Annotated in this window: 61 protein-coding genes and 1 pseudogene (1 of these 62 only partly in view); 19 read left to right on the top strand and 43 right to left on the bottom strand. The window is 70.4% G+C overall.

The window, feature by feature from the left end; genetic code table 11:
• The 35 genes from HNQ01_RS02550 to HNQ01_RS02380 all read right to left on the bottom strand — a co-directional run.
• Positions 1–47, bottom strand: the 5' portion of a protein-coding gene (locus HNQ01_RS02550) for a phage tail tube protein (RefSeq protein ID WP_173803770.1). Its footprint begins 925 nt before the window's first position; the window shows 47 of its 972 coding nt (coding positions 1–47); the start codon lies at positions 45–47; the stop codon falls past the left edge of the window.
• Between the two features lie 15 nt (positions 48–62).
• Entirely contained in the window at positions 63–317 is a 255-nt protein-coding gene (locus HNQ01_RS02545; protein ID WP_173803769.1) for a hypothetical protein, read from the bottom strand.
• An 11-nt stretch (positions 318–328) separates the two neighbouring features.
• Complete coding sequence (locus tag HNQ01_RS02540) at positions 329–760, bottom strand: phage tail terminator protein (RefSeq protein ID WP_173803768.1); 432 nt, start codon at positions 758–760, stop codon at positions 329–331.
• Between the two features lie 3 nt (positions 761–763).
• Positions 764–1213 carry a gp436 family protein gene (locus HNQ01_RS02535; protein WP_173803767.1) on the bottom strand — a complete coding sequence of 150 codons (450 nt, stop codon included), beginning with the start codon at positions 1211–1213 and terminating at the stop codon, positions 764–766.
• Positions 1214–1894, bottom strand: coding sequence for a hypothetical protein (locus tag HNQ01_RS02530; RefSeq protein ID WP_173803766.1), 681 nt, complete (start codon positions 1892–1894; stop codon positions 1214–1216).
• 1 nt (position 1895) lies between these two features.
• Entirely contained in the window at positions 1896–2114 is a 219-nt protein-coding gene (locus HNQ01_RS02525; protein WP_173803765.1) for a hypothetical protein, read from the bottom strand.
• A 2-nt stretch (positions 2115–2116) separates the two neighbouring features.
• Positions 2117–3070: a major capsid protein gene (locus HNQ01_RS02520; protein WP_173803764.1), complete on the bottom strand. Its 954-nt coding sequence runs from the start codon at positions 3068–3070 to the stop codon at positions 2117–2119.
• A 31-nt stretch (positions 3071–3101) separates the two neighbouring features.
• On the bottom strand, positions 3102–3476 hold the full coding sequence (locus HNQ01_RS02515; RefSeq protein WP_173803763.1) for a capsid cement protein: 375 nt from the start codon (positions 3474–3476) through the stop codon (positions 3102–3104).
• A gap of 34 nt (positions 3477–3510) precedes the next feature.
• A complete protein-coding gene (locus tag HNQ01_RS02510; RefSeq protein WP_173803762.1) occupies positions 3511–4662 on the bottom strand; it encodes a peptidase in 1152 nt (383 codons plus the stop codon).
• Between the two features lie 421 nt (positions 4663–5083).
• Positions 5084–5632: a phage virion morphogenesis protein gene (locus tag HNQ01_RS02505; protein ID WP_173803761.1), complete on the bottom strand. Its 549-nt coding sequence runs from the start codon at positions 5630–5632 to the stop codon at positions 5084–5086.
• A 137-nt stretch (positions 5633–5769) separates the two neighbouring features.
• The gene (locus HNQ01_RS02500) at positions 5770–7020 is read right to left on the bottom strand and encodes a phage head morphogenesis protein (RefSeq protein WP_173803760.1); all 1251 of its coding nucleotides are present in this window, start codon (positions 7018–7020) and stop codon (positions 5770–5772) included.
• Positions 7020–8525, bottom strand: coding sequence for a DUF935 domain-containing protein (locus HNQ01_RS02495; RefSeq protein ID WP_173803759.1), 1506 nt, complete (start codon positions 8523–8525; stop codon positions 7020–7022). The genes HNQ01_RS02500 and HNQ01_RS02495 overlap by 1 nt, the downstream gene beginning before the upstream one ends.
• A 19-nt stretch (positions 8526–8544) precedes the next feature.
• Positions 8545–10179, bottom strand: coding sequence for a phage terminase large subunit (gene terL, locus HNQ01_RS02490; RefSeq protein ID WP_173803758.1), 1635 nt, complete (start codon positions 10177–10179; stop codon positions 8545–8547).
• Positions 10180–10202: 23 nt separating this feature from the next.
• Positions 10203–10364, bottom strand: coding sequence for a hypothetical protein (locus HNQ01_RS02485; protein ID WP_173803757.1), 162 nt, complete (start codon positions 10362–10364; stop codon positions 10203–10205).
• A complete protein-coding gene (locus HNQ01_RS02480) occupies positions 10361–10591 on the bottom strand; it encodes a hypothetical protein (protein WP_173803756.1) in 231 nt (76 codons plus the stop codon). The genes HNQ01_RS02485 and HNQ01_RS02480 overlap by 4 nt, the downstream gene beginning before the upstream one ends.
• Before the next feature lie 5 nt (positions 10592–10596).
• Positions 10597–11085: a DUF1804 family protein gene (locus HNQ01_RS02475; protein WP_173803755.1), complete on the bottom strand. Its 489-nt coding sequence runs from the start codon at positions 11083–11085 to the stop codon at positions 10597–10599.
• A 4-nt stretch (positions 11086–11089) separates the two neighbouring features.
• Entirely contained in the window at positions 11090–11353 is a 264-nt protein-coding gene (locus HNQ01_RS02470) for a hypothetical protein (protein ID WP_173803754.1), read from the bottom strand.
• Positions 11340–11699 carry a hypothetical protein gene (locus HNQ01_RS02465; protein ID WP_173803753.1) on the bottom strand — a complete coding sequence of 120 codons (360 nt, stop codon included), beginning with the start codon at positions 11697–11699 and terminating at the stop codon, positions 11340–11342. The genes HNQ01_RS02470 and HNQ01_RS02465 overlap by 14 nt, the downstream gene beginning before the upstream one ends.
• Positions 11699–12457 carry a transglycosylase SLT domain-containing protein gene (locus HNQ01_RS02460; RefSeq protein WP_173803752.1) on the bottom strand — a complete coding sequence of 253 codons (759 nt, stop codon included), beginning with the start codon at positions 12455–12457 and terminating at the stop codon, positions 11699–11701. The genes HNQ01_RS02465 and HNQ01_RS02460 overlap by 1 nt, the downstream gene beginning before the upstream one ends.
• Complete coding sequence (locus HNQ01_RS02455) at positions 12454–12738, bottom strand: putative holin (protein ID WP_286180422.1); 285 nt, start codon at positions 12736–12738, stop codon at positions 12454–12456. The genes HNQ01_RS02460 and HNQ01_RS02455 overlap by 4 nt, the downstream gene beginning before the upstream one ends.
• Before the next feature lie 218 nt (positions 12739–12956).
• On the bottom strand, positions 12957–13610 hold the full coding sequence (locus HNQ01_RS02450) for a hypothetical protein (RefSeq protein ID WP_173803750.1): 654 nt from the start codon (positions 13608–13610) through the stop codon (positions 12957–12959).
• A 128-nt stretch (positions 13611–13738) separates the two neighbouring features.
• A complete protein-coding gene (locus tag HNQ01_RS02445; RefSeq protein ID WP_173803749.1) occupies positions 13739–14344 on the bottom strand; it encodes a hypothetical protein in 606 nt (201 codons plus the stop codon).
• Positions 14344–14910: a hypothetical protein gene (locus HNQ01_RS02440; RefSeq protein ID WP_173803748.1), complete on the bottom strand. Its 567-nt coding sequence runs from the start codon at positions 14908–14910 to the stop codon at positions 14344–14346. The genes HNQ01_RS02445 and HNQ01_RS02440 overlap by 1 nt, the downstream gene beginning before the upstream one ends.
• Positions 14907–15446, bottom strand: coding sequence for a host-nuclease inhibitor Gam family protein (locus HNQ01_RS02435; protein ID WP_173803747.1), 540 nt, complete (start codon positions 15444–15446; stop codon positions 14907–14909). The genes HNQ01_RS02440 and HNQ01_RS02435 overlap by 4 nt, the downstream gene beginning before the upstream one ends.
• Before the next feature lie 66 nt (positions 15447–15512).
• Entirely contained in the window at positions 15513–16064 is a 552-nt protein-coding gene (locus HNQ01_RS02430) for a hypothetical protein (RefSeq protein ID WP_173803746.1), read from the bottom strand.
• On the bottom strand, positions 16064–16579 hold the full coding sequence (locus tag HNQ01_RS02425) for a regulatory protein GemA (protein WP_173803745.1): 516 nt from the start codon (positions 16577–16579) through the stop codon (positions 16064–16066). Before HNQ01_RS02425 ends, HNQ01_RS02430 begins: the two co-directional genes overlap by 1 nt.
• Positions 16569–16874, bottom strand: coding sequence for a hypothetical protein (locus tag HNQ01_RS02420; RefSeq protein WP_173803744.1), 306 nt, complete (start codon positions 16872–16874; stop codon positions 16569–16571). The genes HNQ01_RS02425 and HNQ01_RS02420 overlap by 11 nt, the downstream gene beginning before the upstream one ends.
• A gap of 5 nt (positions 16875–16879) precedes the next feature.
• Positions 16880–17290, bottom strand: a complete 411-nt coding sequence (locus tag HNQ01_RS02415) for a hypothetical protein (protein WP_173803743.1) — start codon at positions 17288–17290, stop codon at positions 16880–16882.
• On the bottom strand, positions 17290–17910 hold the full coding sequence (locus tag HNQ01_RS02410) for a hypothetical protein (RefSeq protein ID WP_173803742.1): 621 nt from the start codon (positions 17908–17910) through the stop codon (positions 17290–17292). Before HNQ01_RS02410 ends, HNQ01_RS02415 begins: the two co-directional genes overlap by 1 nt.
• Positions 17907–18218 (bottom strand): hypothetical protein, encoded by a 312-nt coding sequence (locus HNQ01_RS02405; RefSeq protein ID WP_173803741.1) that lies wholly within the window; start codon positions 18216–18218, stop codon positions 17907–17909. Before HNQ01_RS02405 ends, HNQ01_RS02410 begins: the two co-directional genes overlap by 4 nt.
• Before the next feature lie 11 nt (positions 18219–18229).
• Positions 18230–18889, bottom strand: a complete 660-nt coding sequence (locus HNQ01_RS02400; RefSeq protein WP_173803740.1) for an ArsR family transcriptional regulator — start codon at positions 18887–18889, stop codon at positions 18230–18232.
• Positions 18883–19146, bottom strand: a complete 264-nt coding sequence (locus HNQ01_RS02395) for a hypothetical protein (RefSeq protein WP_173803739.1) — start codon at positions 19144–19146, stop codon at positions 18883–18885. The genes HNQ01_RS02400 and HNQ01_RS02395 overlap by 7 nt, the downstream gene beginning before the upstream one ends.
• Entirely contained in the window at positions 19143–19883 is a 741-nt protein-coding gene (locus tag HNQ01_RS02390) for an AAA family ATPase (RefSeq protein WP_173803738.1), read from the bottom strand. Before HNQ01_RS02390 ends, HNQ01_RS02395 begins: the two co-directional genes overlap by 4 nt.
• A 94-nt stretch (positions 19884–19977) precedes the next feature.
• Positions 19978–22230, bottom strand: a complete 2253-nt coding sequence (locus tag HNQ01_RS02385) for a DNA-binding protein (RefSeq protein WP_173803737.1) — start codon at positions 22228–22230, stop codon at positions 19978–19980.
• Between the two features lie 2 nt (positions 22231–22232).
• Positions 22233–22508 carry a hypothetical protein gene (locus HNQ01_RS02380; protein WP_173803736.1) on the bottom strand — a complete coding sequence of 92 codons (276 nt, stop codon included), beginning with the start codon at positions 22506–22508 and terminating at the stop codon, positions 22233–22235.
• Between the two features lie 27 nt (positions 22509–22535).
• On the opposite strand from HNQ01_RS02380, the gene HNQ01_RS02375 reads away from it, so the two are divergent.
• The 5 genes from HNQ01_RS02375 to HNQ01_RS02355 all read left to right on the top strand — a co-directional run bounded on the left by HNQ01_RS02375 (position 22536) and on the right by HNQ01_RS02355 (position 27118).
• The gene (locus HNQ01_RS02375) at positions 22536–23102 is read left to right on the top strand and encodes a helix-turn-helix domain-containing protein (protein WP_173803735.1); all 567 of its coding nucleotides are present in this window, start codon (positions 22536–22538) and stop codon (positions 23100–23102) included.
• Between the two features lie 61 nt (positions 23103–23163).
• Positions 23164–23367 carry a hypothetical protein gene (locus HNQ01_RS02370; RefSeq protein WP_173803734.1) on the top strand — a complete coding sequence of 68 codons (204 nt, stop codon included), beginning with the start codon at positions 23164–23166 and terminating at the stop codon, positions 23365–23367.
• Between the two features lie 138 nt (positions 23368–23505).
• A complete protein-coding gene (locus tag HNQ01_RS02365; RefSeq protein ID WP_353621630.1) occupies positions 23506–23826 on the top strand; it encodes a phenol hydroxylase subunit P4 in 321 nt (106 codons plus the stop codon).
• Between the two features lie 21 nt (positions 23827–23847).
• Positions 23848–24915: an NADH:ubiquinone reductase (Na(+)-transporting) subunit F gene (locus tag HNQ01_RS02360; protein WP_173803732.1), complete on the top strand. Its 1068-nt coding sequence runs from the start codon at positions 23848–23850 to the stop codon at positions 24913–24915.
• A gap of 64 nt (positions 24916–24979) precedes the next feature.
• A complete protein-coding gene (locus HNQ01_RS02355; RefSeq protein WP_173803731.1) occupies positions 24980–27118 on the top strand; it encodes an FUSC family protein in 2139 nt (712 codons plus the stop codon).
• Positions 27119–27167: 49 nt separating this feature from the next.
• On the opposite strand, the gene HNQ01_RS02350 is transcribed toward HNQ01_RS02355, so the two are convergent.
• From HNQ01_RS02350 to HNQ01_RS02320, 7 genes are all read right to left on the bottom strand, one after another.
• The gene (locus HNQ01_RS02350; protein ID WP_173803730.1) at positions 27168–29669 is read right to left on the bottom strand and encodes a TonB-dependent receptor; all 2502 of its coding nucleotides are present in this window, start codon (positions 29667–29669) and stop codon (positions 27168–27170) included.
• Between the two features lie 129 nt (positions 29670–29798).
• Entirely contained in the window at positions 29799–30425 is a 627-nt protein-coding gene (locus tag HNQ01_RS02345) for a response regulator transcription factor (RefSeq protein WP_286180421.1), read from the bottom strand.
• Positions 30425–31855, bottom strand: a complete 1431-nt coding sequence (locus HNQ01_RS02340) for a sensor histidine kinase (protein WP_173803728.1) — start codon at positions 31853–31855, stop codon at positions 30425–30427. Before HNQ01_RS02340 ends, HNQ01_RS02345 begins: the two co-directional genes overlap by 1 nt.
• Positions 31852–33864 (bottom strand): UvrD-helicase domain-containing protein, encoded by a 2013-nt coding sequence (locus HNQ01_RS02335; protein ID WP_173803727.1) that lies wholly within the window; start codon positions 33862–33864, stop codon positions 31852–31854. Before HNQ01_RS02335 ends, HNQ01_RS02340 begins: the two co-directional genes overlap by 4 nt.
• Positions 33865–33890: 26 nt before the next feature.
• Positions 33891–34706, bottom strand: coding sequence for an EcsC family protein (locus tag HNQ01_RS02330; RefSeq protein ID WP_173803726.1), 816 nt, complete (start codon positions 34704–34706; stop codon positions 33891–33893).
• 65 nt (positions 34707–34771) lie between these two features.
• On the bottom strand, positions 34772–36271 hold the full coding sequence (gene glpK, locus HNQ01_RS02325) for a glycerol kinase GlpK (protein WP_173803725.1): 1500 nt from the start codon (positions 36269–36271) through the stop codon (positions 34772–34774).
• A gap of 43 nt (positions 36272–36314) precedes the next feature.
• Complete coding sequence (locus HNQ01_RS02320) at positions 36315–37079, bottom strand: DeoR/GlpR family DNA-binding transcription regulator (protein ID WP_173803724.1); 765 nt, start codon at positions 37077–37079, stop codon at positions 36315–36317.
• A gap of 231 nt (positions 37080–37310) precedes the next feature.
• Here HNQ01_RS02320 and glpD point away from each other — a divergent pair, with 231 nt between their 5' ends.
• The 7 genes from glpD to HNQ01_RS02285 all read left to right on the top strand — a co-directional run bounded on the left by glpD (position 37311) and on the right by HNQ01_RS02285 (position 44990).
• Complete coding sequence (glpD, locus tag HNQ01_RS02315) at positions 37311–38897, top strand: glycerol-3-phosphate dehydrogenase (RefSeq protein WP_286180420.1); 1587 nt, start codon at positions 37311–37313, stop codon at positions 38895–38897.
• A 53-nt stretch (positions 38898–38950) separates the two neighbouring features.
• Positions 38951–40030, top strand: coding sequence for an ABC transporter ATP-binding protein (locus HNQ01_RS02310; RefSeq protein WP_173803722.1), 1080 nt, complete (start codon positions 38951–38953; stop codon positions 40028–40030).
• A gap of 1 nt (position 40031) precedes the next feature.
• Positions 40032–41108 carry an ABC transporter ATP-binding protein gene (locus HNQ01_RS02305; protein ID WP_173803721.1) on the top strand — a complete coding sequence of 359 codons (1077 nt, stop codon included), beginning with the start codon at positions 40032–40034 and terminating at the stop codon, positions 41106–41108.
• On the top strand, positions 41105–42001 hold the full coding sequence (locus tag HNQ01_RS02300; RefSeq protein ID WP_173803720.1) for a carbohydrate ABC transporter permease: 897 nt from the start codon (positions 41105–41107) through the stop codon (positions 41999–42001). Before HNQ01_RS02305 ends, HNQ01_RS02300 begins: the two co-directional genes overlap by 4 nt.
• Positions 41994–42806: a carbohydrate ABC transporter permease gene (locus HNQ01_RS02295; RefSeq protein ID WP_173803719.1), complete on the top strand. Its 813-nt coding sequence runs from the start codon at positions 41994–41996 to the stop codon at positions 42804–42806. Before HNQ01_RS02300 ends, HNQ01_RS02295 begins: the two co-directional genes overlap by 8 nt.
• Positions 42806–43114 (top strand): DUF2160 domain-containing protein, encoded by a 309-nt coding sequence (locus HNQ01_RS02290; protein WP_173803718.1) that lies wholly within the window; start codon positions 42806–42808, stop codon positions 43112–43114. The genes HNQ01_RS02295 and HNQ01_RS02290 overlap by 1 nt, the downstream gene beginning before the upstream one ends.
• Before the next feature lie 142 nt (positions 43115–43256).
• On the top strand, positions 43257–44990 hold the full coding sequence (locus HNQ01_RS02285) for an ABC transporter substrate-binding protein (RefSeq protein ID WP_173803717.1): 1734 nt from the start codon (positions 43257–43259) through the stop codon (positions 44988–44990).
• Positions 44991–45696: 706 nt separating this feature from the next.
• Here HNQ01_RS02285 and HNQ01_RS02280 read toward each other — a convergent pair.
• Complete coding sequence (locus HNQ01_RS02280; RefSeq protein ID WP_173803716.1) at positions 45697–46605, bottom strand: LysR family transcriptional regulator; 909 nt, start codon at positions 46603–46605, stop codon at positions 45697–45699.
• 72 nt (positions 46606–46677) lie between these two features.
• Here HNQ01_RS02280 and mdlC point away from each other — a divergent pair, with 72 nt between their 5' ends.
• The 7 genes and pseudogenes from mdlC to HNQ01_RS02245 form a co-directional block, all read left to right on the top strand.
• Positions 46678–48297: a benzoylformate decarboxylase gene (gene mdlC / locus HNQ01_RS02275; RefSeq protein ID WP_173803715.1), complete on the top strand. Its 1620-nt coding sequence runs from the start codon at positions 46678–46680 to the stop codon at positions 48295–48297.
• Positions 48298–48333: 36 nt separating this feature from the next.
• The gene (locus tag HNQ01_RS02270; RefSeq protein ID WP_173803714.1) at positions 48334–49785 is read left to right on the top strand and encodes an aldehyde dehydrogenase; all 1452 of its coding nucleotides are present in this window, start codon (positions 48334–48336) and stop codon (positions 49783–49785) included.
• A 40-nt stretch (positions 49786–49825) separates the two neighbouring features.
• Complete coding sequence (locus tag HNQ01_RS02265; protein ID WP_173803713.1) at positions 49826–50389, top strand: TRAP transporter small permease; 564 nt, start codon at positions 49826–49828, stop codon at positions 50387–50389.
• Positions 50386–51720 carry a TRAP transporter large permease gene (locus HNQ01_RS02260; protein WP_173803712.1) on the top strand — a complete coding sequence of 445 codons (1335 nt, stop codon included), beginning with the start codon at positions 50386–50388 and terminating at the stop codon, positions 51718–51720. Before HNQ01_RS02265 ends, HNQ01_RS02260 begins: the two co-directional genes overlap by 4 nt.
• Positions 51721–51776: 56 nt before the next feature.
• The gene (locus HNQ01_RS02255; RefSeq protein WP_286180419.1) at positions 51777–52838 is read left to right on the top strand and encodes a TRAP transporter substrate-binding protein; all 1062 of its coding nucleotides are present in this window, start codon (positions 51777–51779) and stop codon (positions 52836–52838) included.
• 13 nt (positions 52839–52851) lie between these two features.
• Positions 52852–53778 carry a ketopantoate reductase family protein gene (locus HNQ01_RS02250; RefSeq protein ID WP_173803711.1) on the top strand — a complete coding sequence of 309 codons (927 nt, stop codon included), beginning with the start codon at positions 52852–52854 and terminating at the stop codon, positions 53776–53778.
• An 88-nt stretch (positions 53779–53866) separates the two neighbouring features.
• A pseudogene (locus tag HNQ01_RS02245) lies at positions 53867–54040 on the top strand (FAD-dependent monooxygenase); the annotation flags it as partial.
• Positions 54041–54132: the final 92 nt, after the last annotated feature.

Genomic DNA, 54132 nt, shown 5'->3' with positions numbered 1-54132 from the left:
GCTTCCAGGTCGAGCAGGAGGCCCGACTTCTTCTTGCTTCCAGCCATGTGAGGCTCCTTGGGTTACTTGGTGGCGGGCTTCGCTGCGGTGGCCTGTGCGGCAACCGACGCAGGGGCGGCTTCGGTGGCCGGCACCGCAGCCGGCGCGGGCGGTTCCGCCGGCTGCCAGGCCAGGCCTGCGGCGCGCGCGGTGGCCGCGTCGCGGGGCTGCAGGGCGCCGTCAGCCGTGATCTGCCAGGAGCCGCCGGTGGGCGGGTTGGGGGTGACGACCTTGCCGTCGGGCAGGCGCAGGGGTTCGATGCGGGTCGGTTGGGCCATGGGAGTGGTCCTCATGCGAGGTTGAGGTTCGTGGCCTGGTGGCGGTATTCATCCGACCACCACAGTCGGCCATCGGCGAAGCGCAGCACGCGGCCGCTGCTGTAGGCGATCGGGTCGCCCGTGCTCTCGTCCGGCGCCCAGCCGAGCAGCGCCATGGCGACGGCGCTGCGGCGCGAGGCCAGCTCGCTGGCGGCAGCCTCGCCGGTGGCGTCCGCCCGGTTGGCGACGCACAGCACGATGGCGAAGTGCCGCATGACGTGCTGCAAGTGGTAGCTGGCCAGGTACGGATCGTCGGCGCGGTCGGCCAGCGGCATGACGAACGCCGACGGCGTGACCGGCGCCGAGCTGATGGCAGCGTCCAGCTCGGCCGCGCCGCCGATCTGGCGGAACGTGCCGGCCGGGCACCACTGGCGCAGGCGGGTGATGACGGGGGTCAGGTCCATGGGTCAGAGCCTCCCGAATCGGGCGAGCAGGTCAGCGGTGAAGACGCGCTGCGGGGCGCGCACCTGCACGCCGCCACCCGCCGAGCCAGCCGCCGGCGCGGTGCCGCCGCCGTCGGTCGCAGCCAGCGGCAGCAGACGGGCACCGGAGCGGATCTCGGCCAGCACCTTCAGCGCATCCTCGTAGTCGTCGCGGATGCGCTGGGTGGCGGCCTCGTCGTGCAGGTGGTAGCGGGCGATGGCACAGGCCAGACGCACCAGCAGCGGCGGCACGCTGGCCACCGGCAGCGCGTAGCGCCCGGCGATCGAGCTGTCGATCTCGGCGGCAGCATCCGCCAGCGCCTGGTCGATCACGGCCGAGTCGATCACCTGGCCGGCGGTGCGGTCGGAGCGCTGGGCCAGCTCGTCCTCGCCGTAGCGGGCGAGGAGGTCGGAGAGGGTGGCGTACAGGCTCATTCATGCCACCTGCAGGGCCAGTCCGACGCGTGCCGACGGGCCGATCGACATGGCGACATGGCATCGAATCCGCATGAATCGGGCCTGCAGCCTCGCACCTCGTGACGGATAGATAGCGTTCTCCTGTCCGATGAAGTAGGACTCGGACTTGCCATCGAGCTGACCACATGGAAAAAACCCGCCGGCATGGCTGCTGGATGCCGAGATCTCCATCAGTCCGACACTGCCGGCAGACATGTCGGACACAGTCGCAATGGCGATCGGGTACTGGTGCCACGTCGGGCCGCCGTCGAACAGAACGTCAACCACCGCGGCTGCACGAGCGCGCACGGATGCCGTCGAGTAGCCCGCCCCTGCGCTCAGGACCGTGAATGACACCACCACCCCCGATGCATTGGTGTTGGCCTGGACACGCGCACCAGCACCATCGCCGACCACCTCGACCTCGAACCGCGTCGAGGCCGGGTATCCGCTGCCTCCGTTGGCGGGCGCAGCGACCGAAGTGATGGCGCCGCCGGCCATCGTCACCGCGCCCGCGACAAGCCCACTGCCGGACCGTGCGCCACCGATCGCCCCGCGCAGTGATCCGGAGATCCAGCCCGCGCGATCACCTCCCGGTTGCACCGGGTCGGCATCGGCCATCAGCAGCCGGGTGGGTGGACGCCAGACGATCGGCTGCATCTCAGGCCCCAGCGGCCACCGCGTCGGCCGATGGATCGGCGGCGGCCCGGCGCACGGCTCGGGTCGGCTGCTGCGGTGGCACGGGTTCGACCGGCGGCGTGCTCGGATCAGCTTCGGCCAGACCCTGCTCGATCAGCGATTCGTCCCCCTCGAAGGCGTCGCCGGGCTGAGCCGTGCCGCCGTCGTGCTTGATGGGGTAATGGGCGATCAGGCGGGCCATGATCAGCGCACACCCTTGATCAGGAAGCCGGAGGCGATGCCCGACAGCACCGGGGCGCGCTCGAACGTCACGCCGTAGATCCAGCTCTTGGACTGCTGCTCCCAGTACGGCGACTCGACCAACGGATGACCGTTCAGCGTGTAGGTGTAGCCGTAGCTCGGCTGGGCCAGGTCCATGGCGTTGCCGGCAAAGCCCTTGGGCACGTAGGCCAGGACCACATCGTCGCCCCAGATGTCGCGGCTGGAGCCACCGACGAATTCGATGGCACTGCCCACGACCACTTCGTCGACGTTGAACAGGATCGCCAGGGCCTCGCGGGTGACCTGCGCCGGCTCCACGGGCTTGCCGCCTTGCATGACCCGGGCCAGCACGTTCGGGTTGTTGCGGGCTGCGTTGAAGGCCGTGGCCGACATCGTCACCAGGTTCGGGTACAGGCCGCACTTGCGCCGGATGACCTCGCGGCCGCTGTCGATGTCGGCGATCGGGTTGCCGGTGCTGGCCGACCACTTCGCGCCGCCGGACAGGGCCAGCACGCTGTCACCCTCGTAGTTCGAGGCCGTGGTCGCCAGGCGCGCCTGATCGCACTCCTGGGTGAGCAGGAGCGAGCGCATCACCGTCGCGACCGCACCGCGGCCGAGATCGATGCCCGGCACGACCGAGGCATCCTGAGCGATCTCGCGCGGCACCGGGGCTTCCAGGGCATCCTGGTAAAGCGCGAACGGCTTGCCAGCGTAGCCCCACTCGATGCGCGCGGTGCGCGCGCCCGGGGCGCGACGCGACGCATAGCGCTGGAAGGATTCCTTGCCGAACTCGAGGATCTGGCCACCGCGCGCCGTGACCGGCACGCGCGGGAACAGGCGGTGACCGACAAACTCGGCCTGGCCGTAGCCCTGGGCCAGCGTGGTCAGGATCGGATCGACGACCCGGGCGGACGAAGGGTTGAGCGGTGCGGGCATGGGTGAGACTCCAGATGCAGGGTGCGAACGGTCAGGGCGTGAGCAGCACTTCGATCAGCTCGCCGGCGGCGGTGGCCGCCTCCAGGGCGACGCCGGCCGTCTTGGCCGTGCCGGACTGCGCGACGGCGCGGCCCTGCGCATCGCTGGCCACTTCGGCGCCCGCCGTGATGGCGCCACCGGCCTCCACGACGGCCGTGCCCAGGGCGATGCCGTCGAAGGCTTCGCCAAGCAGCGCCGGACGGCCGGACACGGCCAGCGCCTTGACGCCTGCCGTCGCGACGGGCGCGGCGCCAGGCATGCCGGGCAGCAGGCTCGGCGCGCCGGACAGCGCCACGAAGCGCGCATAGGGGACGGTGGCCATCGCGAGCAGCGACAGCGCCATGACGGGACGAGACTGGGCGGACATGCCGGGCTCCTTGAGGATGGATTCGGCGGGCCGGTCAGGCCGCGCCGGCGAGAACGGCGTCGAGCGCCGCTTCGTAACTGGTGCGATGGCGGGCCTGGTAGGCCACCACCTTGCCGTGCAGGGCGAGCGAGCCCTGATCGACGACGGTGCCGACCGGCGCGGCGAAGTCGACGGTGCCCGGCGTGCCCACGGCGCGCGCACCGGTGGCCACCTCGCCGAACTCGACCGACTGCGGCAGCTTGGCCAGCACGCCGCGCACGGCGGCGGCCAGCGGCTGGCGGGCCTCGCCCTCGCCGAACTCGATCGGCTGCTCACCCGAGCCCAAGGCGTCGAGGGCGGCGACGATCACCGGCTGGTGCGCGACAGCCAGGCGCCCCTCGCTGCCGAGCTGCTCGGCGAAGGCGACGTTCTCGGCATGCAGCGCGGCGCGGCGCAGCTCGGCCTGGCTGCGGCGCAGGGCCTCGGCGTCGGCCTTGAGGCGGGCGTTCTCGGCCTGGAGGGCGGCGATCTGTTCGGGGGTCATGGTGGGTTCCTCGGCGAATGCGGGGGCGGGGTCGGTGGCTGCGGGGGACAACTCGGCGCGCAGTTCGTCCTGTGCGGATTGCTCCAGCGACTGGACGAGATAGCCCGGCACGACCTGGTCGGCCTCCTCGCGGCCGAACTTGGCGAGCAGCCAGTCGCGCAGCGAGCGCCACAGGCCAGCGTTGTTGGTGTCATCCCAGGCCGCGAACTCGATGACGCCGGTCTCGCCGTCGGCGAACTCGGGCGTGCGCAGGCCCTTCACGGCCGGCGGCTGGGCACCCAGGAACCCGACGTGGCGCAGGTAGTACACGCCCGGCTTGGGATTGGCGGGGGCGTCCGGGGCGTAGAAGCTCGCGGACACGCGCTTGAAGCGACCGGCCGAGACCATCTCTGCGAAGGCCGGGTCAACCTGGTGCGGATCGGCGTCGATGCCGCCGGCGGGATTGACGCTCAGCGCGCGCACCCAGCCGTAGGCCGGCGCATCATGCCGAGGGTGGCCGACGACGATCGGCGCTTCGGACAGCGCGGGGTCGTAGGCGGCGACGGTCGCGGCCAGATCGGCCTCGGTGAAGTCGAGCGTCTGGCCCGCCATGGCGGTGTGCCGACCGGGACGGAAGATCTCGATCGGGCGCGGTGCTGCGGCAGGGGCGTGCGGGCTGGGCATGCCGCCACTGTGCGCGCCAAGTCAGTTTCAAGTCAGGAATCGGGGCCTAGTCGAAAACAGGCTCTCTGAGGCGTTTTCACGCCCTCAGGCCACCCCGCATCATCCAAAAAAAATTAACGCGGCACAGGCCGTTTTAACGCGGCTCCTGCGCCTTCCGGTCGGGCACGGGGGCGCCGCATGGCCGGATGTCGCTGTCATGGCACCCATCGGGGGGTGGGTGGTTCGCGAAAACAGGACACACGTACCCGGGAGGCAAACAGCGCCGCGTCGAACTGCAGCTCCCGTGTGGCCGGGCACGACTGCATGGCATCACGCGAGATCTGGCCCGCGGTCAGGGCGCCACAGCCCGCCAGGGGTGCGCAGATCAGCGCCACGAGCAGCGGCCATGCGAGACAGGCGCTGCGCATGCTTGCCATGCCACTCATTCCAGCCCCGCGAAGAACTTGTTGAGGTCGTCCATGATCGCCTCCGCCTCTGTTGGGTAGAGCTCACCATCGGGCGTGACCGGCATGAAGGGGCGCGCCGGGATGTCGCCCCACAGGTGGGCGAACTCGGCACGGGTGCCTCCGAACTGCTGGATGGCGGCGTAGACGGCCGATGCCGCCACCGTGACCCCGTCGCCATCATGCTGCATGGCAATCTGGTCGCGCAGCATGCCGGTCTCGCCGATCAGGGGCTTCTTGGCTGCCAGGCGCTCGGCGCCGCGCTTGCTGAGAGAGCCGCCCTTGCGGCGGTTTCCCTTCGATACCGCCAGGCGCAGCGCCTCGCGCGCCAGCGTGACCGGGCTGTTGGGCTTCCAGCGCTGACCGTCCGGGCCGGTGCTGCTGGCGAATCGCGCGTCGATGCGCTCCTCGATGCCCTGGCCGATCAGGAAGGTGAGCGTGCTGGTGTCGCCACCGCGCTCGAGCAGGCGCTGCAGGCCGGCCGTGAAACCTTCATCGCTGGTCTGGATGGAAAAGGTGTTGCTCATGCTGGAGTCGCGTTAAACTCGGTGCAAGTTCATGTGGCAAAAATCTCGCAGCGAACTGCCGCCTCGAAAGGGGTGACCCACACCCGGATGGGTCGGAGTGCAAACGACTGAGATGCGAGCCAGTCGCGCATGAACCATCAGGGGTTTTCGGGTGCCCCCTGCCTCTCCCACTTCCTGGCCTTTCCTGAACGGATCGATGCGTCCAGTTCGCGCTGGCTGGCCCGGCGCATGGACAGCAGATAAAGCTCCGCCCCCTGGGCTGCCGACTTGATGACGGCCACGGACAGGTCTGGCCCCTGGTGGAAGTACACCATCCGGGTCGACCCGTCCGATTCCACGAACTCCGCTTGATCCAGGATCGACTGCAGCCGCACATACCCCCCGATCGGCAGCGCCTGGCCCTCTCGGTGCATCGACTGCTTGATCGCGGTGTCGTCGGACAGCCAGACCGTGTGGGTCACAGGCAGTCCACGCTCATCGCGCTGAATGCCCATCGACCGCAATCCCTGTTCATCCAGCACCGCCACGGGCACCCGCTCGCCACGGGCCAGCAACTTGCGAAGCTCCATCGAGCTGATGGTGGTGGTGCGCTGACCGGTGATGCGCTGTTCAATCTGCGTCAGCCAGCGATCGAACACGCCATCCTTCAGATTGGCTGCGACCACCTGGCGCGCCAGCTCAGGCGGGTACTTGTCCAGATCGGGGTGCCAGGTCCGCCCGGGCGCGTAGTCGAAGCCCTTGTCGATGCCGCGCGGCGCCTGGGTCTTCGGGTCGATCTCGTCCCAGCCGGCAGGCCGCTCGGTGGGCATGCCGGCGCGCGGCTTGACCCGGGCGCGCACGCGGCAGTGGCAGCCCCAGCCGTTGGGCGGGTAGTGCCAGCGCCAGAAGGCGTCGTCGTGGCGCAACGTCAAGCCATGCCAGGCCAGGTGCTCCGGCCGGGGGTGCAGCACTCCGTCGCGGTGGACGTACTCCCAGTACGGCAGCCCGGCGAGCACCGCCGGCTCGTTGAGCTGGCGCCAGCGCCCGGCCGCGTAGCTGGTCTGGAGATTGGTCTGGTAGATCACCCTGGTTCGCCACGCCTCGCCGCCGGCCGTGCCCTGGCCGGTCCAGCCCGTCCAGCCGTGCCGCGCGACGATCTCGGCGAACTGGTTCCGGAACTCGCCGATGCTGATGCCCTTGGCGATCGCGTCGTCCACGGATCTGCGCAGGTCCTGGAGCAGGTCGGCCTTGGCGGCGCCGGCGACGACGAAGGCCCGGTCGTGCGCGGCGCGCATGATGTCGTCCCAGCGATCGGTGGGCAGGTTGAGCTTGGACCTGAAGAAGTCGAGCTGATCCTGGAAGGGCTGCCTGAAGCCGATGCCGGCAGTGATGTCTTGCCGCTGCGGCATCAGGCCCGCTCCGCCTGCGCCTCGTCAGCCACATCGGCCATGCCGCGCAGCTCGGCCAGCGCCACGGCGGCGGCCATCACGCGCACCAGGTCGTCAGGATCCATCCCGCCGTAGGCCTCGGTCAGCGCGCGCTGCAGCTCGGCCAGGCTGTCGGCCCGCTCGACGACGGCCCGCACCTGGTCGATCAGCGAGCCCCACGCCCGGCGCGCCGTGGCGTCGCCGGTCAGCCGGTCGGTCAGCCCGGTGGCCGGGTCGTCGTTGGACTGCGTTGCAGCACCCAGCGCCGTCTCGGCGAAGGCCACGGCAGCCGGTGTTGTTGCCGAATCCGCCAGGCCGGCCGGTGGCGCGGTGCGCTCCTCGATGTCGCCGGGCTGGTAGCCGTAGGCGCGCTGCCAGTACGAGACCGTGAAGCGTGCGCCCGACTTGGCGTTGCGCTCGTCGCGCTGGGCCTGCAGTTCGTCCTGCTCCTCCTGGTCCCATAGGGACCAGACCGGCGCGTCGGCCCCGGGCCAGTTGATCTCGACCATCCAGCGGATCAGCTGGTTGACGGCGGCAGCGACGATCTCGGCGTCAGCGGCACGCAGGTCGCGAGCCACGTCCATGCCCGCCTGCGCGCTGGCCCGGTTGGCACTGGCCTCCACGGTCTGGTTGGTGCCGGTCAGCACGATGCTGATTTCGCCCCGGCAGTGCATGACCAGGCGCTCGTAGAGGTCGGCGCTGGCGGACTTGCCGGCCATCTCGATGATCTCGACCGCGCCGTCGTCCGGGATGGTGCCGATGCCGTTGGCCAGCATCTCTTCCAGGCCCATCAGCAGCGCGTCGCGCTCTTCCTGGGTGGCCGTGCGCGGCTGCTTGCCGATGGCCCAGGCGCCGCCGAACTTCTCGGCGAAGCTCAGCCAGAAGCGCATGCCGCCCTTCTTGAAGATCACCGGCCAGTAGCACAGCGAGAGGTCGGCGAAGCCGTAGGGGTTGGCGTAGGTCGGATCCTGGCGCGGCAGCAGGAACTTGCGCTCAGGCAGCAGCTCGCCCTCGGTCGGCGACGACCAGGTGCGCATGCGCAGGTTGTTGGCCGGATCGAACTGGAACCACTCCGGCGGCTTGGCCTCCACCGCCGTCGGCGCCACGGCGCGCGCGCCGCCGCGCCAGGTGATCTCCATCGGCTGGTAGCCGTAGAGCACCGCCTCCAGCGCCTGGCCGATCAGGCGCTCCATGTCCAGGTCGGCCAGCATGTCCTCGACGGCCCGGGCCACGCGGCTGCGCGCCTTGCCGCGGTCCAGGCCCCATTCCAGCGCCTTCACGGCCGCCTTGCGCCGGCGGATGCAGGCGCCGACATGCGGGTCACGCGCCAGGTTGCGGTAGACCGCCACGTCCTGGCCCAGCTCCTTCAGCAGCGGGTCCGGGTTGGGCAGGATCAGGCCGAGCGCATTGAAGTCCAGCGCCCGCACGCGGGTGGCGATGTCGGGGCCGGTCAGGGTGGCGCGGCGGGTGGCGATGAGGTCGGGCATGGTGGGCGTCGGGGGTCAGTCAGTAGCCGCGCAGGCTGATGCGGCTGGCGGCCGGCGCGCGCGGCGCGCGGGTGGCCACGGCGACGCTGGCCAGGCCGGAGGTGGCGGCCATCCACAGCATGTGCAGCGCGTCCGGGCCGTCGTCGTGGTCGGCCTTGGGGAAGTGGCGGAGCTGGTCGATCAGGGTCTGCTGGCTGGGGTGCAGGCGGATCAGGCCGTTGCGCACATGCGGCTGCAGGCTCTCGATGCGCAGCAGCTTGTCGGCGATGGGCTGCACGGCGCGGGCCGGCACCGGCACGCCGCGCGTCGCCGAGCGCTTGACCAGTTCGGTGCGCAGGAACTCCTGGAACTGCACCGACTCGACGACCCACAGCACGCACTTGTAGAGGCTCTGCAGCTCGATCACGTCTTCGATGATCCGGTCGGGCAGGCGCTTCTTGATCTGAGCCTCGACGACATCGAGCACGCCGGTGACGCGGTTGAGCCCGCCGACCAGCAGCGCCGAGGGGTCGCGGCTGGCGCCGGCCTTGCCGAGCGACGGGTCGCACGCGCCGTAGAAGATCCAGTCCGCCAGGCGGTTGACCCAGAACTGCAGGCAGTTGGCGAACGGCGCGTTGTCGCCCGCGACCGGGTCGTTCTGGTACTCGCTGTCGAAGGCGTCGTGACCGTCGCGGGCACGGATCTTCATCAGCGCCACCAGTGGGCGCGCCAGCCAGGACACGGCCGCGCCAGCATCCATCTCGGTGCGGTGTAGCGCGTGGAACACGTCAGCCTCAGCCTCGCCCTCGCTGCGCAGGATGGCCTCCCAGGTGTCCCACAGGTCCATCCGGTCAGGCCACTGCAGCAGCGCGCGGAACTTGGCCGTGCGCCACATCTTGTTGGACAGCGTCCGGTTGAGCACGCTGTCGTAGTGCAGGATGGTCCCGATGTAGACCACGTCGAACTTGGCCGCCGCACCGCCCAGCGGCAGCACGGTCTTGGTCAGCCAGGACTGCAGCTTGTCGCGCTGGTCGGGGTTGCGCACCTGCTCGTCGTTCTCGATGTCGTCGAGCACGCAGAGGTCAGGCCGGTGCGGGCCGTGGCGCAGGCCGCGCAGCTTCTTGCCCGAGCCCGCCACCTGCACCTTGGCATCGCCGCGGGTCACGATGGTGCCGGACTGCCAGACCCGACCCTGACCGCAGGCGTCGGGGTAGTCCATGGACAGGCGCGGGTTGAACTCCAGTTCGGCCTTGATCGCCTCCAGCATGGGGTACGCCTGGTCGATCGAGTCCATCACGATGACGGGGTACTTCTTGCGGCCGGTGACCAGGCACCAGAGCACGAAGAGCTGGGACACCAGCGTGCTCTTGGCCTCGCCGCGCGGCGCGGCGATGGCGTCGGTCTCGCTCCTGGTGCTGGCGACGATCTCGGGCAGGCGCTTGAACAGGTAGCGGTGCAGCTCGCTCTTGTGGGGCGAGCGGATGTAGTGCGGGAAGTAGGCTCCGATGAAGAACTCGAAGTCCTGGTCGGCGCGCCGGCGCCGCTCGGCCCGGGCGCGCGGGTCCGGGTCGAACCCGGACACCTGCGCCTCGATGCGCTGGCGCAGCTGCGCGGCGTAGGCCGACAGGTCGGCCGCGGCTTGCTTCTGCGTTAAACCCTTGCCCTTGGTGGCCATCTTTCCGCCCGGTGTAATGCTGGTCAGTCGCTGAGCGGATGCAAGTTGGTCTGTCCGAGGGACCAGCGCAGCGCCTCAGCCACTCCCTGCTCGTAGGTCAGGCCAGGCCATTTCGAGTCCCCATCCATTGCCTCCTCCGCGTCGGCGATGGCGTCCTCGATCTGGTCATTGGTCGGCTTGGTCATGTGAGTTTCTTTGAGGCCGCATTGCGGCGGATGATTTCGTGTGCACCATCAAGCAGTGCCTGCAGTCGTTTGCACTCGCCCCTGAGGGCATCGCAATCGTCAACGACGACGCCGAACGCCTCTTTCGCACCCACCTCCTGCAGCCTGAGCAGCTCTATCTCTGCGGCTGCTTCGGCGCACACGGCCGGCAAGCCAGGACGGCGCAGGCGATCGACGATGTCAGACATGCCGGTCATCGCTCGCCCATGGCGAATGCCTCCAGCGCCGACAGCACGGCCTCGGCCGCCGTCGGATCGCGCTTGATGATCAGGTCGGCGAATGCCTTCACGGCCTCGTTCTCGACCGCCAGGCGGTCAGTCTCGGGCATGAAGCGCTTGGCCGCGCCGTGCGCCTTGGACAAGCTGTCGCTGAGGGAGGCAATGGCCTTCGAGGCGTCGAGCGGGTCGATCTCGGTGTCGTGCTGCAGCCGCTCCAGCAGCGCCTCGCAGCGCAGCACCATCGCAGCCGCCGCGCGGCCCATGGCCTGCTCGAAGCCGCCGCCGCTCACCAGCAGGCTGGCGGCCTGGAACTTGTCCCAGTCGTCGCCCTCGGCTGCCGCCTCGGACTTCCAGCGCCGCGCGGTCTGCACCGGCACGCCGACCTTCTGCGCGGCCTGGTCGAGCGGCAGGCCGCCCAGGAAGGCGGCGCGCAGGCTCAGGCGGGTCTCTTTCGGGTGGGCCATCTCGTCATTCCCCCGGCCACGGGGCCGTGTTGCGGGCCACGTCGCGGCCGCGCTCGGTGATCTGGGCGGTGTCGTCGAGCAGCCGCACCAGCCCCATCTCCTGCAACCAGCTCAGGTCAGCACGCACGGCATCGCGGCTGGCGGCGATGTTGTGGACGGCCTCCAGCTCGCGCTGCAGGTCGCGCACGGTGGCCTGCCCCATCGGGGCAAAGAAGACGCTGGCCAGCGTGCTGGCTCGGCGGCGGCGCACGGGATCAGGTGCGGTCATGGAGGGTTCCCGGTCGGGTGGTGTCGAAGTTGCGCACGAGCTTGGACAGCACGAGGCGCAGGTTGTTGTCCATGCCCTCCACCGTGCCCTCGACACGATGGATCAGGCGGCTGGTCTCGTTGATGCGCTCGTAGATCTTGGCCAGATCGTCGTGCGTCGGATGCGAGCGCGCGGCGGCCTCGATGCGGGCCAGGCGCTCGTCATGGGCGGCCAGCGCTTCGCCCATCTCGCGCTCGAGCGCGGCGATGCGTGTGGTGTCACCCCGCCGACGTACCGCGATGGCCACCAGGGTGACCACCAGATTCAAGCCCGTGAGCACCGAGACGAAGATGTCCTGTTCGGCCATCACCGCACCCCACCCGAAGAACGCAGATCGAGCACCGGGCCCCAGGTGGCGTAGCGCGGCTGCAGCCGGACCATGATGTGCTGCGGATAGCCCAGGTTTTCCGCGCAGTGCGAACGATGACGCCGCGCGCGACCGCAGGCGGCATCGACCGCCAGGCGGTCGAGCGAACCGGCGACGCGGGCCTCAGCCTGCCAATGCCCCAGGCCGCCGTTGTAGGAACGCAGCGCAGCCCACATCCGACTGGCAGGATCGATGCGATGCGCGCCGGGCAGGCTGCCAATCTGGTCCCACAACCAGCGGTCGTATCCGACCAGAGCACGCAGCGCCCACACCGGCTGGCGCGGCTGGCACTGCTCGCGCGACATCTTGTTGAGGCGGCACCACCACGATGCGGTGTCAGGCATGAACTGGGCCATGCCGACAGCACCGGCCGGGCTGACTGCCTCCGCACGCCACTCGCTTTCCTGGTGAACCTGCGCGGCGAAGACCGGAATCGGGGCATCCAGCCCCCAGGCGGCATGCGCGGCCCGCACCAGGTCACCGCGCCAGCGCCGGGCGCCATCGGGCAGGGTGGGTGCGGGCGGCGGCACGGCGCCGCGGGCGGGCTGGAGGGCAACCGGCCCACGCGCTGGCGCAGCCTGCGCCGGCAGCGCCGCCAGGACACACAGTCCGGCCAGCACCCACAGCACCAGCAGCACCCCGATCCACAGGCGCAGGCGAGCGCGGAACCGGGTGTCGATGCGGTGCGGCACGCTCATGCCCCCAGACCGACGGCCAGCATCGTCGCGCTGACGATGAGCGCACGGCGTAGCGTGGCTCCCGTCATCAGCACGCACAGCGTCATGTGGTCGGCGCCGCCGGCGATGTCGAGCAGCGCATCGGGACGCGCATACGGGTACATCGCCCGGTCGATCCAGTAGCCGACGACCGCCGCGGTGGCGACCAGGCTGAGCTTGTAGACCGAGACCGGCAGCTGCTGCGGCGCGAGCGTGTAGGTCAGCGCCGTCAGCAGCACCGCCAGCACGAGCCAGCCGAACATGCGCGGCCCCGACGACGGACGGGGGTGGAGAGGAGGGGTAGCGGAAGGGGCATCCATGGTGCCCGATGGTCCGCCCGATGTCAGCCGGCAGTCAGTCGGCCGCAGCTAGACGGCACTCATCCGGTCCGATCGCCATGAAAAAGCCCGCCACGGCAAGCCGGGCGGGCAGGGGAACCAGTGGCGCAGCACCGCTTCTCCCCTGGGTTGCTCTCGGAACTCTACTTGCCACCCAGCTCACGATAGGCGTCAACAACACGTTTCAGGTCGACCAACTCGATCTCCGTCAGGTGGCGCTCCTCGCTGGCGTTGTGCCCGATCAGCTTGATCACCCCCTTGCCGCCGTCGGCCGCCGCGATCAGTGCAGCCACCATGTCTGGCTCGGCCTGGAAGTCGATCCGCTCCAACACCTTGCCGCTACTCGTCGCTTCGGTCTGGAGCTTGCCCGATGCTGTTGCCCGGACACCCGAAGCCACGAGCGTCACGCCGTTCAGGATCAGGAAGTTTCCGCCGTCGGACCGAGACAGCACTACGCGCAGCCACGGGCGCTCACCCTTGTCTCCGACATAGGCCGTGAACACATCCTGGCCGCTCGTGGCACTGGATGGCGCATACCAGTCGATCTCGTCCACATCGCTACGTGACTTGTTCAGGGATGCCACTGCGATTCCGGGCTTGCGAGCAGCGGCAGTTGATGCGACCTCCGCTTTCCGGGCTGCTTCTGTGGCATCCAGCTTCTTCTCGATGGATGCGACAAGCGCTTCATGCTCGGCCGCCTTCTGCCTCTCTTTGTGATCCCTCACCATGTCAGGCACCGTCATCAGCGCCACAGCCCCCACCACCAGCCCGATCGGGGCGTACTTCCATAGCGACATAGCATCTCCCTTTTAACGCGAAAATTCGCGCGGGGATTCTGCCGCAACGAAACCCTCTTCCTCTCCTCTTGCCCCACCCGGACCAAGAGGAGAAGAGCCGGCGCATGCGGCGCCGGCTCGTGACCTGATCAGAACTCGGTCGTCATCGACCCGTCCTCCAGGCACTTCATGACGTCGCAGCGCAGCTGCAGGGCCCGATCGATCGCGTCGGTCAGTCGGTCGGAATGCCCCACGACGTGCTCCTGATCGGTGCCGGCGCCAGCCACGATCGCATAGGGCCAGTGCTGCACCTGGATCACGCGGTTGTGGGCGATCAGGTGTCGGCGCAGCGCGTCGAAGCTGCCCCAGTGGAACGAGTAGGCTTCGCGCTTGCGCTCGAGGTCGAGACGCTTGATGCAGGCCTCCCGGTCACGCTTGCCCAGCCCCTTGCAGATCTTCTCGACATCCACCGCAGAGAAGACCCGGCGCATGGACTTCCGCAGGAAACGGCGCCGCTCCTCGCAGTCGTTGATGAGCCACTCACCTCGGATGAAGCCGTTCACGTAGACGAGCAGCCCGAGGCTGTTCTTGTCGATCAGGGCGCGCTCTATGCTGATCAGGTAGCTGTCGCAGCGCAACTTCACCGAACCGAACCGTCCTGACAGGTCGCGCTGCATGCTGGCCCAGTCGCTGGCCGTCACCGGGCGCCAGGCGAGGGTAGCCGAGCGGGCCGCGGCCGTGGTGGTCGTCCCCATCACTGCGCCTCCGCCGAGCTGACCGGTGCGATCCGTGCCACCGGCTGACGCGGCATCTTCGCGGGCGACGGCACATCGATCGCCGACGCCACGCAGCCGACCAGGGCACGCACCAGGTCTTGACCCTCGAGCGGCCGCAGATCGCAGGTGGTGCCGTCCCACCAGGCAGCCATGGCACGCTTGGTGCTGATCTGGTCGAGATCATCGGCTGCGACCAGCGTGATCAGGCAGCGCATGCCGGCGTTCCAGGCTGCTGCGCACAGCCGGTCATGCTCAGCCCAGGTCTGCTCGGCCGTGGCAGCCGGCGCAGCGTGATGAGCGACCACCAGTCGAGCGCTGGCCACATCAGGCGAGGACAGCAGCGCCGGAGCGGCGCTGGTGGCCACGATGCGCGCCTCGACCTTGACGGGCAGGGCACGCGCCAGGTCAGGCCCCAGCTCGGGCACATCGGTCAGCACCAGCACGTCGGGCCGATCCACCTCATCGCCGCCACCGCACCCCATGCACTGGGCGACCAGCACCAGCATCACGATCCACAGAAGGACCGCAGGCACGGCCCGGCTCATGCCGTCACCTCGGTCTGAGCCTCGAAGGGGGTAATGATGAAGTCCTCGACGCCGCGCACGATGCTGACGCCCGGAACACCGGCCAGCGCACTGGGCTCGTTGAGCATGGCTTCCTTGTTCGGCTCCTCCTTCGTTCGGATGAAGCGCTCCAGACCGCCGCGGCGCAGCGCCTCCAGCACGGCCTCGGTGCCGCGGATGCTGACGCTGGGCGGGCGCACGCGCCAGGATACTTCGCCGGTGACCAGGTTGGCCGTCTTGCCGTTCCGGTCGTCCTCGCCCAGCAGCGTGACCCGGTTGGCCTCGCACCAGGTCTGCACGCCCGTCTGTAACGCGGCAATGCGCTGCGACAGCTCGGCCAGCACCGGCTCGGCGGCGTTGGTCAGGGCGGCGATCTGGTCGTTCAGCTCGGCGGCGACGCGGGCGTGCTCGCGCTGCAGGTCGCCGATGCGGCGGATGTCGTCAGCGCACATGCTGCGCGACTGGGGCACGGCGACCGCAACGGCGGTCGACTTCATGCGGGTCTTCTTCGTGGCCATGATGGCCTCCTTCGTCGTTCAGTTCAGCGGGATGCCGGCCTGCCACCCCGGCAGGCCGGTGGCGGCTCACAGCAGGCGCAGCTGATGGAGATCGCTGGCGTCTGGGGCCACCTCATTGAGCGATCGCTCGATCTGGTGGGCAGTCATCGTCAGCCCGGCCGCAGCCAGGCTCATGCAGAGCAGGTTGATCGCGTCGTACTGGCTCGAGCAGGTGGGGCTGGGGCCGGTGGTCAGCGCGTCGTAGGCGGCCGAGATCCAGCGCCGGCGCTTGTGGGCCAGCAGCGTGCGCAGCACGGGCACACGCATCGTCTCGCCGCCATAGGCCCCGAACAGCGTGGTCGCCAGCTCGTCGCCGAGCAGCCGGCCCAGCTCGGCGCGCCGGCGACGCCCCGACTCGTTCGTGCTCTCGGCCACCGGCACGCGGATCAGCACGCCCGGCAGGCTGTTGACCAGCCGGGCCGCATGCTCGCGCCCGAGCACACGCACCATCTCGGCCGTGCCAGCGGGCAGGTGCTCAGACAGATCGATCAGATCGCGGGGCGTCACGCAGGTGATCAGGTGCCGCAGCTGCTCGGGCGTGATCGGCCAGACCGGTGTGGAAGGACTCGTGGAGGGCATCACACACCTCCTGCTTCGCGCTGCAGTCGCTCATGCGCCTGGTAGGCCTTGTGCCGGGCAGTGCGCGCCAGGGCCCCGACCAGCGCATGCAGGTCCTGCGGTGACACCAGGTCCACCGTCTCGCCCCAGCCATTGCGCTTGGCGATCGCATCGGCGTACCGCAGCGTGTGCTCCTTGCCCGTGATGCGCTGCAGCTCATTCAGCCAGCCGTGCACCTCGGCCATCAGCGCTGCGCGATCCTGCGCAGGCACCGGACGGGTACGCCCGGCGGCGCGTGCCTTGGCCTTCGGGCTGACACCGCCTGCGCGGTTGAGGTGATCGAGCACGCGGCCGATCTGCGCCAGGCTCAGCTCGGTCGCGCTGGTCTTGCCCGTCAGCGTGGCCAGCATCGCCCGATAGGTGGCGTCATCCAGATCCAGCGCGCGCTGAGCTGCCTTGATGGCCTTGATGCCGTTGCGGCGACGCACCTCGATCGAGAGCGTGCTGGGACGGTGGTGCGTGCGATCAGCAGCCATGGCGAGCCTCCTTCGGCTGCACCATGCGCAGAGCAGGTGCGACCGGCGACTTCGCCCGCTCCACCGCGAGCTCGTCGAGGCACTCCGCTGCGCGGTTGACCGCCTGGTGGGCAATGCGGCGCGCCCGCTCGCTGTCCTCGACGGCACGAACCGCCGTCGACTCTGCGTCGGCGACGCGATCTTCTGCCTGCAGGTTGTAGGCGATGCCCATCGTCGCGACACCGGCGGCGAAAGCCAGCACCAGGCTGAGCACGCGCAGCTCCGGCGCATCGTGGTTGTGGTGGTCGATCGACATGATGCTCAGCTCTCCTGGGACGATTCGGACGGGCCGGCGAGAGCCGCCAGCCGGTTGTGACGGCACGACTGGCAGGCGCGCCACTGGTCGACCTCGGCGAAGGTCAAGGACTCGTAGGTCCGCGCCGCGGTCTGGCGGCACAGGCTGGGGGCGATGGTCTGGCCGGTGTGCGGGCAGATGTAGGCCTCCAGCGACTCGTACAGGCGCGCGATGAATCTCGGGCTGACCTGCTCGGGCGGGATGTGGCCGGTGGCGACCCGGCTCACGTAGACGCGGCTCACGCCCATGCGCTCGGCCAGGCCCAGCTTGCCGCGCGGGTCGGCGCTGATCTCGCGCTCGAGCACAGCACGCCAGTCCGGCGGGATCGCGGCGCGCGCCTGGTCAAGGCGGCGGGTGACATCGATGCGGGTGGCCATCACGACGGCTCCTTCGGGTCATGGGCGGTGCTGGTCGAGACGGTGCCGGGTCGGCGCAGCCGATCGGCCAGGGCCCGCACGCCCTCGGGCACGCCGCGGCGCACCGGCGCCAGATCGGGCTCCGCCGGGGCCGGCACAACCGGCACCGGGGCAGGCACGGCAGCGCGGCCCTGCCGGCGCTCGACCTCGACGGCCCGCTCTGCCACCCCCTCGGCGCGGTCGGCCAGCCGCACCAGGACGGCGTAGAGGTAGCCGTTGCCCTGCAGCGGCAGCTCCAGCAGGCCCCGATCCCGGGCGCGCAGCAGCTCGGCGAAGGCGTCTCGCCAGATCTCCGGCGAGACAGACCACTCGCGACCGCGGGCCAGGATGGCGCCGCGGCGCAGGTCTGGCACCAGCTCGGCCAGCAGCTTGCGGACCTTGACCAGGCTGAGCACATGCTTGGCCGGCTTGTGCAGGCGCAGGTACTGCACGACCTGGCCGCCCAGCGGCAGGCTCCAGGTCACCACGTCGGCCAGCAGCCGGCGGGTCTCGTCGTCGTCGATCATGCGCATCAGCAGCGCGTCGAGGGACTCCTCGGCGCCGCAGACCGCGCAGGTGTGGGTGAGGTCGGCAGCGCTCATGCGGAAGCACCTCCAGCGGGCGAGCGCAGCATGCGCGCCTGGGCAGCCGCAGCGCGGCGAGCGGCGTCGTTCAGCTCGACGCGGAACCGGTCCGGCTGCGTCGCACGCTGGCCGCGCGACCCCTCGATGCGGTAGACCTCGCCCGCGTCAATGAGCGCCAACAGGTGCCCCTGGACGCTGCCGACGCACAGCTTCGTCGCCTCGGCCAGCTCGTACTTGGTCGCCGGCTGAATGTCCATCAGGGCCTCGAAGACGGCCAGACGGTTGCGCAGGACATCGGCACGGATCATGGGGTTGGATTGGGTCATGGTCATCCTCATCACTTCCGGGTCTTGGCGGGCTGGGCTGCGCGCTCGGCGGCGGCGCGGCGCTGGGCATCGGTGGTGGCGACCATCCAGAGGTCGGGGTCGGTGCTGATCGGTCTGGGGATGCGGTAGACCTCGCCGCGCAGCTCCAGGGCACGCAGATGGCGGCGCACCACGGTAGGGCAGAGCTGGGTCTCACGGCAGAGATCGTCGACGCACGCAGGCATGCACTTCCGGCAGGCCTCGAGCACCTGGGCTCGGTTGCGCGTCGCAGCCGCACCCGATGAGGCCGTCGCGGCTTCGCTGACGGCGGGCCGGGTCGGTGCCACCAGCGGATTCGGATCGGTCAGTTCGCCGCTGTGGCTGACCGACGGCGGCAACGGACCGAGGTCGCGAGCCAGGCGCCAGACCGGCGGCTGTCCAGGCAGAGCCGGCGCCGACTCGAGCACGCCAGCACGCAGCAGGGCCGCGAGATAGCGGTTCAGGTTGTTGCGCGCAGCCAGATCGGAGGAGGTCGCGCAGGTCATCAGCAGGTCCTGCATGCTGAAGACGGGCATGGCACGCATCACCCACCAGGCGCGGGTGCGCAGCGGTCGCTTCGGCCGGGGCTGCATCACGGCGGGCGCGCTGGCCGCACGCTGCACGGTGGACGGGGTCAGCAGAGGGATCAGCACGTCACGTCCCTCCAGCCGCTGCCAGGCTCCCAGTACGCCTGCACCTTCTGATCGATCGGGGCGTACAGGCGCCAGACCATGCGACCACCGAGGTCAGCGTAGACCTGGCCCATCTCGGCGGCGACGCGCTTGACATCCGCGACCTGTTGGGGGTCAGTGGCGTCGATCGTCATCAGGATGCGCCAGGCACCCGCGTTGTTGAGCTCGAGCCGGGCCGGCCGGCGAATCGAGCGGATCGGCTTCTGGGGGGTGTTCACAGCTCACCTCCCTTGCGGCTGACGCGCGACAGGACCTGGCGGCCGCGCCGGTAGTCCTCGCACAGCGCACCGCGCATGTCGGCGCTGGCCATGCGGGTCTTGCTGGCGGCGCGGGCGACACCTTCGATCCGGGCAATCGCATTCAGCACCGAGCGCATGCGGCCCTCGGTCTCGGCATGGATGCGCTGGACCAGATCCGGCTCGATCTGCACATCGGCCAGCTGCTGGCAGACGGCGGCCACATCCGCGACGCTGGCCGGGGCGAACTCGACCCAGTTGAAGATGCGGCTGCTGATCTGCTGGTGCTGACCGAAGCGCCACACGTCTTGCGGCATGGCAATCAGGATCACCGGCGTACCCGACTTGTCGGTGATGCCGCGCAGCCGCTCCAGGCAGGCCGCCCGGTCATCCAAGGCGAACCCGGACTCGTCCAGGATGATGGCCGACTGGCTGGCCACCAGCCGGGCGCCGATGGCCGTCTCCATGGTGCGCCCTTGCGGGATGCCCATGCGTTCAGCCAGCGCCGCGATCAGGCGGCCCGGCGTCATGCCTTGCACGGCCGTCAGGTAGACCGCAGCTTCCGCCGCACCCCAGTGGTACAGCGTGGTCGTCTTGCCCTCGCCAGGCCGGCCGGTGACCAGCAGCCAGGAGGCCTCGCGGGCGCCGCGCACGGCCAAGCTCGCAATACCGGCCTCAAGACGGGCCAGATTTTCGGTTCGGACGAAGTGTCGTTTCATGGATACTCTCGGTTCTCTTACGTTGAATCCCCTCTGGGGGGTTTTTTGTCCCGGCCACTTCGCGGTGGCCGGGCTTTTTCATTGAGGGCTCACCTCAATAGAAATCGAAGTCGCCCATCGCGGGGCGGATGTAGTCCCCGGTCGACTCGCCGGCCTCGCGGCGCTCGCGCTCCAGGCGGGCGGACATCTCGGCCAGCTCGGCCTGCTCCTGCGCCACCTTCGCGGCCTTGCGCTCGTGGGCCAACTGCAGGCAGTAGCGGTCGAAGTCGTCCATGCCCTCGGGCTCGTCGGGGGCCTGCTGGGGCACGACCTCGGCCACGCGGGCCACGACTTCCAGCTCCGGGCGCTGCTGCACCAGGTCGGTCGGGATCTCGAACACTTCCCCCCCGTGGTGCTCAAGAGCAGGGGGCGCGGTGCGTTGCTCGATCTGCTCGATCTGTCGCTCGCGCCGGCGGATCTGCGCAGAGGCGCGCTTCTCGCGCGCCGCGTCGGCCAGCGTCTGCGTGATGTAGCCGGAGGCCTCGACCAGTTCGGCGCGCGCGATCAGCCGGCCGTCCAGGTGCTTGATCCAGACGTGGCGGTACTCGTCGGCGTCGATCGCCACCAGCACATCAGTGCCTTCCAGGTGATCCAGTTCGATGCAGCGGTAACGCTGGCCGGCATAGGCACTGACCGCACCGCGGCGCACCGTCTTGATGACGTGCAGCCGGAAGGCATCACGCAGCTCATCCTCGGTCATCACCACCGGCGACCAGCCCGCGACGCGAGCGGCCTGCAGCGCCTGGGCAGGCGTCATGTGGACCCTGCGGCCGTCGGCACCACGCACCTTGGGCAGAGACCGGTGGGGGTGGTTGTTCCACTTCTCTTCCAAGGCGTGGATCCAGTCGCAGGCCTGCTGCCAGGTCTCGAAGACCAGCCCGCGCCCCTCCCTCTGGGCCTGGAGCTTCAGCGCGTGGGCGCTCTCCAAATCGCCGGCGCGGCGCGCCTTCGTCATGCCCTTGTAGATCCGGCCGACCCGCTTGTAGGCGAGCTCGTCCATGCCCTTCGGGTTCTGGTAGGTCGCCAGCGCCCGGGATTCCCGGTCGAGCCAGGTATTGAAGTTCTCGGCGATGCCGTTGGCCTGCGAGTTTCCGACCTCGGCCGGATGCTTGATTTCCAGGCCCAGCCGCGAGGCCAGGCCGTCGAACTGCTCCGACTTCACCCGGTCGTTCTTGATGGAACGGGTCGAGTCGGTCTGCAGCACGGCAGGAACGCCACCGAAGCGGATGCATTCCTTCAGCCCGTCCAGAATCACGTCCGTGTTCTCGGTCAGGCCGATGCTCATCGGCGTGACGTAGCGAGTCGCCACGTCATGGAAATGCCAGACCTCATAGGTCACCGGCTCGCCCATCACCGGGTGGGGTGCGCGGAAGTGGGTATTCCAGCCGTCGGCGTGCACGAGATCCCAGGGCTGCAGTCCCTCGGCATCACGGTGCTGATAGAACTTCTTCGCCCGCAGGGCCGAACCCTGGTAGCGGCCACGCATCTTGTCCGACTCGGACAGCTTCTGCAGATAGCGCAGCACCTGCTGGTAACTGGGGGCCGGTGCGCCGGGCGGGAAACCCCACTCGGGTCGCCATTCGACCTGCATCTGTTCGTAGACCGAGCGGACCGTGGGTTTCTGCGGCCGGCAGTACAGCGTGCGTACCACGGGGTGCCAGGGCCGTTCAGTGAAATCCGGCGTGGAGGTATCTGCCGGCAGCAGTGCATCGGCGCCGCGCTGGGTTTTCAGTCCGATCCAGCGCTGCAGCGTCGGCAGGCTGGGCAGGCCATCCGCAGATTTCCGGCCCTGCGGCGCCTGCGTGCGGCGCAAGACCCCCAGCACCTCGGTGGACAGATCGCCCGATCGAGCCCTGGAGAGAAACACCGTGCAGGCCGCACGGGTGCTGCATCCCTGATCTCTGGCCAGGCGCTCGATGTGGCCGATGACGACTTTGCGCGCGGTGAGGATGGCTCGCTGCTCGGTCGTGGCGCGCGCCACCGGAGATTCGACACTCACCAGCTCGCGCCGATCGGTCGCAGGTGCCACAGCAGGCGTGGGCGCGGCACGCGCTGGCAGAGCCAGCGTGGCACGCGTCGGCTCGGAGAGCTGGGCGGCCACCGCGACAAGTTCTTGCTCGGCCAGGTAGGCGCGGGTTTCTGCGGGCAGCAGGTCAATGTGATATTCGATCGCCTTTGTACCGACCCTTTTCCGCCACTTTTTGCGGTCTGCGTCCAAAATTTTTTGCAGACGATCTCGAACCTTCTGTGGCGATCCCGGCATACCAGGAAGACCAGCCAGCTCTTGGGGGGTGAACCATTCGGCCACGATCAGTTCACCTTGAATCTACGGCCATCAGCCAGCGTTTCACGCAGGCTGCTGATGATGGCTGACGAAGCCTTCCCGTGAGGGCGGCGCCCGTCTTTGCGAGGTCTGGCCCAAGTGCGGAGCGCATGGTGAACCGCAGTGGGATCAAAGCGGTGATGAACCGCCCAAGCCTGCAGGCTGGGCCACCCCAACAGCGCCAACTGCCCGCGCAGACGCAGGCGATCGCCGAGCAGGTCGGCGTCTTCTGTCGCTTCGGTCGTTTGTGCGTTAATGTTCATGGTGAATGAACTATCCCGCAAAAAGTGATGGGATGCAAGTCCTTTTTTGCGCCAAGGCACCCCGTTCTTTTGTCATCGTGGGCACCAAGACCCATCAACAGCCAAAAAACCTTGAAAAATCAACAACTTACAGTCGAAAAGAACGCAAAGAGCGAACCGGCTCAGGAGCGTTCCTTTCTCACGCCAGAAAAGAACGTCCGTGATCGCCTGCTGGAGCTGATTGGGGAGGACTCAGTCGCAGCCTTTTCACGCTCCACAGGGGTTGCAGAGTCGAGCCTTCGCGCGTACCTGACCAGAGGCATCAAGCCTGGCATGGATCACTTGGTGGCGATGGCACAAGCCAAGGGCGTGACCGTCGACTGGCTTGCCACGGGACGGGAGCCCCGACTGCGCGCCGACGTCATCAAGGCCACAGGAGGTCTGGACAAGCAGCGCCTGAAGGACGCCATTGCTGCCGTCGAGGAGGGCCTCCGAGTGGCCCAGAAGCAGCTGTCCCCGGACAAGCATGCCGAGCTGATTTCGCTGATCTACGAGACAGAAGGCCCCATCAACAGGGCGTTTGTCGTGAGGATGATCACGTTTTCCCCCGCGTAAGGTTCTATGCGGTACCTCCTGGCGGTAGATTTCAGCCCCGAATGAACTCAGGAGGAAAACCATGTCTTCACCCGCTGACCTGCATGGCGTCATCTCGCAGCTCATGCAGACTGCCACACCCGCTCCCCATGCCATGCCGACAGTGACGCCCGTCTTCAACATCACGGGCAACGGCAACGTCATCAGCCTGGGCAACCTGCACATGCCTGGCGCAGTGGTCGCGTTAAACGACCCTGCGGCAGTGCCCAGAGCCTCGGGGCAGTAGCGCAGCTCATTCGCGCTCGGATCCGCGCGGTCGTGTCTTAAAGCGCGCGCGATTCGGGCGCAAGCCTGCGCACTTCCGATCACATCCCATTTGAGACACAGAATCGGCGTTTTCTCAATTGGATCAACAGGTTAGGCGATTTTTTCGCGCCCCCGTACCTGTCTTAATTCAAGAGACTCCCCACACTGGGACCGGCATCTGATGTTCGCCGCGCCGCTGTGCATTCCGGTGCCGCCGGAGATGCCCTTCGGCGCGCTGCAGGAGGCGGTGCTGCCGGGCCTCTACGGCCAGCATCCCGACTTCGCGCGCATCGACTGGGGCCGGGTGGAATGGCTGCGCGGCGGCCAGCCCTTCGTGCCCGACCCGGCGGCGAGCCTGGCGGCCAACGGCATCGGCCACAAGACCTCGCTGCGCCTGCGCACGCCGCAGCTCCCGGGCCTGGCCGGCGCGGCCTTCTGAGCAAGCCCAGGAGCCTGATCCATGAGCTTCGAGCTGCGCATCGAACCGACCGGCCAGACCCTCGAGGTCGCGCCGGACCAGACCGTGCTGGACGCCTGCCTGCGCGCCGGCCTCTGGCTGCCCCACGCCTGCTGCCACGGGCTGTGCGCCACCTGCAAGGTGCGCGTGCTCGACGGCGAGGTCGACCACGGCGAGGCCTCGCCCTTCGCGCTGATGGACTTCGAGCGCGAGGAGGGCCGGACGCTGGCCTGCTGCGCGACGCTGCAGTCCGACGCGGTGATCGAGGCCGATCTGGACGTCGACGCCGACGCGCGCGTCATCCCGGTCGAGGACTTCCGCGCCACCGTGCTGGCCCGCCAGGCGCTGACGCCCACCATCCTGGGCCTGACGCTGCAGCTGGACCGGCCGATCGACTTCCAGGCCGGCCAGTACATCAACCTGGCGATCCCGGGGCTGGCGTCGCGGCGCGCCTTCTCGATCGCCTCGCCGCCGTCGCTCTCGCGCGACACGGCGCGCATCGCGCTGCAGGTGCGCCGCGTGCCCGGCGGCGCGGGCACCGGCTGGCTGCACGACACGCTGCGCCCGGGCATGACGCTCGATCTCGCCGGGCCCTACGGCCGTTTCTTCGTGCGCACCTCGGCGGCGCGGCCGATGCTCTTCATCGCCGGCGGCTCCGGCCTGGCCAGCCCGCGCAGCATGATCCTGGAGTTGCTCGAACAGGGCGACGGCCCGCCGATCACGCTGGTGGTCGGCCAGCGCTGCCGAGAAGAACTCTACGAGCACGAGGACTGGATCGCGCGCGCCGAGGCCGATCCGGCACGGCTGCGCTACCTGCCGGTGCTGTCGCACGAGCCCGAGGGCAGCGCCTGGCGCGGCCTGCGCGGCTGGGCGCACGAAGCCGCGCGCGACCTGTTCGACGGCGACTTCCGCGGCCTGAAGGCCTATCTCTGCGGCCCGCCGGCGATGGTGGAGGCGGCGGTGTCGACGCTGATGCAGGGCCGGCTGTTCGAGCGCGACATCCACACCGAGCAGTTCCTGTCGGCCGCCGACGCCCAGCGGGTGCGCAGCCCGCTGTTCCGCTCGGTCTGACACGGATCCGGACACGCCCCCGGGTCCGGCCGGGCCGGCCGCCTCTGGCACACTCGCCCGGGTGATGTCCTTCCTGAGTTCGTGGCGCGATCCGCGCCGCTGGCCCGCACGGGCCCTGAACGGGGCCGCGGTGGCCCTGGGCGTCGGACTGATCCAGCTGGCCGGCGGCCTGCTGGGCGGCCCGGCGGTGGCGCTGGCGATGAGCGGCGGCGCGGTCTGCACCAGCCTGCCCGACGTGCCCAACGCACCGCAGCGCACCTGGCGGCGGATGCTGCCGGCGGCGCTGCTGGTCAGCGCGGTCACGCTGGCGACCACGCTGTGGCGTGCCGACGCCTGGACGATGGCGCTGCTGGTGGCCGGGGTCACGCTGCTGACGCAGATGACGCTGGCCTGGGGACCGCGCGCCGGAGCGCTGGCCTTCTCGGGCACGCTGTCGCTGGTCTTCGCGCTGGCCGGGCCGGTGCCGGCCGATCCGGGCGCAGCGCTTCATCATGCCGGCTGGACGCTGGCCGGCGCGCTGGCCTATGCCGGCTGGGCGCAGCTGTGCAGCCATCTGCTGCGCCGGCGCTGGCGCGAGCTGGCCACCGCGCAGGCGCTGCGCGCGGTGGCGGCACGGCTGCGCTCGCGGGCGCAGCGCATCGCGCAGTCGGAGCCGGCCGACGAGGCGCTGCTGCAGGCCTCGATCCGCGACGACGTGACGCTGGCCGAGACGCTGCAGGCCGCACGCGACCTGGTCTTCGCCGCGCGGCCCTCGGCTCATTCGCGCCGGCTGACCGACCTGGTGCTGCAGCTCATCGAGCTGCGCGACCTGCTGCTGGCCAGCCGGCTCGATCTGGCGCAGATCGGCCATGACGCCCCGGCCGCGGCCTGGCGCGCGGCGCTGGCCGCGGCGCTGCGGCCGGCCGCCGATGCGCTGGAGCAGCTGGCCGACGCCGTCGGCCGGCCCGGCGTGCGGCCGCGCTTCGAGGCCGCGGCGCTGCGCGCGCGCCTGCTGCGGACGCTGGCCGCGGTGCCGGTGGCGGCCGACGATCCGCGCCGGCCGCTGGTGCAGACGGTCGGCGCCCGGATGGCCCATCTGCTCGAGGAGGTCGAGTCGATGGTCGAGCGCGCCGGCGGGCCGGACCGCCCGGCGCGGCTGGCGCCCCAGGCGCTGCAGCTCTTCGTCTCGCCCGAGGGCTGGCCGCTGGCGGCGCTGCGACCGCACCTGCGCCTGGACTCGCCGGTGCTGCGCCATGCGCTGCGCGCGACGCTGGCCTGCACCGGCGCCTGGCTGCTGGCGCAGGTGCTGCCGTGGCGCACGCATCCCTACTGGCTGCTGCTGAGCGTGGCGGTGGTGCTGCGCGGCAACCTGGAGCAGACGCTGGCGCGGCGCAACCAGCGCCTGCTCGGCACGGTGCTGGGCTGCCTGCTGACCGCGGCGCTGATGGCGCTGGACCGGCCGCACTGGCTGCCGTGGATCTTCCTGGTCGCGGTCGGCACCGCGCACGCCAACGTCATCGACCGCTACCTGGTCACCGCCACCGCGGCGACGCTGATGGCGCTGCTGCAGCCGCTGATGGTGCAGCCCGGCAGCCATCCCGCGCTGGCCGAGCGGCTGGCCGACACCGCGATCGGCGCGCTGCTGGCCTGGGCGGCCTGCTTCGTGCTGCCCTCCTGGGAGCGCCGGACGCTGCGGCGCCAGACCGCCGCGGTGCTGCAGGCGCTCGCCGACCACGCCCGGCAGATCAGCGAGGTCGGTGCCGATGCGGCGGCGCAGCTGCGCCAGCGCCAGAGCCGCGCGCGCGCCTATGCGGTGCTGGGCGCGCTGGCCGCCTCGGCGCAGCGCGCCCGGGCCGAGCCCCGCTGGGCGCGGGTGCCCGAGGCCCCGTTCGAGGCGCTGCTCTCGCACGGCTACACGCTGATGGCGCTGCTCGGCACGGTGCAGCAGACGCTCCATCGCCGCTCGGCCCAGCTCGACGCCGGACGCATCGCGCCGGCGCTGCAGGCGATGGTGGCGCAGTGCCGGCAGACGCTGCAGCCGGACGGGTCGACCGACCCGGCCGCGTCCGCCGCCCCGCTCTCCGGCGATGCCGCCGCGATCTGGCCCGCCCAGGACGCGCAGGCCGATCTGACGCCGTGGTTCGAGCGGCGCCTGCGGCTGTGCACCGCCGAGGCGCAGGCGCTGGGCGACGCCGCCCGGCAGCTGCTGGCCGCCGCGCCCTGAAGCGCGCTGACACGCCCCGCACAGGGTTTGAACGTTCAAACCAGATCGATCAGACCGGATCCATCTCCCAGCGCAAGCCCACCGTCAGGCTGCGCGGGGCGCCGGGGGCGTAGAAGGTCGAGGACTGCAGCGGATAGCCGGCCGCCGCCGATCCGCCGTAGGGGCGGGCCTGGAAGGCGCCGCTGGCGGTGAACGCCGTCGCCCCGAGCTGGGCGGCCGTGCTGTAGCGGCGGTCGGCCAGATTGGCGACCTGCGCGAACAGCTTCAGGCCCGGCGTCGGCGTCCACGAGGCGCCGAGGTTGAACACCGCGTAGCCCGCGCTGCGGCCCGAGCCGAGGTAGTACTTGCCGTCGGCCTGGTGCTGGCCGTTCTCGTTGCCGCGCGCCAGGCTGCCGCCGATGCCCACGCCGCTGAGCTCCAGCTCCAGCGCCGGCGTCACCTGCCAGCCGACCGCGAGCTTGAGCATCTGGCGCGGGATCAGCGGCAGGCGGTCGCCTTTGCGGACGTCGATCGTGCCCTCCAGGCCGCCGCCGGGCGTGCTGCTGCTGTTGGCCGAGCCGCCCAGCGTCTCGTCGCTCTGGAAGGTGGCGTCCAGCCAGGTGTAGTTCGCGCTCAGGCGCCACGGACCGGTGCGGTGGGCCGCGCCCAGCTCCAGGCCCTGGCGGCGGGTGCGCTCGATGTTGCGGAAGTAGCCATAGCCGGCCTGGTCGTCGGCGACGAACAGGATGTCGTCGCGGTTGTCGGCGCGGAAGACGCCCGCCTGCCACTCGGTGCGCTCGTCCAGGCGGCCGCGCAGGCCGATCTCGGCGGTGCGGGTGACGACCTGCGACAGCGGCGGGTCGCCCGCCATCGCGTTGGGCAGGCGGCAGGGGCGGTCCGGGTTGGCACAGCCCAGCTCGATCGCGGTCGGCGTGCGGCTGCTCTCGCTCAGGCCGGCGTAGGCGCCCAGGCTCGGCGTGACGCTCCAGGCCAGGCCCAGCGCCGGGTTGAAGCGCGCGTAGCGGTGGTCGCCGTCGAGAGAATCCGCGCCCGCGCCCGGGTTGATGCGGTCGCTGTTGACGACATGGGTGCGGTTGTAGCGGCCCGACAGCGTCAGGTGCAGGTCCGGGCGCAGCGACCAGGTGTCGGAGGCGAACACGCTGGTGGTGCGGGTGCGCGAGACCAGGCTGACGCGGTTGTCCAGCGGCACGCCGTCGACGTCGCCGCCGCTCACGCCGTCGGCCCAGGCGTCGACGCCGGTCACGCTGCGGTCCGCGTTCAGATAGCCGAGCTGGGTCGACTGGCCGTAGGCGGCGCGCGCGCCGTCCCAGCCCAGGCCGACGACATAGCGGTGGGCACCCTGGCGGCCGGAAGCCTGCAGCGTCAGCCCCGCGCTGTCCTGGTCGGTGCTGCCGTGGTTGAGCAGGCCGTTGCACTTCTCGCCGGGCTCGTCGCCCTGCAGCGCCTGCGCGATGCAGCGCAGGTAGGGGAAGGGCGTGCTGGCGGCCGTGATCGTGGTGCTCGGGTAGGCGATGCCGGCGGCGGTCAGTGCCGCCTTGTCGGCGGCCGACAGCGTGTAGACCGACTGGTCGAGCGAGCCCTCGTTGACGTCGCCGTTGAGCGTGCGGGTGCGCTGGCCGCGCAGGTAGGCGGTCGCCCCCAGCGTCAGCGCCGGGCTCAGGTCATGCTCGACCTGCAGCGTGGCGCCGGTGGCTCGGTTGCGCGTCTCGTCGGGCCAGGTGTAGACGCTGCTCCAGTCGCTGGCCATCAGCCGGGATTCCTGCAGGCCGTTGCCGTTCAGGCGGCTCTCGGCATGCGCCACCGAGGCGCTGATGCGGGTGCGGCCGTCGCGCCAGCCGACGCGGCCGAAGACCTGGCCGATGCAGGAGGCGGAATGGTCGCGCCAGCCGTCCTCGCGCCAGCTGCGGCCGGTGCCGAACCAGTCCCAGCCCTCGGCGTTCGAGCCGCCGTGCTCGATCTCGAGGCCGCGCCGGCCGTGGCTGCCGACCTCGGCCTGCACCGCGGTGCCGGGGTGGCTGCGGCCGGTCTTGGTCGTCACCGCGAGGGCGCCGCCGAGGGTGTTGAGGCCGAACAGCGGGTTCGAGCCGGGCATCAGCGTCATGCCCGCCACCGCCGAGCGCGGAATCAGGTCCCAGCTGACGGTGTCGCCGAAGGGCTGGTTCTGGCGCACGCCGTCGACATAGAGCGACAGCCCCTGCGGCGTGCCCAGCAGCGGCGAGGCGGTGAAGCCGCGGTAGCTGACGTCGGGCTGCAGCGGGTTGCCCTGCATCTCGTTGAGGTGGACGCTGCCCAGGCTCTGCAGGAAGTCGCCCAGCGAGAGCGCGCCGCTGCGCTGCAGGTCGGCGTCGCTGGCGGTCTGCACCGGCGCGGCGATCTGGTCGCGGCGCAGCGTCGCGCCGCCCTGCGGCGTGGCGCGGACCTCGACGCGCGGCAGCTCGGCGCGGGGGGATGGCGAGGGCTCAAGGGTCTGGGCGGCGGCGGACAGGCTGGCGCACAGCAGCAGGACGGCGTGGGCCGGTGCGCGCAGACGGAGGCAGGAACGGGACGACATGGTGTCTTTGGCGTGGAAACGTGAAGAACGATGTCGTCATGTTGCTCAGCCCCCCGGCCCGGCGACAGGGAAAACTTCCCGGCACAGGGTCTGTCCGGGGCGACTGTCCCGTCATGGGACAGTCCGGCCTCAGGGCATCAACCCATGCTGCTGGCCATAGCGGATCAGCTCGACCGCGCTGGAGACACCCAGCTTCTGCCGGATCGCCGTCTGGTAGTTCGAGACGGTCTTGTCGCTGACGCCCATGTCGCGCGCGATCTGCTCGAGCGGCTGGCCGGTCAGCAGCAGCAGCAGCATCTGGTGCTCGCGTGCGGTGAGCTGCTCGTGCGGCGTGGCGGCGGCGCGGCGCGGCGGGATGTCGGGCTGCGGCGCCTGGCCGTGCATCATCCGGCGCACCGCCTCGATCAGCGCCTCCGGGTCGCTCGACTTGCCCAGGAAGCCGGTCGCGCCGGCGCGCTGGCACTGCTGGCGCAGCGCCGGGGTGTCGTGCATCGTGAAGACCAGCACCTTCAGCCAGGGCAGGGCCTCCTGGAGCTGGCGCAGCAGGTCCAGCCCGCTGCGCCCGGGCATCGACAGGTCGAGGATCAGCAGGTCGATCTCGCCGGGCCGGCGCCCCTTCAGGTCGGTCCAGGCCGCGTCCGCGTCCGCGTACTCGGCCACCACCGCCAGATCCGGCTCGCCCTCCAGCAGCCGTCGGTAGCCCAGGCGCACGATGGCATGGTCGTCGGCGATGGCGAGGTGGAGTCGGGCGGACATCATGGGGCGGGATCGGCGGTTCCAGAGGGGGACAGAGGCAACCGGGCCTGCAGGTGCAGCCCCGGCGCGGGAGGCGAGGCCTCCACGATCCGCCATTGTCCGCCCAGCGCCCAGACCCGCTCCTGCATGCCGCCCAGGCCGTTGCCGCGCTGCATCGCCGCGGCCGCATCGCCCAGGCCGCGGCCGTCGTCCTGCACCGACCAGAGCACCTCGTCAGGGCCGATGCGCAGCGTCAGCGCCACCCGGCGCGCGTGCGCATGGCGGGCCGCGTTGGTCAGCGCCTCCTGGCTGAGCCGGTAGAGCGCCAGCACCAGATCGCGCGGCAGCGCGGGCGCCGCCGCATCGATGTCGATCGCGAGCGAGAAGGCGGTCGCCTCCAGTCCGTCATGCGGCGCCTGCTGCCAGCTGCGCACCAGCGGCTCGAGCAGCTCCTGCAGCCGCTGCGGGCTCAGCGTCGCGGACGCGCCGTCGGCCAGCGGTCCGAGCGGGCGCAGCTGCACCAGCAGGTCGCGGATGTCGCGCTGCACCTCCGCGCCGTGGCGCGAGATGGCCTGCACCACCTCGAGCAGGCGGGGCTGGTCGGCGAGCTGGCGCGCCAGCCAGGCGGCGTCGAAGCGCAGCGCGGTCAGGCGCTGGCCGAACTCGTCGTGAAGCTCGCGCGCCAGCCGGGCGCGTTCGTCCTCCTGGAGCGTCTGCATCTTCTGGCTCAGCAGCCGGCGGCGGGACTCGGCCACCTCCAGCGCCTCAGCCAGATGGCGCAGCGCCGCGGCGATCGAGGCCAGCTCGCGGGTGGGCATCTCCGGCAGATGGCGAACCTCGGCGCGCTGGCCGTGCTCGATGCCGTCGATCGCCGCCAGCAGGTGGCCCAGCGGCGCCAGCGAGCGCCGCACGTTCCAGCGCATGACCAGCAGCAGCCCGGCAATGCAGGCCAGCAGCACCAGGAACAGCCCCAGAAAGTCGGCCACGGCCTCGCGGCGCTCGCCGTCGGGCGTGGGCTGCAGCGACAGCGTCCAGGTCTGACCGTCAGGCCGGCGGAGCTGCCAGCCCACGCTCGGCGGCGGCAGCAGCGGGCTCCAGCGCCGGTGCCACTGCGCCAGCAGATCGACCGGCCCCGGCGCCGTGCGCGGCGCGGGCGGCTCCAGCAGCACGCGGCCCCGCTCGTCGACGATGCGCAGCGCCAGATGGCGCAGCGCATGGCCGTCCTGGATGGCGCGCAGCGCACCGATGGCGCCATCGTCGGTCAGTGTCTCGATATGGAGCAGTCGAACGGACAGCTCGGCCAGATGCCTCGCCGCCTCGACCTCCTCTTCGATGGCCTCGTCGATGCGCAGCAGGCCGATGACCAGGGCCAGAAGCACCGCCATCAGGCCGACGCGGGCGGCGCGGCGCATCACCAGGCGGGACAGGTCCGGGCGATGCGCCAGCTTCACCGCCCCTCTCCCGGCGGCACGTCCGTGACCACCACCTCCACCAGCGGCACCTCCCAGCGCGTGCAGTGCAGGTCGGCGCGGAAGGCCTCGCCGGCCTGCTCGCGGTGGCGCACCAGGATGGCGGTGACACGGCCGGGCAGGCCCGGCGGGCGGGCGCGCTGCTCCAGCGCCTGCGCACGGCGCGAGAGCTGGCCGACCAGCTCGCCGCGGGCGTTCTCGATGCGCCGGCCGATCAGCCGGACCGGGTCGCCCGCCTCCAGCCCGGCCAGGCGCCGGTGCAGCCGGTGGCCCGGCGGCATGCGCCCGGCGTGGCCGAGGTCGATGTCGGCCGGGCTGATCGCCAGCATGTGGCGCGGCGCCGGCACCTCGCCGGCAGGCACCGGCGGGCTCAGGCGCTGCACCGCCTCCAGCGCCTGCAGCCCCGGATCGTCGAGCAGGCCGTGGCGCGAGGGCCGCGCGCGCATCAGCGCGAGCGTCTCGGCCGCGCGGGTCGCGGCGACATAGAGCAGCCGGCGCTCGTCGTCCCCCGGCAGCCAGTCGTCGGCGTCCATGACGACGACATGGCGGAACTCCAGCCCCTTGGCGGCATGGGCCGTCATCAGCCGCAGCGCCTGCGCGCTGCCGGCGCGGCGGGTCTCGCGGGCCAGCTCGTGCAGCCGCTCGACCAGCTCGGTCGCGGCCAGCCGCGGCGCCACCGCCGCCGCCAGCTCGCTGGCCAGCAGGTGCAGGTCCTGCCAGACCGGATGGCCCGGACGGCGGCGCAGCTGCGCGGCGCTCCAGCGCACCAGGCCGGCGCTGCGCCGCACCGGGCGGTCGGCGCGCTCGAGCAGCTCCAGCAGCCGGTGGCCCTCGCGGGTGTGCAGCACCGTCAGCCGCGTCGGTGCCTGCGGCCGCGGCACCAGCTCGCAGCGCAGGCCCTCGAGCAGGCACAGCGCCTGCAGCGCCGCCAGCGTGCGCCGGGTGCGCGCCAGCACCGCAATGTCGCCGGGCCGCAGCGCCGGATCGAGCCTCAGCAGCCGGCGCACCTCGTCGAGCACCAGCGCCGACTGGCGGGTGGCATCGGCCGGCGCATCGATCAGGCGCACGCGACCGCGGCCGTCCTCGGCGTCGAGCGCCTGCCAGCGCCCGCCCGGCGGCTCGTGCGCACGCAGATCGGCCACCCGCACCGGCGCGTCGTCGCCCTTCATGCGCTCGGCCGCCGGCGCGATCAGCCGCGCGGCCACCGCCAGGATGTGCGCGCTGGAGCGGAAGTTCTCGACCAGGAAGGTCGTGGTCACCGGCGCGTAGTCCTGGCGGAAGCGCCGGATGAACTCGATGCTGGCGCCGCCGAAGCCGTAGATCGTCTGGTCGTCGTCGCCGACCGCCATCAGCCGGGTGTGCGGCCCGGTCAGCGCGGCCACCAGTGCGTACTGTGCCGGACTCATGTCCTGGTACTCGTCGACGAAGAGGTGCGCCGGCTGCGGCGGGTGCGCGGCGCCGCGCAGCTGCGCCACCGCGTCGTCGAGCAGGCGTGCGAAGTCGATCGGCGCGTCGTCGCGCTCGCTGCCGGCCAGGCGGCCGCCGGTCAGCCGCAGCGCCATCGCGTGGTGGGTCAGCACGGTGACGCCGCGCGCGGTCTCGCCGACGAGCTGCTGCAGGCGCTGGCGCAGCTCGGCCGCCGCGCCTCGGTTGAAGGCCAGCGCGACGATCTGGCGCGGCGCGACCTGGCGCACCTGCAGCAGCCAGGCGATGCGGTGCGCGATGACGCGGGTCTTGCCGGCCCCGGGCCCGGCCAGCACCAGCTGGTGGCCGGCCGGCTCGGCGCCGACCAGCGTGCGCTGCACCGGCGTCAGCGCCTCGAGCAGGCCCAGCTGCCGCAGCGCCCGCGCGATCGCCTCGGCGGGCGCCTGCAGCGCGGCCTCCAGCCCGCTGGCGGCGGCGGCCTCGCGTGCGGCCGCGTCCTGCAGGCGCTGCCAGGCCTCGTGCAGCGCCCGGGCGACCGCACCGGGGTCGTGTGGGGAGACGGACATGCGCCGCGGTCCGGCGGTCTAGCGGCTCATCGGGCCGCGCGCAGCAGCTCGTACTGCGCCCTCACCACGTCCGCGCCATGCCGGCGCTCCAGCCGCCTGACGATGAAATGCCCGCGCGCCATCTCCTGGTAGAAGCCGGTGAACAGGGTGTTGAGCGTCGCGCCGGCCAGGCCGCCGAGGACCGGCACCGCCTGGGCGGCGACCTTCTCGGTGATGACCAGGCCGAAGCGCGAGGCGACCACCTCGATCACCCGGGCCATCAGCGATCCGGCCGCGCCCGAGGTGCTGCCGGCGGCCCTGCGGGCGGCGATGGCCGAGAGCTCGCGCGCCAGCGTCTGCGTCGCCTCGGCCATGAAGCCGCGCGCGGCGTAGTAGCCCGACTCGGCCGCATCGTCGCGCTCGGCCGGGCTGCCGAAGGCCAGCACCTCCAGGCAGGCGCGGCGGGTCTCCGGATCCTCGGGATCGAAGCCCTCGCTGCGGGCGATGTCGGCGATCGAGCGCAGCATCAGCGTGGTGGTGACCGGCAGCTCCACGGCCAGCGCGCCCAGGCCGAAGGCCCCGCCCACCGCGCCGGCGGCCGCCGCCAGCGCCTTGTGCATGCGGTTGGAAGGCGCGCCTGCCGCCCGCCCGTCCAGACTCCACAGCGCCGCGTCCGCCGCCTTGTGCAGCGCGGCATGCACCAGCGCATCGATGCGCTCGCGCGCGCCCGAGGGCAGGCGGCGCATCAGCGCATCCAGCGGCGTGCCGGCCAGATGGGCGATGCGCACCGTCAGCGACGGCGCCTCCAGCAGGCGCACCGCGGTGCGCAGGTCCTCGAAATCCGGGTGGTCGGGCTCGATCATCGGCGTGTTCTCTCCGTGTGCCCGGAGTCTAGCCGCGGCCGGAGCTCCGGCCCGACCCGCCCGGCTCAGCGCGCGCAGGCCTGGCGCACCGCGCGCTCCCACTGCGCCATGCGCTCCTGGGCGCGCTCGCGCGGCAGCGTCGGGTGGAAGACCCGATCGGCCTGCCACAGCGCCGAGAGTTCGGCCGGATCGCGCCAGACGCCGGCCGACAGCCCGGCCAGGAAGGCCGCGCCCAGCGCGGTCGTCTCGATCACCTTCGGGCGCAGCACCGGGATGCCGAGCAGATCGGCCTGGAACTGCATCAGCAGGTCGTTGACGCAGGCGCCGCCGTCGACCCGCAGCTCGCTGACCGGCTCGCCGCCGGCGGCCACCGCATCACGGCTCATCGCCTGCAGCAGCGCGGCGCTCTGGAAGGCGATGCTCTCCAGCGCGGCGCGGGCGATGTGGGCCATCGTCGTGCCGCGCGTCAGGCCGACGATGGTGCCGCGCGCGTCGGCGTCCCAGTAGGGCGCGCCCAGCCCGGTGAAGGCCGGCACCATGAGGACGCCGCCGGCATCGGGCACGCTGGCGGCCAGCGCCTGCACCTCGTGGCTGGACTCGATGGCGCGCAGGCCGTCGCGCAGCCACTGCACCACCGCGCCGCCGATGAAGACGCTGCCCTCCAGCGCGAACTCCGGCGCTTGCGCCCCGCCGGTGCGGCAGGCGCTGGTGGTGACCAGGCCGTTCTCGCTGGCGCGGAAGCGCTCGCCGGCGTGCATCAGCATGAAGCAGCCGGTGCCATAGGTGTTCTTGGCCTGGCCCGGCGACAGGCAGGCCTGGCCGAAGAGGGCGCTCTGCTGGTCGCCGGCCATGCCGCCGACGGGAATGGCCGCGCCCAGCAGCTCCGGCAGCGTCTCGCCGAACACATGGCTGCTCGGGCGCACCTCGGGCAGCAGGCTGGCCGGAATGTCGAACAGGGCCAGCAGCTCCGCGTCCCAGCGCTGGGTGCGGATGTCGAGCAGCAGGGTGCGTGCGGCATTGCTGACGTCGGTGGCATGCACCCGCCCGCCGGTGAGCTGCCACAGCAGCCAGCTGTCGACCGTGCCGAAGGCCAGCTCGCCGCGCTCGGCCGCCGCCCGCGCGCCCGGCACCTCGTCGAGCAGCCAGCGGATCTTGGTCGCCGAGAAATAGGCGTCGATCACCAGCCCGGTGCGCTCGCGCACCCAGTCGCCGTGACCGGCCTCGCGCAGCTGCGCGCACAGCGGCTCGGCGCGGCGGTCCTGCCAGACGATGGCCGGATGGATCGGCCGGCCGGTGCGTCGATCCCACACCAGCGTGGTCTCGCGCTGGTTGGTGATGCCGATGCTGCGGATGTCGCCGGCCTGCAGCCCGGCGCGCTGCAGCGCCTCGCGCGCGGTCTCGAGCTGGCTGTGCCAGATCTCCATCGGATCGTGCTCGACCCAGCCCGGGCGCGGGTAGTGCTGACGGAACTCGCGCTGCGCCATCGCCCGGATGCGGCCGTGCTCGTCGAAGACGATGCTGCGCGAGCTCGACGTGCCCTGGTCCAGGGCCAGCAGATAGGTCATGGGAAAGTCTCCTCGGACGGTCGTTGTCGTGGGGTCGCGGCCCTCAGCGCGCGATGTCGAGCTGCACGCCGGCCTCGGCCAGCAGCGCCGCGTAGGGCGAGGGCGGCTCGGCATCGGTGAACAGGCGGTCGAGCTGCGGCATGCGCGCCATCTCGACCATCGCCGGGCGGTTGAACTTGGAATGGTCGGTGGCCAGCCAGACCTCGCGGCTCTGCCGGATGATGGCCTGCGCGACCTTGACCTCGCGGTAGTCGTAGTCGCGCAGCGTGCCGTCGGGCTCGATGCCGGAGATGCCGATGATGCCGATGTCGACCCGGAACTGACCGATGAAGTCCACCGCCGCCTCGCCGACGATGCCGCGGTCGCGGTGGCGCACCACGCCGCCGGCGACGATGACCTCGCAGTCCGGGTTGTCCGCCAGGATGGCGGCGACGTTCAGGTTGTTCGTGATGACCCGCAGGCCGCGGTGGCGCAGCAGCTCGCGCGCCACCGCCTCGGTGGTCGTGCCCAGGTTGATCAGCAGCGAGCAGCCCTCGGGCACCGCCGCGGCCACCGCGCGCGCGATGCGCTGCTTGGCCTCGGCATGCAGGTCCTGGCGCTGGCGGTAGGCGATGTTCTCGGTGGTCGACATCGGCAGGCGCACGCCGCCGTGGAAGCGCGCCAGCAGCCCGGCCTCGGCCAGCAGCTTCACGTCGCGGCGCACCGTCTGCAGCGTCACGCCGAAGCGCTCGGCCAGCGCCTCGACCGTCATCACGCCGCGGGCGCGGACCTCGTCGAGCAGTTCGGATTGGCGGGGGTTCGGAGTCATGCGCGGGATTGTCGCGGCGCGGTGCCGGGCCGCGGCTGACACCGCGACACGCTTCGCGGGATGATCAGAAGCGAACGTGGCCGAACTCTATTCGCATCAAAAACGAAAGCAAACGATGGGAAACCATCTTGCAAACGAACTTCCGATCGCATAAAAAGAAAAAAGAACACCGCAGAACCAGAACGCGGCCACCGCCCGACGACCGGCGACGGCCCGCCCGAGGAGACCTTCTTGAATCCATCATCGCCAGCGCGCACGGCTCCGGCCGGCGCGACCGCGGACACCTTCGACGTGCTGGTCGTCGGCGGCGGCATCAATGGCGCCGGCATCGCCCGCGACCTCGCCGGCCGGGGCTGGCGGGTGCTGCTGGCCGAGGCCGAGGACCTGGCGCAGCACACCTCGTCGTCGTCGACCAAGCTGATCCACGGCGGCCTGCGCTACCTGGAGCACCAGGAATTCGGCCTGGTGCGCAAGGCGCTGCAGGAGCGCGAGGTGCTGCTGCGCAGCGCCCCGCACATCATGTGGCCGCTGCGCTTCGTGATGCCGCACGACCCGTCGATGCGCCCGGCCTGGATGATCCGCATCGGCCTGTTCCTGTACGACCATCTGGCGCGGCGCGAGGTGCTGCCGGGCTCGCACGCGATCGACCTGCGCACGCATGCGGCCGGCGCGCCGCTGAAGGCGGGCTACACCCGCGGCTTCGTCTACTCCGACGGCTGGGTGGACGACGCGCGCCTGGTGCTGCTCAACGCGCTGGACGCCCGCGAGCGCGGCGCCGAGGTGCTGACGCGCACCCGGGTGGTGTCGGCCCAGCGCGGCGCGCAGGGCTGGCGCGCGGTGCTGCAGCCGGCCGACGGCGGTCCTGCGCGCACGGTCGAGGCGCGCCTGCTGGTCAATGCCGCCGGCCCGTGGGCCGAGAGCTTCCTGCGCGGCGTGGCGCGGCCGGCCGCCGGCGAGACGCTGGCGACGAAGAGCCTGCGCCTGGTCAAGGGCTCGCACATCGTCGTGCCGCGCTGCTTCGAGCACGACCACGCCTACATCTTCCAGAACCCCGACCGGCGCATCATCTTCGCGATCCCCTACGAGCGCGACTTCACGCTGATCGGCACCACCGACCAGGAGATCGAAGGCGACCCGGCGCGGGCGCGCATCGACGCGGGCGAGATCGCCTACCTGTGCGAGCAGGCCAGCCGCTACTTCACCCGCGCGGTCGCGCCCTCCGACGTGGTCTGGCACTACGCCGGCGTGCGCCCGCTGCTCGACGACGCCTCGGGCGATCCGTCGGCCGTGACGCGCGACTACCTGCTGGAGGCCCACACCGACGGCGGCGCGCCGCTGCTGAGCGTCTGGGGCGGCAAGATCACCACCTTCCGCAAGCTCGCCGAAGACGCCGCCGGCGAGATCGGCCGGCTGCTCGGCCAGAGCCGCCCGGCCTGGACCGCCGCGGCGCATCTGCCGGGCGGCGATCTCAGCGCCTGGATCGGACCGCCGCAGCGCCCCGACACCGACTTCGAGCGCTTCGTCGTGCAGCTGCGCGCGCGCCATGCCTGGCTGGAGGCGCCGCTGGCACGCCGGCTGGCGCGCGCCTACGGCAGCCGGGTCGACGGCGTGCTGGGCACCGCCACCGCCGTGGCCGACCTGGGCGCGGAGATCGCGCCCGGCCTGCACGAGGCCGAACTCGATTTCCTGATCCGCCACGAGTGGGCGCACAGCGCCGAGGACGTGCTGTGGCGCCGCAGCAAGCTCGGGCTGCACTTCAGCGCGGCCGAGCGCGAGGCGGTGGCGCGCTGGATGGCCGCGCGCGGCCTCGATCACTGATTTCCCGACAACGACGACGAGAGAGACAACGCCATCATGAAGAAGGTGAACCCATGGAGCTGAGGCTCGAAGGCATCGGCCGCACCGTCGGCGCCGAGACCTGGCTGCATCCGATGGACCTGGACCTGCGTGCGGGCACGGTCACGGTGCTGCTGGGCGCGACCCAGGCCGGCAAGACCAGCCTGATGCGCATCATGGCCGGGCTCGACCGGCCCGACCGCGGCCACGTCCGCGTCGACGGCCAGGACGTCACCGGCCTGCCGGTGCGCGAGCGCAACGTCGCGATGGTCTACCAGCAGTTCATCAACTACCCGTCGATGACGGTGCGCGACAACATCGCCTCGCCGCTGAAGCTGCACAGGGTGCCGAAGGCGACGATCGACCGGCGGGTGCAAGAGCTGGCCGAGCGGCTGCACATCGACGTCTTTCTCGACCGCCTGCCCGCCGAGCTCTCGGGCGGGCAGCAGCAGCGGGTGGCGCTGGCGCGTGCGCTGGCCAAGAACGCGCCGCTGATGCTGCTCGACGAGCCGCTGGTCAACCTCGACTACAAGCTGCGCGAGGAGCTGCGCGAGGAGCTCTCGGCGCTGTTCGCCGCCGGCGACTCCACCGTCGTCTACGCCACCACCGAGCCCGGCGAGGCGCTGCTGCTGGGCGGCTGGACCGCGGTGATGGACCAGGGCGAGCTGCTGCAGTACGGGCCCACCGCCGAGGTCTTCCACCGCCCGGCCTCGCTGCGGGTGGCGCGGGCCTTCTCCGACCCGCCGATGAACCTGCTGGCCGCCGAGGTGGCCGACGGCGGCGCGCGCCTGCAGGACGGGGCGGTGGTCGCCGTGGACCTGCCGCGCCAGACAAGCCGCGCGCTGACGCTGGGCATCCGCGCCAGCGCGCTGCGGCCGGACGCGCGCCCGGGCGACCTGGCGCTGCCCGGCCGGGTGGAGCTGGCGGAGATCTCCGGCTCCGACACCTTCGTGCATGTGCACACCGCGGTGGGCGAGCTGGTCGCGCAGCTCACCGGCGTGCACGAGTTCGAGCTGGGCGCCGCGCTCACGCTGCATGTGCAGCCGGCACAGGTCTACGCCTTCGACGCGTCGGGCGCACTGCTGGTGGCACCGCAGCGCCGGGAGGTGCACTGAGATGGCCCGCATCGACCTCGACCTCGCCCACTCCTACCGCCCGAACCCGGCGCAGGACAACGACTACGCGCTGCTGCCGCTGAAGATGAGCTTCGAGGACGGCGGCGCCTATGCGCTGCTCGGCCCCTCGGGCTGCGGCAAGAGCACCATGCTCAACATCATGTCGGGCCTGCTGGTGCCCTCGCACGGCAGCGTGAAGTTCGACGGCGCCGACATGACCCGCGCCACGCCGCAGGAGCGCAACATCGCGCAGGTCTTCCAGTTCCCGGTGATCTACGACACGATGACCGTGGCCGAGAACCTGGCCTTCCCGCTGAAGAACCGGCGCGTCCCGAAGGAGACCATCCGCCAGCGTGTCGGTCAGATCGCCGAGATGCTGGAGATGAGCCACCAGCTCGACCAGCGCGCCGCCGGCCTGTCGGCCGACCAGAAGCAGAAGATCTCGCTGGGCCGCGGCCTGGTGCGCCCGGACGTGGCGGCGGTGCTGTTCGACGAGCCGCTGACCGTCATCGACCCGCACCTGAAGTGGCAGCTGCGGCGCAAGCTCAAGCAGATCCACCACGAGCTGAAGCTCACGCTGATCTACGTCACCCACGACCAGGTGGAGGCGCTGACCTTCGCCGACCAGGTGGTGGTGATGACGCGCGGCCGGGTGGTGCAGCAGGGCACGCCCGACGCGCTGTTCGAGCGCCCGGCACACACCTTCGTCGGCCACTTCATCGGCTCGCCGGGCATGAACTTCCTGCCCGCGACGCTGCAGGGCGGCGCGCTGAGCGTGGCCGGCCACGCGCTGGGTGCCACGCCGCGCGCGCTGCCCGACGGTGCCACGCTGCGTCTGGGCATCCGCCCCGAGTACCTGGCGCTGGACGCGCCCGGCAGCGCCGGCAGCCTGCCCGCCACCGTCCGCAGGGTGCAGGACATCGGCACCTACTTCCTGGTCAGCCTGGACGTGGCCGGCCAGCCCCTGAAGGCGCGCCTGCCCGCCGACGCCCTCGTGCCCGCCGTCGGCACGACCGTGGGGGCCCGGCTGCTGGGCGCCCACACCTGCTTCTATGCCGACGAGGAGCTGGTCGCATGAGCCCCCAGACCAAGCCCGTGAACCAGAAGGCCTGGTTCCTCATCCTGCCCGTGTTCCTGTGCGTGGCCTTCTCGGCCATCCTGCCGCTGATGACGGTGGTGAACTACTCGGTGCAGGACATCATCAGCCCCGAGCGGCGCGTCTTCGTCGGCACCGAATGGTTCGCCGCGGTGATGCGCGACGAGGACCTGCACGCCGCGCTGTGGAACCAGCTGCGCTTCTCGCTGGCGGTGCTGGCGGTGGAGATCCCGCTGGGCATCGCGCTGGCCCTGTGCATGCCGGCCGCCGGCTGGAAGTCCTCCGCCGTGCTGGTGACGGTGGCGCTGTCGCTGCTGATCCCGTGGAACGTGGTCGGCACCATCTGGCAGATCTTCGGCCGCGCCGACATCGGTCTGATGGGGCACGCGCTGCAGGCGCTGGGGATCGAGTACAGCTACACCGGCGACGCCACCCACGCCTGGCTGACGGTGCTGCTGATGGATGTCTGGCACTGGACGCCGCTGGTGGCGCTGCTGGCCTACGCCGGCCTGCGCTCCATCCCGGACGCCTACTACCAGGCCGCGCGCATCGACGGCGCCAGCAAGCTGGCGGTGTTCCGCCACATCCAGCTGCCCAAGATGCGCGGCGTGCTGATGATCGCGGTGCTGCTGCGCTTCATGGACAGCTTCATGATCTACACCGAGCCCTTCGTGCTGACCGGCGGCGGCCCCGGCAACGCGACGACCTTCCTGTCGCAGTACCTGACGCAGAAGGCGGTCGGCCAGTTCGACCTCGGCCCCGCGGCGGCCTTCTCGCTGATCTACTTCCTCATCATCCTGCTGATGTGCTTCATCCTCTACAACTGGATGCAGCGCCTCGGCGCTGCCGAGAAGGAGGGTGCCGACCATGCATGAGCACCGTTTCCACAAGCGCTCGCTGTTCCTCGTCGCCTATCTGGTCTTCGCGCTGCTGCCCATCTACTGGATGGTCAACATGAGCTTCAAGACCAACGAGGAGATCCTCTCGAGCTTCAGCCTCTGGCCCCGGCACTTCACCTGGGACAACTACCGGCTGATCTTCACCGACGCCAGCTGGTACTCCGGCTACATCAACAGCCTGATCTACGTCGGCATCAACACGGTCATCTCGGTCACCGTGGCGCTGCCTGCCGCCTACGCCTTCAGCCGCTACAGCTTCCTGGGCGACAAGCACGTCTTCTTCTGGCTGCTGACCAACCGCATGACGCCGCCGGCGGTGTTCCTGCTGCCCTTCTTCCAGCTCTACACGACCGTCGGGCTGATGGACACGCACATCGCGGTGGCGCTGGCGCACCTGCTGTTCAACGTGCCGCTGGCGGTGTGGATCCTGGAGGGCTTCATGTCGGGCATCCCGCGCGAGATCGACGAGACCGCCTACATCGACGGCTACGGCTTCCCGCGCTTCTTCCTGACGATCTTCCTGCCGCTGATCAAGGCGGGGGTGGGCGTGGCGGCGTTCTTCTGCTTCATGTTCAGCTGGGTCGAGCTGCTGCTGGCGCGCACGCTCACCAGCGTCAACGCCAAGCCCATCGTCGCCACGATGACCCGCACCGTGTCGGCCTCCGGCATGGACTGGGCCACCCTGGCCGCCGCCGGCGTGCTGACCATCGTGCCCGGCGCGATCGTGATCTGGTTCGTCCGGCACTACATCGCCAAGGGCTTCGCCATGGGGAGAGTGTGATGTTCGACTGGATGGTCTGGACGACGCCCGTCGCCGTCTTCTTCAGCTGCATCGTCGCGATGCTGGTCGCCATGACGGTCTGGGAGATCCGCTCGCCCACGACGCTGCGCAAGGGCTTCCTGCCCATCGCCACCACGCGGGGCGACCGCCTGTTCATCGGGCTGCTGTCGGCGGCCTACATCAATCTGGCCTGGGTCGGCCTGGCCGGCCACTTCGCCGGGTGGTTCCACCTCGACGAGGAGCCCAGCGTGTGGATCAGCTTCGTGCTGTCGATGGCCTTCCTGGCACTGGTGATGCGCAAGGGCTGAGGGCCGGGCGCCGCGCGACGACGAGGACGCAAGAACGAGGAATCCGGCCCGGGTGCTGCCCCGGGGCCGAGGGCCTCCGCACGAGAACACGGGGCAGCGCGTTCCTGAAGCATTCCCCTTTTCGAGGATGAGGAGACAAGCGATGAAGATGCGATACACCGTCCTGGCCCTGGCCGCGCTGTGCGCGCTGGGCTCGAACCTGGCGCAGGCCGGCGAGGCCGAGGCGAAGAAGTGGGTGGAGGGCGAGTTCCAGCCCTCGACGCTGAGCAAGGACCAGCAGCTGGCCGAGATGAAGTGGTTCATCGAGGCCGCGGCCAAGCTCAAGGCCCGGGGCGTCAAGGAGATCTCGGTCGTCTCCGAGACCATCACCACGCACGAGTACGAGTCCAAGACGCTGGCCAAGGCCTTCAGCGAGATCACCGGCATCACCGTCAAGCACGACCTGATCCAGGAAGGCGACGTGGTCGAGAAGCTGCAGACCTCGATGCAGTCGGGCAAGTCGATCTACGACGGCTGGATCAGCGATTCCGACCTGATCGGCACGCACTACCGCTACGGCAAGGTGCTGAACCTCACCGACTACATGGCCGGCGCCGGCAAGGAGTTCACCAATCCGGGCATCGACCTGAAGGACTTCATCGGCACCAGCTTCACCACCGCGCCCGACGGCAAGCTCTACCAGCTGCCCGACCAGCAGTTCGCCAACCTGTACTGGTTCCGCGCCGACCTGTTCGCGCGCAAGGACCTGCAGGAGAAGTTCAAGGCCAAGTACGGCTACGAGCTGGGCGTGCCGCTGAACTGGTCGGCCTACGAGGACATCGCCGAGTTCTTCACCAACGACGTGAAGACCATCGACGGCAAGCCCGTCTACGGCCACATGGACTACGGCAAGAAGGACCCCAGCCTGGGCTGGCGCTTCACCGATGCGTGGCTGTCGATGGCCGGCACCGCCGACAAGGGCATTCCCAACGGCATGCCGGTCGACGAGTGGGGCATCCGCGTCGCCGACGACAAGTGCACCCCGGTGGGCGCCTCGGTCGAGCGGGGCGGAGCGACCAACTCGCCGGCCGCCGTCTACGCGCTGACCAAGTACGTCGACTGGATGAAGAAGTACGCCCCGAAGGAGGCCACCGGCATGACCTTCGGCGAGGCCGGCCCGGTGCCGGCGCAGGGCCAGATCGCGCAGCAGATCTTCTGGTACACCGCCTTCACCGCCGACATGACCAAGAAGGGCCTGCCGGTGGTCAACGACGACGGCACGCCGAAGTGGCGCATGGCGCCCGGCCCGAACGGCCCGTACTGGAAGCAGGGCATGCAGAACGGCTACCAGGACGTCGGCAGCTGGACCTTCTTCAAGGGCCATGACGCCGACCGCACCGCCGCCGCCTGGCTGTACGCGCAGTTCGTGACCGCCAAGACCACCTCGCTGAAGAAGTCGATCCAGGGCCTGACCTTCATCCGCGACTCCGACATCCGCAGCGACTACTTCACCAAGAACGCCAACAAGTACGGCGGCCTGATCGAGTTCTACCGCAGCCCGGCGCGCGTGGCCTGGACGCCGACCGGCACCAACGTGCCCGACTATCCGAAGCTGGCCCAGCTCTGGTGGAAGAACGTCGCGCAGGCGGTGACCGGCGAGAAGACCCCGCAGGGCGCGATGGACAACCTCGCCAAGGAGATGGACGACGTGATGGCGCGCCTGGAGCGCGCCGGCATGGCCCAGTGCGCCCCGAAGCTCAACAAGAAGGAGAGCGCCGACAAGTGGCTGTCGGACCAGCACGCGCCGTGGAAGAAGCTCGCCAACGAGAAGCCCAAGGGCGAGACCATCGCCTATGACAAGCTGCTGGGCGCGTGGAAGGAAGGCCGGGTGCGCTGAGCCCCGGCTTCTGGGCGAGCCCGGCCCGCCAGTCGCCCCGGCCGGTGATGTCGGTCGCGCCCCCCGGCGCGGCCGGCAGCGCCCACACCTCGACCACGATCGCGCGGCCCGGCGGGGCGTCCGGGGCGTGGACGAGCGCCGGGCGCCGCAGGTGCGTGCCCTCAAAGGGTACATCCGGGCCTGTCGGTCGACGCGGTGCACGCTGCCCGCCGGAGAACTGACGCTGGAAGCCGCCTTCGCCAAGCTGCAGGGGCTGCCGGCCGGCGCACCCGCCGAGCCGGTGGCGGTAGGGCGCGGCTGGGCGCCCCGGGCTGCTGACGGATCAGATGCGCGGCCAATCGGAGTCACCGCCGATGGTGGATGCTGGGGCTTGAGTGGGAGGTGTGGCGCTGCAGTTGATCCGGACGGCGGTTAGGCAGCGGTTGTCGCCGGTCGACTCGGACGGGCGAACTCACGCTGACCACCATCAAGCCGACCTTCGCATTGGCGGCCGGGTCCGCCGTGAATGTCGGCGAACTGTTGGGCAGCGGCCGTACGCGTTGCCTGGTAGCAGTGTGGCGCTGTGAACGACCGGTCCCTGCCGGAGCGGCAGGCCCGAATCGACCCAAAGCAGTCCCCAGTGACTCGGCAAAGCGGCCCTCCATCAGGCCAAGGCCACGGTGCGCCAGCCAGTGCCGATGCACTTGTTCCCGGACTTTGGGAAACTTCAGCGCCTCTTCGACGGTGCCTTGAACAAGCGCACGATGGCGTCGCGGCCCCAGCGAAGCATCGGCGTGTGCTCGTGTCGGCGGCTCCAGTGCAGCGCCACGGTGAAGTCGCCGGCCGGCAGGCGAGCGTCGATCACCCTGAATTGCTCGGCGGGTTCGAATGTCTCGGCAATAGCCTTCGGCATCAGCACGGCCATGTCGGTGGTGCGCACGATCGCAGGCAGCGCGAGGAATGTGGAGGTCACGAGCCGGATGCGATCCTCGAGCTTGAGCGAATGCAGGATCCGCAGCGTCTGCGCGTGCGACTGCACCGACACCAGGTCAAGGCGCCGCAATTGCTCCAGGCCGAGGGACCGGCGCCCCGCCGGCGGGGCGAGCGGGTGGCCGGACCGCATCAGCAGCACATAACGATCGGTCAGAAGGTCAATCCGGGCGGTCTGGTCCACTTCCGGCAGGAAGCCGATCGCGAAGTGGATCAGCCCGTTGTCGAGCGCCTGCGCGATGTCGTCGCGCGGCCACGTCGCAGCCCTGACCCGGATGCCGGGCGCCACGCGCCGCATCTCCGCCATCAGTGCCGGGAGAAAGCGTGCTTCGCCGATATCGGTCAGGTGCAGCCGAAGCTCCGCCGTCGATGTGCTCGCCTCGAAGGAGTCCTCGTCGCTGACGCCCGCCTCGAGCAGCGCCAGGCCAGCCTGCACCGAACGCGCCAGGCGCTCCGCGCGCTGCGTCGGGCGCACACCTCCCGCCGTGCGCTCGAACAGGTGGTCGCCGAGGGCGAGTCGCAACCGTGTCAGCGCCTGACTGGTGGCGGGCTGCGACATGCCGAGCTGCTCGGCCGCGCGGCTGATGTTGCGCGTGCGGTAGACCGCGTCGAACAGCCGCAGCAGATTCAGGTCGATGTCCTTCATATTGGTTTTCTGGATATCACTTAGCAGCATCATATTATTGTCCAATGATTTCACAGGGGGGAGACTGGCGCCATGCCTTCCAGCCACACCTCCTCGACCCCTCGCCCCACTGTTCGCGACGCGTTCCTGCGGTTGATGCGCGAGCTCGGCCTGGATACCGTCTTCGGCAATCCCGGCTCGACCGAGCTGCCGATGTTCCGCGACTTCCCAGAAGACTTTCGCTACATCCTCGGCCTGCAGGAGTCGGTCGTCGTCGGCATGGCCGACGGCTATGCCCAGGCTACGCGCCGAGCGGCGATGGTGAACCTGCATTCGGCCGCTGGCGTCGGCCATGCGATGGGCAACATCTTCACCGCCTTTCGCAACCAGACGCCGCTCATCGTGACCGCCGGCCAGCAGTCGCGCGCCATCCTGCCGTTCGATCCGTTCCTGGCCGCCACGCAAGCCACCGAACTGCCGAAACCCTACGTGAAGTGGGCCTGCGAGCCGGCGCGCGCCGAGGACGTCCCGCTCGCGCTGCTGCGCGCCTGGCACATGGCGATGCAGCCGCCATGCGGACCGGTGTTCCTGTCGATCCCGGCCGATGACTGGGACCGGCCGTGCGACTGGGTCGATCCGCGACAGGTCAGTCATGCGATCGCGCCGGAGCCGCACGCCATCGCCCGCGTCGCTCAGGCGCTGGCGCAGAGCCGTGCGCCGGCGATTGTTGTCGGTGCGGGCGTGGACCGCGACGGTGCCGTCGAACGCGTCGTGCAACTGGCCGAGCGCCATCACGCAGCCGTGTACGCCGCACCGATGAGCGCACGCTGCGGCTTCCCGGAGCAGCACCGCCTATTCCAGGGTTTCCTGCCCGCCATGCGCGAGCGCATCGTCGAGGCGCTGTCGGGCCACGACCTGCTGCTCGTGCTCGGCGCGCCCGCGTTCAGCTACCACGTCGAGGGCCAAGGTCCGCACATCCCGCCGCAGGCACAACTCTGGCAGGTGGTCGACGACCCGCAGATCGCAGCCTGGACGCCGACAGGCGACGCGGTGGTCGCCAGCATCGACTTGGCGGTTGACTCGCTGCTGCAAGGCCCTGCGGCGCAGGTTGACCGTGCGGCGCCGCCCGAGCGCCAGCCCGTGCCGCCGGCAGAGGCCGGCTCACCGATGTCGGTCGCCTTTGCGCTGCAGACCCTCGATGCCGTGCGTGGCGCGGACGACGTCGTTGTCGAGGAAGCCCCAGGTTCGCGCGGCGTGATGCAGCGTTACCTGCCGATGCACGGCGCGGAAACCTTCTACACCATGGCCAGCGGCGGCCTGGGCCACGGCATGCCGGCGGCGGTCGGCGTCGCGCTGGCCCGCCAGCGGCTCGGCAAGCCGGGCCGGGTGATCGCGCTGATCGGCGACGGCTCGAGCCTCTACGCGATCCAGGCGCTGTACTCCGCCTCACAGCTCGGATTGCCGCTCACCTTCGTCATCCTCAACAACGGGCGCTACGCCGCGCTGCAGGATTTCGCGCCGGTGTTCGGCTACGCACCTGGCGACAAGCCCGCCGGCACCGACCTGCCGGGGCTGGACTTCATCGCCCTCGCAAAGGGCCACGGGCTGCCCGGCGTGCGCATCGAGTCCGCTGCCGACCTGCGGTCTGCGCTGTCGCAGGCGCTGTCGCAGGCGCATCCAAGCGCGAATCTGGTCGAGATCGTGGTGGCCTGAGGCCACTGGCACCCATACCCACACTGGAGACACATCATGGCTTCCATTTCGATGCTCATCAACGGCGAGCCGGCGCAGGCCCGCTCGGGCGCAAGCTTCACGCGCGCCAACCCGCTGGACGGCCAAGTGGCCACCACGGCGCCTGCCGCCTCGCCCGAGGATGCGGTCGCCGCCGTCGAAGCGGCTTCGGCGGCCTTCCCTGCGTGGTCCGGCACCGCGCCGGGCGAGCGCCGCGCGCTGCTGCTCAAGGCCGCTCACGCGCTCGAAGCACGTGCCGCCGACTTCACCCGTGCGATGGCTGCGGAGATCGGCTCCTCGGCGATCTGGGCCGGCTTCAACGTGCACCTGGCGGCGGACATGCTTGTCGAGGCTGCCGCGCTGACGACGCAGATCGAAGGCCAGGTGATCCCCTCCAACGTGCCGGGCAGCCTCGCGATGGCCACGCGACAGGCCGCCGGTGTGGTGCTCGGCATCGCGCCGTGGAATGCGCCGGTCATCCTGGGCGTACGCGCCGTCGCCGTGCCGCTGGCCTGCGGCAACACGGTGGTGTTCAAGGGCAGCGAACTGTGCCCCGAGACGCACGGCCTCATCATCCAGGCGCTGCAGGAGGCCGGACTGCCTAAGGGCGTGGTCAACTTCGTCACCAATGCGCCGGCCGATGCGGCACAGGTCGTCGAGGCCATGATCGCCCACCCGGCGGTGCGACGCGTCAACTTCACCGGTTCCACCCATGTGGGCCGCATCATCGCCAAGGTCTGTGCCGAGCATCTCAAGCCCTCCGTGCTCGAACTCGGCGGCAAGGCGCCGCTGCTGGTGCTCGACGATGCCGACCTCGACGCAGCCGTCAACGGCGCTGCCTTCGGCGCCTTTGCCAACTCGGGCCAGATCTGCATGTCTACCGAGCGCATCGTCGTCGACGAGAAGGTCGCCGATGCCTTCGTCGCCAAGCTCGCGGCCAAGGCCCAGGCGCTGCCGCTGGGCGACCCGCGCCAGGGCCCGGTGGTGCTCGGCTCGGTGGTCGACATGAGGACGGTCCACCGCGTCAACGAACTCATCGACGACGCGCTGGCCCAGGGTGCCGTGCTGGTGTGCGGCGGCAAGGCCGACAGCACGCTGATGCCCGCCACGCTGCTGGACCGCGTGACGCCCGCGATGCGTATCTACCGCGAGGAGACCTTCGCGCCGGTCAAGGCCATCGTGCGCGTGGCCGGCGAGGAGGCCGCGATCGCCTGCGCCAACGACAACGAATTCGGCCTGTCGGCCGCTGTGTTCACCGTCGACACCGCGCGCGGCTGGCGTGTGGCGCAGCGCATCGAGTCGGGCATCTGCCACGTCAACGGGCCCACGGTGCACGACGAGGCGCAGATGCCCTTCGGCGGCGTCAAGGCCAGCGGCTGGGGCCGCTTCGGTGGGCAAGCGGGCATTGAGGCCTTCAGCGAACTGCGATGGATCACCGTGCAGACCGCCCCTCGCCACTACCCCTTCTGAAGCGGATCGTCCGGTTCGTGATGAGAAAGAGATCGAAACCATGAATGACGCATTGCCCGGCGACCTCGCGCCGGCCCCCTCCCCCTACGGACCGGCCGGCCGCCTGCTGCTGAACAGCTGCAAGGCCTTGTCGGTGGCTGGCGGCCTGCTCTTCGTGGGCCTGGTGGCGATGTCCATCGTGTCCATCGTCGGGCGCAAGCTGGCCTCGGCGCCGGTGCCCGGCGACGTGGAGGTGCTGCAGATGGTGGCCGCCGCCGCGTCGGCCAGCTTCTTCGCCTACTGCCACATGAACCATGGCGACGTGAAGGTGGACTTCTTCACCTTGCGGCTGCGCGCCCGCGTGATCCACCAGCTTGATGCCCTGGGCTCGCTGCTGGTGAGCGCACTGGGCGTGCTGCTGTTCTGGCGTGCCGGCGTGGGTGCGCTGTCGACGCTGGAATCCGGCGAAACGTCGGCCATCCTGGGCTGGCCGGTGGGCTGGGCCCAATTGGCCATGCTGCCGGGCTTCGCGCTGTTGGCGCTGGCCGGGCTGTACGTCGCCGGCTGGCACCTGGGCCAGGCATGGGGCGGCGCTGCAGAAGGCGCGGCGGAGGGCTCAGCATGAGCGGCATCGCCCTCGGACTGGCCATCTTCGGCTTCCTGCTGACGCTGATGGCCCTGCGCGTGCCGATCGGCATAGCGATGTTCTTCGCCGGTGCGGGTGGCTATGTCTACCTGCAGGGCGGCGACACCGGACCCTGGCTGAACCTGCTGAAGTCGCTGCCTTACGCACGCCTGTCCAACTACGACCTGGTGGTCATCCCGCTGTTCCTGCTGATGGGGCAGTTCGCCACCCACGGCGGGCTCAGCAGCAGCCTGTTCCGCTGCGTCAGCGCCTTCATGGGGCATCGGCGCGGCGGTGTGGCCATGGCGGCCATCGGCGCCTGCGCCGGCTTCGGCGCCATCTGCGGCTCGTCACTGGCCACCGCCGCAACCATGGGCCAGGTGGCCCTGCCCGAGCTGCGCCGCTACGGCTACGCCGGCAGCCTGTCCACCGGCGCGCTGGCGGCCGGCGGCACGCTGGGCATCATGATCCCGCCTTCGGTGCCCCTGGTCATCTACGCCATCCTCACGCAGGAGTCGATCGGCAAGCTGTTCATGGCGGCAGTGCTGCCTGGCCTGATCGCCATGGCCGGCTACATGCTGGTGATTCAGCTGATCGTGCGCTGGAAGCCCGAGATGGGCCCGGCCGGCCCGCGCGTGCCCTGGCCGCAGCGCCTGAGCGCGCTGCTGCAGGTGACACCGGTGCTGCTGGTGTTTGTTGTGGTGATCATCGGCATCTACGGCGGCTGGGCCAATCCCACCGAGGCTGCGGCCATCGGCGCGGCAGCCTGCGGCGTGCTGGCGGTGGTCACCGGCGGCATGCGCTGGCGCGGCCTGCTGGACAGCGCGCTCGGTACGGCCCAGGCCACGGCCATGATCTTCCTGGTGCTGCTGGGCGCCGACATGCTGAACACGGCACTGGCCTTGTCGCAGATGCCCACCGAACTGGCGGCCTGGGTCAAGGGCAGCGGCATGCCGCCCCTGCTGGTGCTGACCATGATCCTGCTGATCTACATCCTGCTGGGTTGCGTGATGGACTCGCTGGCGATGATCCTGCTGACCATCCCGATCTTCTACCCGATGGTGATGGGGCTCGACTTCTATGGTCTGCCGGACGTCGACAAGTCGGTCTGGTTCGGCATCCTGGCGCTGATGGTGGTGGAGATCGGCCTGGTGCACCCACCCGTGGGCATGAACGTCTACATCATCAACCGTCTGGCCAAGGACGTGCCCCTGGTCGAGACCTTCAAGGGCGTCATGCCCTTTCTGGCCTCGGACTTTGTGCGCATCGTGCTGATGGTGCTGTTCCCGAGCACCGCCCTGATCCTGGTGCACACCTTCGGCGGCGCCTGACAGGCGCTTTGAATCCGCAACCCGCTCGTTCGACAAACAACCTTCTGGAGACACACATGACCGCCACCGCGCATCGCACTTCCACCCTGGCACGTGCCGTCGGCCTGATGGGCATCGCCCTGGCCGCCGGCCTGCCCACCACCACCTGGGCACAGCAGGTGGTGCTGCGCGTGCATCACTTTCTGCCGTCGACCTCGAGCGCCCAGCAGAAGCTGATCCAGCCCTGGTGCGACAAGATCGCCAAGGAGTCCGGGGACCGGCTCAAGTGCCAGATCTATCCGGCCATGCAGTTGGGCGGCACGCCGGCGCAGCTGTTCGACCAGGCACGCGACGGCGTGGCCGACATCGTGTGGACCGTGCCCACCTACGCGGCCGGCCGCTTTACCAAGTCGGAAGTGTTCGAGCTGCCCTGGATGGCGGTCACCGCCAAGGCCGGCAGCCAGGCTCTGTGGACCTATGTCGACAAGAACGCGGCCGACGAGTTCAAGGGCGTCAAGCGTCTGTTCATGCATCTGCACGACGGCGCGCTGTTCCACTTCACCAGCAAGCAGCCCAAGACGCTGGAGGACATGAAGGGCCTGAAGGTGCGTGCCGCCACCCGCGCCAACTCGCGCATGCTGGCGGCCCTGGGCGCCACCCCGGTGCAGATGCCGCTGCCGGCAGTGCCCGAGTCGCTGTCCAAGGGCGTGGTCGACGGCGCCGCCGTGCCCTGGGAAGGCACGCCCTCCATCAAGCTCGCCGAGATCGCCAAGTACCACCTGGACGTGCCCGCAGGCGCACCGCGCATCTCCAACACGATCTTCCTGTTCGCCATGAACCAGGCCCGCTACGACGCGCTGGCCCCGGAGCTCAAGCGCGTGATCGACGCCAACAGCGGCCTTGCCACATCGGCCTGGGCCGGCGAGACCGGCTTCGACGCGGTGGCCGAAACCTACAAGAAGGCAGCCAAGGACGCCGGCGGCACCTTCTACAACCTGCCCGACGCCGAGTACCAGCGCTGGGTCAAGGCCACCGATTCGGTGGACGACGACTGGGTCAAGGAAGTCGGCGCCAAGGGCGCCGACGGCAAGCGCCTGCTGGAGGATGCGCGCAACCTGGTCAAGCAGTACAGCCGCTGAACGGAGCACGACCATGCAAGTCACCATCCTGGGCGCAGGCGCCATGGGCTCGCTGTTTGGTGGCCTGCTCGCCGAGCGCGGGCACGACGTCGAACTGCTGGACGTCAACTCGGCGCACATTGACATAGTGAAGGCGCAGGGCCTCACGCTCGACACCGACGGCCAAGGCCTTCGCACGGTGCGGGTCGCGATCAACCGCCCGGAAGCTGCAACCAGCCGGCCGGAGTGCCTGATCGTCTTCACGAAGACCCTGCACACCGCCAACGCGCTCGAGGCCGCCCGCGGCGTGCTGCAGGCCGACACGCTGGTGCTGACGCTGCAGAACGGCCTGGGCAATGTCGAGCGCCTCGCGCGCTTCGTCGCGCCGGAGCGCATCGCGGTGGGCGTGACGACCGTGCCGTCCGATATGGTCGGCCCCGGCCACGTGCACTCGCACGGCGAAGGCCACATCCGCATGATGATGGCCGACGGCCGCCACGACGAACGCCTGTCCGCGCTGGCGCAAGCGCTGACCGAGGCCGGCCTGTCTGCCAGCATCGATCCGACGGTGCAGGCAGCCATCTGGCAGAAGGTGGCCTTCAACGCGGCACTGAACAGCATCTGTGCAGTGGCGAATGCAACCGTCGGCGACGTCGGCCGAGCAGCCGGCGCGCGGGCGCTGGCGCACCGCATCGGTGCCGAGGTGCTCGCCGTGGCCGTGGCCGACGGCATCAGCGTCGACGAGGCCGGCCTGCATGCCACGCTCGATCACGCGCTGGACCACCACCTGGCGCACAAGCCCTCGATGCTGCAGGACCTGCTGGCTGGCCGGCCTACCGAGATCGACGCGATCAACGGCGAGGTGCTGCGCGCCGCGCGACGGCTCGGCGCCCCGGCGCCTTGCACGGAGTCGCTCGATGCCCTCGTGCGACTTCGAGAAGGGCTGGCGGCCGATCGCTGATACCCGAGAACCACCACGACTCCGGAGACACCCGTGACCCACCGCACCAACCCCGGCGTCACGCATTGAACCCGACCAGGAGCTTTCCGTGACCACTACCCGCGTCCAGGTCGCCATTATCGGAGCCGGTCCTTCCGGGCTCCTGCTCGGCCAGTTGTTGCACAAGGCCGGCATCGACACCATCGTCCTCGAACGCCAGACCGGCGATTACGTGCTCGGCCGCATTCGCGCCGGCATCCTCGAACAGGTCTGCATCGACCTGAGAGCGTGTTCACGATCTCCTGAGGAGCAAGGCCAGAAAGGCGAGATGGACGAACTGCAGGCTGGTGTTGAGCCAGCGCTCGCAGTTCTTCC

Origin of the sequence: Sphaerotilus uruguayifluvii (assembly GCF_013294065.1) — a bacterium.
Taxonomy (GTDB): domain Bacteria; phylum Pseudomonadota; class Gammaproteobacteria; order Burkholderiales; family Burkholderiaceae_C; genus Sphaerotilus; species Sphaerotilus uruguayifluvii.
The sequence above is the reverse complement of the archived record's forward strand: the minus strand, read 5'-3'. Positions and strand labels throughout refer to the sequence as shown.

Excerpts from the sequence above, each read along its gene's own strand:
- HNQ01_RS02545 (WP_173803769.1), bottom strand. The coding sequence starts at position 317 with ATGGCCCAACCGACCCGCATCGAACCCCTGCGCCTGCCCGACGGCAAG.
- HNQ01_RS02540 (WP_173803768.1), bottom strand. The coding sequence starts at position 760 with ATGGACCTGACCCCCGTCATCACCCGCCTGCGCCAGTGGTGCCCGGCC.
- HNQ01_RS02535 (WP_173803767.1), bottom strand. The coding sequence starts at position 1,213 with ATGAGCCTGTACGCCACCCTCTCCGACCTCCTCGCCCGCTACGGCGAG.
- HNQ01_RS02530 (WP_173803766.1), bottom strand. The coding sequence starts at position 1,894 with ATGCAGCCGATCGTCTGGCGTCCACCCACCCGGCTGCTGATGGCCGAT.
- HNQ01_RS02525 (WP_173803765.1), bottom strand. The coding sequence starts at position 2,114 with ATGGCCCGCCTGATCGCCCATTACCCCATCAAGCACGACGGCGGCACG.
- HNQ01_RS02520 (WP_173803764.1), bottom strand. The coding sequence starts at position 3,070 with ATGCCCGCACCGCTCAACCCTTCGTCCGCCCGGGTCGTCGATCCGATC.
- HNQ01_RS02515 (WP_173803763.1), bottom strand. The coding sequence starts at position 3,476 with ATGTCCGCCCAGTCTCGTCCCGTCATGGCGCTGTCGCTGCTCGCGATG.
- HNQ01_RS02510 (WP_173803762.1), bottom strand. The coding sequence starts at position 4,662 with ATGCCCAGCCCGCACGCCCCTGCCGCAGCACCGCGCCCGATCGAGATC.
- HNQ01_RS02505 (WP_173803761.1), bottom strand. The coding sequence starts at position 5,632 with ATGAGCAACACCTTTTCCATCCAGACCAGCGATGAAGGTTTCACGGCC.
- HNQ01_RS02500 (WP_173803760.1), bottom strand. The coding sequence starts at position 7,020 with ATGCCGCAGCGGCAAGACATCACTGCCGGCATCGGCTTCAGGCAGCCC.
- HNQ01_RS02495 (WP_173803759.1), bottom strand. The coding sequence starts at position 8,525 with ATGCCCGACCTCATCGCCACCCGCCGCGCCACCCTGACCGGCCCCGAC.
- terL (WP_173803758.1), bottom strand. The coding sequence starts at position 10,179 with ATGGCCACCAAGGGCAAGGGTTTAACGCAGAAGCAAGCCGCGGCCGAC.
- HNQ01_RS02485 (WP_173803757.1), bottom strand. The coding sequence starts at position 10,364 with ATGACCAAGCCGACCAATGACCAGATCGAGGACGCCATCGCCGACGCG.
- HNQ01_RS02480 (WP_173803756.1), bottom strand. The coding sequence starts at position 10,591 with ATGTCTGACATCGTCGATCGCCTGCGCCGTCCTGGCTTGCCGGCCGTG.
- HNQ01_RS02475 (WP_173803755.1), bottom strand. The coding sequence starts at position 11,085 with ATGGCCCACCCGAAAGAGACCCGCCTGAGCCTGCGCGCCGCCTTCCTG.
- HNQ01_RS02470 (WP_173803754.1), bottom strand. The coding sequence starts at position 11,353 with ATGACCGCACCTGATCCCGTGCGCCGCCGCCGAGCCAGCACGCTGGCC.
- HNQ01_RS02465 (WP_173803753.1), bottom strand. The coding sequence starts at position 11,699 with ATGGCCGAACAGGACATCTTCGTCTCGGTGCTCACGGGCTTGAATCTG.
- HNQ01_RS02460 (WP_173803752.1), bottom strand. The coding sequence starts at position 12,457 with ATGAGCGTGCCGCACCGCATCGACACCCGGTTCCGCGCTCGCCTGCGC.
- HNQ01_RS02455 (WP_286180422.1), bottom strand. The coding sequence starts at position 12,738 with ATGTTCGGCTGGCTCGTGCTGGCGGTGCTGCTGACGGCGCTGACCTAC.
- HNQ01_RS02450 (WP_173803750.1), bottom strand. The coding sequence starts at position 13,610 with ATGTCGCTATGGAAGTACGCCCCGATCGGGCTGGTGGTGGGGGCTGTG.
- HNQ01_RS02445 (WP_173803749.1), bottom strand. The coding sequence starts at position 14,344 with ATGGGGACGACCACCACGGCCGCGGCCCGCTCGGCTACCCTCGCCTGG.
- HNQ01_RS02440 (WP_173803748.1), bottom strand. The coding sequence starts at position 14,910 with ATGAGCCGGGCCGTGCCTGCGGTCCTTCTGTGGATCGTGATGCTGGTG.
- HNQ01_RS02435 (WP_173803747.1), bottom strand. The coding sequence starts at position 15,446 with ATGGCCACGAAGAAGACCCGCATGAAGTCGACCGCCGTTGCGGTCGCC.
- HNQ01_RS02430 (WP_173803746.1), bottom strand. The coding sequence starts at position 16,064 with ATGCCCTCCACGAGTCCTTCCACACCGGTCTGGCCGATCACGCCCGAG.
- HNQ01_RS02425 (WP_173803745.1), bottom strand. The coding sequence starts at position 16,579 with ATGGCTGCTGATCGCACGCACCACCGTCCCAGCACGCTCTCGATCGAG.
- HNQ01_RS02420 (WP_173803744.1), bottom strand. The coding sequence starts at position 16,874 with ATGTCGATCGACCACCACAACCACGATGCGCCGGAGCTGCGCGTGCTC.
- HNQ01_RS02415 (WP_173803743.1), bottom strand. The coding sequence starts at position 17,290 with ATGGCCACCCGCATCGATGTCACCCGCCGCCTTGACCAGGCGCGCGCC.
- HNQ01_RS02410 (WP_173803742.1), bottom strand. The coding sequence starts at position 17,910 with ATGAGCGCTGCCGACCTCACCCACACCTGCGCGGTCTGCGGCGCCGAG.
- HNQ01_RS02405 (WP_173803741.1), bottom strand. The coding sequence starts at position 18,218 with ATGACCCAATCCAACCCCATGATCCGTGCCGATGTCCTGCGCAACCGT.
- HNQ01_RS02390 (WP_173803738.1), bottom strand. The coding sequence starts at position 19,883 with ATGAAACGACACTTCGTCCGAACCGAAAATCTGGCCCGTCTTGAGGCC.
- HNQ01_RS02380 (WP_173803736.1), bottom strand. The coding sequence starts at position 22,508 with ATGAACATTAACGCACAAACGACCGAAGCGACAGAAGACGCCGACCTG.
- HNQ01_RS02375 (WP_173803735.1), top strand. The coding sequence starts at position 22,536 with ATGGGATGCAAGTCCTTTTTTGCGCCAAGGCACCCCGTTCTTTTGTCA.
- HNQ01_RS02370 (WP_173803734.1), top strand. The coding sequence starts at position 23,164 with ATGTCTTCACCCGCTGACCTGCATGGCGTCATCTCGCAGCTCATGCAG.
- HNQ01_RS02360 (WP_173803732.1), top strand. The coding sequence starts at position 23,848 with ATGAGCTTCGAGCTGCGCATCGAACCGACCGGCCAGACCCTCGAGGTC.
- HNQ01_RS02355 (WP_173803731.1), top strand. The coding sequence starts at position 24,980 with ATGTCCTTCCTGAGTTCGTGGCGCGATCCGCGCCGCTGGCCCGCACGG.
- HNQ01_RS02350 (WP_173803730.1), bottom strand. The coding sequence starts at position 29,669 with ATGTCGTCCCGTTCCTGCCTCCGTCTGCGCGCACCGGCCCACGCCGTC.
- HNQ01_RS02345 (WP_286180421.1), bottom strand. The coding sequence starts at position 30,425 with ATGTCCGCCCGACTCCACCTCGCCATCGCCGACGACCATGCCATCGTG.
- HNQ01_RS02335 (WP_173803727.1), bottom strand. The coding sequence starts at position 33,864 with ATGTCCGTCTCCCCACACGACCCCGGTGCGGTCGCCCGGGCGCTGCAC.
- HNQ01_RS02330 (WP_173803726.1), bottom strand. The coding sequence starts at position 34,706 with ATGATCGAGCCCGACCACCCGGATTTCGAGGACCTGCGCACCGCGGTG.
- glpK (WP_173803725.1), bottom strand. The coding sequence starts at position 36,271 with ATGACCTATCTGCTGGCCCTGGACCAGGGCACGTCGAGCTCGCGCAGC.
- HNQ01_RS02320 (WP_173803724.1), bottom strand. The coding sequence starts at position 37,079 with ATGACTCCGAACCCCCGCCAATCCGAACTGCTCGACGAGGTCCGCGCC.
- HNQ01_RS02310 (WP_173803722.1), top strand. The coding sequence starts at position 38,951 with ATGGAGCTGAGGCTCGAAGGCATCGGCCGCACCGTCGGCGCCGAGACC.
- HNQ01_RS02305 (WP_173803721.1), top strand. The coding sequence starts at position 40,032 with ATGGCCCGCATCGACCTCGACCTCGCCCACTCCTACCGCCCGAACCCG.
- HNQ01_RS02300 (WP_173803720.1), top strand. The coding sequence starts at position 41,105 with ATGAGCCCCCAGACCAAGCCCGTGAACCAGAAGGCCTGGTTCCTCATC.
- HNQ01_RS02295 (WP_173803719.1), top strand. The coding sequence starts at position 41,994 with ATGCATGAGCACCGTTTCCACAAGCGCTCGCTGTTCCTCGTCGCCTAT.
- HNQ01_RS02290 (WP_173803718.1), top strand. The coding sequence starts at position 42,806 with ATGTTCGACTGGATGGTCTGGACGACGCCCGTCGCCGTCTTCTTCAGC.
- HNQ01_RS02285 (WP_173803717.1), top strand. The coding sequence starts at position 43,257 with ATGAAGATGCGATACACCGTCCTGGCCCTGGCCGCGCTGTGCGCGCTG.
- HNQ01_RS02280 (WP_173803716.1), bottom strand. The coding sequence starts at position 46,605 with ATGAAGGACATCGACCTGAATCTGCTGCGGCTGTTCGACGCGGTCTAC.
- mdlC (WP_173803715.1), top strand. The coding sequence starts at position 46,678 with ATGCCTTCCAGCCACACCTCCTCGACCCCTCGCCCCACTGTTCGCGAC.
- HNQ01_RS02270 (WP_173803714.1), top strand. The coding sequence starts at position 48,334 with ATGGCTTCCATTTCGATGCTCATCAACGGCGAGCCGGCGCAGGCCCGC.
- HNQ01_RS02265 (WP_173803713.1), top strand. The coding sequence starts at position 49,826 with ATGAATGACGCATTGCCCGGCGACCTCGCGCCGGCCCCCTCCCCCTAC.
- HNQ01_RS02260 (WP_173803712.1), top strand. The coding sequence starts at position 50,386 with ATGAGCGGCATCGCCCTCGGACTGGCCATCTTCGGCTTCCTGCTGACG.
- HNQ01_RS02255 (WP_286180419.1), top strand. The coding sequence starts at position 51,777 with ATGACCGCCACCGCGCATCGCACTTCCACCCTGGCACGTGCCGTCGGC.
- HNQ01_RS02250 (WP_173803711.1), top strand. The coding sequence starts at position 52,852 with ATGCAAGTCACCATCCTGGGCGCAGGCGCCATGGGCTCGCTGTTTGGT.